The 57671-nt window shown below is 43.7% G+C and carries 58 protein-coding genes and 1 other annotated feature (2 of these 59 cut by a window edge); of the genes, 50 read left to right on the top strand and 8 right to left on the bottom strand.

Features of this window, described 5'->3' with window-relative positions:
• Positions 1–660, bottom strand: partial view of a late competence protein ComER gene (gene comER, locus CVD23_RS01985; protein ID WP_101664998.1) — the 5' portion only. The gene continues 171 nt to the left of window position 1, outside the view; the window shows 660 of its 831 coding nt (coding positions 1–660); it begins with the start codon at positions 658–660; the stop codon falls past the left edge of the window.
• Positions 661–749: 89 nt separating this feature from the next.
• Here comER and CVD23_RS01980 point away from each other — a divergent pair, with 89 nt between their 5' ends.
• From CVD23_RS01980 to CVD23_RS01970, 3 genes are all read left to right on the top strand, one after another.
• The gene (locus CVD23_RS01980) at positions 750–1364 is read left to right on the top strand and encodes a helix-hairpin-helix domain-containing protein (protein ID WP_257987851.1); all 615 of its coding nucleotides are present in this window, start codon (positions 750–752) and stop codon (positions 1362–1364) included.
• A gap of 95 nt (positions 1365–1459) precedes the next feature.
• Positions 1460–2014: a ComE operon protein 2 gene (locus CVD23_RS01975; RefSeq protein WP_101575541.1), complete on the top strand. Its 555-nt coding sequence runs from the start codon at positions 1460–1462 to the stop codon at positions 2012–2014.
• A 90-nt stretch (positions 2015–2104) separates the two neighbouring features.
• The gene (locus CVD23_RS01970) at positions 2105–4432 is read left to right on the top strand and encodes a DNA internalization-related competence protein ComEC/Rec2 (RefSeq protein ID WP_101664996.1); all 2328 of its coding nucleotides are present in this window, start codon (positions 2105–2107) and stop codon (positions 4430–4432) included.
• Positions 4433–4520: 88 nt separating this feature from the next.
• On the opposite strand, the gene CVD23_RS01965 is transcribed toward CVD23_RS01970, so the two are convergent.
• Positions 4521–4655, bottom strand: a complete 135-nt coding sequence (locus CVD23_RS01965) for a YqzM family protein (protein ID WP_101575543.1) — start codon at positions 4653–4655, stop codon at positions 4521–4523.
• Positions 4656–4957: 302 nt separating this feature from the next.
• Here CVD23_RS01965 and holA point away from each other — a divergent pair, with 302 nt between their 5' ends.
• Entirely contained in the window at positions 4958–5989 is a 1032-nt protein-coding gene (gene holA / locus CVD23_RS01960) for a DNA polymerase III subunit delta (RefSeq protein WP_101664994.1), read from the top strand.
• A 130-nt stretch (positions 5990–6119) separates the two neighbouring features.
• On the opposite strand, the gene rpsT is transcribed toward holA, so the two are convergent.
• Positions 6120–6386, bottom strand: a complete 267-nt coding sequence (gene rpsT, locus CVD23_RS01955) for a 30S ribosomal protein S20 (RefSeq protein ID WP_101575545.1) — start codon at positions 6384–6386, stop codon at positions 6120–6122.
• Between the two features lie 275 nt (positions 6387–6661).
• On the opposite strand from rpsT, the gene gpr reads away from it, so the two are divergent.
• From gpr to deoC, 14 genes are all read left to right on the top strand, one after another.
• Positions 6662–7786 carry a GPR endopeptidase gene (gpr, locus tag CVD23_RS01950; protein ID WP_101664992.1) on the top strand — a complete coding sequence of 375 codons (1125 nt, stop codon included), beginning with the start codon at positions 6662–6664 and terminating at the stop codon, positions 7784–7786.
• Positions 7787–7858: 72 nt separating this feature from the next.
• A complete protein-coding gene (spoIIP, locus tag CVD23_RS01945) occupies positions 7859–9055 on the top strand; it encodes a stage II sporulation protein P (protein ID WP_101664990.1) in 1197 nt (398 codons plus the stop codon).
• A gap of 19 nt (positions 9056–9074) precedes the next feature.
• Complete coding sequence (locus CVD23_RS01940) at positions 9075–9419, top strand: DUF3679 domain-containing protein (RefSeq protein WP_101664988.1); 345 nt, start codon at positions 9075–9077, stop codon at positions 9417–9419.
• 149 nt (positions 9420–9568) lie between these two features.
• Positions 9569–11404, top strand: coding sequence for a translation elongation factor 4 (gene lepA / locus CVD23_RS01935; protein ID WP_101575549.1), 1836 nt, complete (start codon positions 9569–9571; stop codon positions 11402–11404).
• Between the two features lie 79 nt (positions 11405–11483).
• Positions 11484–12623, top strand: a complete 1140-nt coding sequence (gene hemW / locus CVD23_RS01930; protein WP_101664986.1) for a radical SAM family heme chaperone HemW — start codon at positions 11484–11486, stop codon at positions 12621–12623.
• A gap of 84 nt (positions 12624–12707) precedes the next feature.
• The gene (gene hrcA, locus CVD23_RS01925; RefSeq protein WP_101575551.1) at positions 12708–13739 is read left to right on the top strand and encodes a heat-inducible transcriptional repressor HrcA; all 1032 of its coding nucleotides are present in this window, start codon (positions 12708–12710) and stop codon (positions 13737–13739) included.
• Positions 13740–13863: 124 nt separating this feature from the next.
• A complete protein-coding gene (gene grpE, locus CVD23_RS01920; RefSeq protein ID WP_257987849.1) occupies positions 13864–14469 on the top strand; it encodes a nucleotide exchange factor GrpE in 606 nt (201 codons plus the stop codon).
• Positions 14470–14506: 37 nt separating this feature from the next.
• The gene (gene dnaK, locus CVD23_RS01915; RefSeq protein ID WP_101575553.1) at positions 14507–16345 is read left to right on the top strand and encodes a molecular chaperone DnaK; all 1839 of its coding nucleotides are present in this window, start codon (positions 14507–14509) and stop codon (positions 16343–16345) included.
• A 193-nt stretch (positions 16346–16538) separates the two neighbouring features.
• Positions 16539–17663, top strand: a complete 1125-nt coding sequence (dnaJ, locus tag CVD23_RS01910) for a molecular chaperone DnaJ (protein WP_101575554.1) — start codon at positions 16539–16541, stop codon at positions 17661–17663.
• Positions 17664–17684: 21 nt separating this feature from the next.
• Positions 17685–18623 carry a 50S ribosomal protein L11 methyltransferase gene (prmA, locus tag CVD23_RS01905; RefSeq protein ID WP_101664982.1) on the top strand — a complete coding sequence of 313 codons (939 nt, stop codon included), beginning with the start codon at positions 17685–17687 and terminating at the stop codon, positions 18621–18623.
• A gap of 153 nt (positions 18624–18776) precedes the next feature.
• Entirely contained in the window at positions 18777–19526 is a 750-nt protein-coding gene (locus CVD23_RS01900) for a 16S rRNA (uracil(1498)-N(3))-methyltransferase (RefSeq protein ID WP_101664980.1), read from the top strand.
• Positions 19527–19531: 5 nt separating this feature from the next.
• Positions 19532–20884 (top strand): tRNA (N(6)-L-threonylcarbamoyladenosine(37)-C(2))-methylthiotransferase MtaB, encoded by a 1353-nt coding sequence (mtaB, locus tag CVD23_RS01895; protein WP_101664978.1) that lies wholly within the window; start codon positions 19532–19534, stop codon positions 20882–20884.
• Positions 20885–21642: 758 nt separating this feature from the next.
• Positions 21643–22242 (top strand): hypothetical protein, encoded by a 600-nt coding sequence (locus tag CVD23_RS01890; RefSeq protein WP_101664976.1) that lies wholly within the window; start codon positions 21643–21645, stop codon positions 22240–22242.
• Between the two features lie 425 nt (positions 22243–22667).
• Positions 22668–23339, top strand: a complete 672-nt coding sequence (gene deoC, locus CVD23_RS01885) for a deoxyribose-phosphate aldolase (RefSeq protein WP_101664974.1) — start codon at positions 22668–22670, stop codon at positions 23337–23339.
• A 77-nt stretch (positions 23340–23416) separates the two neighbouring features.
• Here deoC and CVD23_RS01880 read toward each other — a convergent pair whose 3' ends face one another.
• Entirely contained in the window at positions 23417–24337 is a 921-nt protein-coding gene (locus CVD23_RS01880) for a Na/Pi symporter (RefSeq protein WP_101664972.1), read from the bottom strand.
• Positions 24338–24535: 198 nt separating this feature from the next.
• Here CVD23_RS01880 and rpsU point away from each other — a divergent pair, with 198 nt between their 5' ends.
• The 27 genes from rpsU (at position 24536) to CVD23_RS01740 (ending at position 50135) form a co-directional block, all read left to right on the top strand.
• The gene (rpsU, locus tag CVD23_RS01875) at positions 24536–24709 is read left to right on the top strand and encodes a 30S ribosomal protein S21 (RefSeq protein ID WP_026692851.1); all 174 of its coding nucleotides are present in this window, start codon (positions 24536–24538) and stop codon (positions 24707–24709) included.
• A gap of 16 nt (positions 24710–24725) precedes the next feature.
• A complete protein-coding gene (locus CVD23_RS01870; RefSeq protein ID WP_101575560.1) occupies positions 24726–25172 on the top strand; it encodes a GatB/YqeY domain-containing protein in 447 nt (148 codons plus the stop codon).
• A gap of 199 nt (positions 25173–25371) precedes the next feature.
• A complete protein-coding gene (locus CVD23_RS01865; RefSeq protein WP_101575561.1) occupies positions 25372–26703 on the top strand; it encodes an NfeD family protein in 1332 nt (443 codons plus the stop codon).
• Between the two features lie 16 nt (positions 26704–26719).
• A complete protein-coding gene (floA, locus tag CVD23_RS01860; protein ID WP_101575562.1) occupies positions 26720–27712 on the top strand; it encodes a flotillin-like protein FloA in 993 nt (330 codons plus the stop codon).
• A 39-nt stretch (positions 27713–27751) separates the two neighbouring features.
• On the top strand, positions 27752–28195 hold the full coding sequence (locus tag CVD23_RS01855; RefSeq protein ID WP_101575563.1) for a hypothetical protein: 444 nt from the start codon (positions 27752–27754) through the stop codon (positions 28193–28195).
• A gap of 98 nt (positions 28196–28293) precedes the next feature.
• On the top strand, positions 28294–28575 hold the full coding sequence (yqfC, locus tag CVD23_RS01850) for a sporulation protein YqfC (protein WP_101575564.1): 282 nt from the start codon (positions 28294–28296) through the stop codon (positions 28573–28575).
• A gap of 66 nt (positions 28576–28641) precedes the next feature.
• Positions 28642–29835 carry a sporulation protein YqfD gene (gene yqfD, locus CVD23_RS01845; protein WP_101575565.1) on the top strand — a complete coding sequence of 398 codons (1194 nt, stop codon included), beginning with the start codon at positions 28642–28644 and terminating at the stop codon, positions 29833–29835.
• Positions 29832–30797, top strand: coding sequence for a PhoH family protein (locus tag CVD23_RS01840; protein ID WP_101575566.1), 966 nt, complete (start codon positions 29832–29834; stop codon positions 30795–30797). Before yqfD ends, CVD23_RS01840 begins: the two co-directional genes overlap by 4 nt.
• 225 nt (positions 30798–31022) lie before the next feature.
• On the top strand, positions 31023–33209 hold the full coding sequence (locus CVD23_RS01835; RefSeq protein WP_101664970.1) for an HD family phosphohydrolase: 2187 nt from the start codon (positions 31023–31025) through the stop codon (positions 33207–33209).
• Complete coding sequence (ybeY, locus tag CVD23_RS01830) at positions 33206–33676, top strand: rRNA maturation RNase YbeY (protein WP_101575568.1); 471 nt, start codon at positions 33206–33208, stop codon at positions 33674–33676. Before CVD23_RS01835 ends, ybeY begins: the two co-directional genes overlap by 4 nt.
• Positions 33654–34037, top strand: coding sequence for a diacylglycerol kinase family protein (locus tag CVD23_RS01825; protein ID WP_101575569.1), 384 nt, complete (start codon positions 33654–33656; stop codon positions 34035–34037). The genes ybeY and CVD23_RS01825 overlap by 23 nt, the downstream gene beginning before the upstream one ends.
• Before the next feature lie 254 nt (positions 34038–34291).
• Positions 34292–34690 (top strand): cytidine deaminase, encoded by a 399-nt coding sequence (locus CVD23_RS01820; RefSeq protein WP_101575570.1) that lies wholly within the window; start codon positions 34292–34294, stop codon positions 34688–34690.
• Entirely contained in the window at positions 34683–35603 is a 921-nt protein-coding gene (era, locus tag CVD23_RS01815; RefSeq protein ID WP_101575571.1) for a GTPase Era, read from the top strand. The genes CVD23_RS01820 and era overlap by 8 nt, the downstream gene beginning before the upstream one ends.
• A 179-nt stretch (positions 35604–35782) precedes the next feature.
• Positions 35783–35926, top strand: coding sequence for a YqzL family protein (locus CVD23_RS01810; RefSeq protein WP_101575572.1), 144 nt, complete (start codon positions 35783–35785; stop codon positions 35924–35926).
• Positions 35927–35955: 29 nt separating this feature from the next.
• Positions 35956–36711 carry a DNA repair protein RecO gene (recO, locus tag CVD23_RS01805; RefSeq protein WP_101575573.1) on the top strand — a complete coding sequence of 252 codons (756 nt, stop codon included), beginning with the start codon at positions 35956–35958 and terminating at the stop codon, positions 36709–36711.
• 47 nt (positions 36712–36758) lie between these two features.
• Positions 36759–36942 (top strand) — a binding site (T-box leader).
• 141 nt (positions 36943–37083) lie between these two features.
• Positions 37084–37974: a glycine--tRNA ligase subunit alpha gene (gene glyQ, locus CVD23_RS01795; RefSeq protein ID WP_101575575.1), complete on the top strand. Its 891-nt coding sequence runs from the start codon at positions 37084–37086 to the stop codon at positions 37972–37974.
• Positions 37967–40039: a glycine--tRNA ligase subunit beta gene (glyS, locus tag CVD23_RS01790; RefSeq protein ID WP_101665036.1), complete on the top strand. Its 2073-nt coding sequence runs from the start codon at positions 37967–37969 to the stop codon at positions 40037–40039. The genes glyQ and glyS overlap by 8 nt, the downstream gene beginning before the upstream one ends.
• A gap of 204 nt (positions 40040–40243) precedes the next feature.
• Positions 40244–40873 (top strand): helix-turn-helix transcriptional regulator, encoded by a 630-nt coding sequence (locus CVD23_RS01785; protein ID WP_101575576.1) that lies wholly within the window; start codon positions 40244–40246, stop codon positions 40871–40873.
• Positions 40874–40892: 19 nt separating this feature from the next.
• Positions 40893–41711 (top strand): pyruvate, water dikinase regulatory protein, encoded by an 819-nt coding sequence (locus CVD23_RS01780; protein ID WP_101575577.1) that lies wholly within the window; start codon positions 40893–40895, stop codon positions 41709–41711.
• Positions 41712–41989: 278 nt separating this feature from the next.
• On the top strand, positions 41990–42448 hold the full coding sequence (locus tag CVD23_RS01775) for a YaiI/YqxD family protein (protein ID WP_101575578.1): 459 nt from the start codon (positions 41990–41992) through the stop codon (positions 42446–42448).
• A gap of 197 nt (positions 42449–42645) precedes the next feature.
• On the top strand, positions 42646–44457 hold the full coding sequence (gene dnaG, locus CVD23_RS01770) for a DNA primase (RefSeq protein ID WP_101664966.1): 1812 nt from the start codon (positions 42646–42648) through the stop codon (positions 44455–44457).
• Positions 44458–44507: 50 nt separating this feature from the next.
• Positions 44508–45632: an RNA polymerase sigma factor RpoD gene (rpoD, locus tag CVD23_RS01765; protein WP_101575580.1), complete on the top strand. Its 1125-nt coding sequence runs from the start codon at positions 44508–44510 to the stop codon at positions 45630–45632.
• 120 nt (positions 45633–45752) lie between these two features.
• Positions 45753–46283, top strand: coding sequence for a hypothetical protein (locus CVD23_RS01760; protein WP_101575581.1), 531 nt, complete (start codon positions 45753–45755; stop codon positions 46281–46283).
• A 100-nt stretch (positions 46284–46383) separates the two neighbouring features.
• Complete coding sequence (locus CVD23_RS01755) at positions 46384–47523, top strand: acyl-CoA dehydrogenase (RefSeq protein WP_101664964.1); 1140 nt, start codon at positions 46384–46386, stop codon at positions 47521–47523.
• A 200-nt stretch (positions 47524–47723) separates the two neighbouring features.
• On the top strand, positions 47724–48086 hold the full coding sequence (gene cccA / locus CVD23_RS01750; RefSeq protein WP_101575583.1) for a cytochrome c550: 363 nt from the start codon (positions 47724–47726) through the stop codon (positions 48084–48086).
• A gap of 226 nt (positions 48087–48312) precedes the next feature.
• Positions 48313–49023 (top strand): tRNA (adenine(22)-N(1))-methyltransferase, encoded by a 711-nt coding sequence (locus CVD23_RS01745; protein ID WP_101575584.1) that lies wholly within the window; start codon positions 48313–48315, stop codon positions 49021–49023.
• A complete protein-coding gene (locus CVD23_RS01740) occupies positions 49020–50135 on the top strand; it encodes a Nif3-like dinuclear metal center hexameric protein (protein ID WP_101575585.1) in 1116 nt (371 codons plus the stop codon). Before CVD23_RS01745 ends, CVD23_RS01740 begins: the two co-directional genes overlap by 4 nt.
• Before the next feature lie 178 nt (positions 50136–50313).
• Here the strand turns inward: CVD23_RS01740 and CVD23_RS01735 are convergent, their stop codons facing one another.
• Both CVD23_RS01735 and CVD23_RS01730 read right to left on the bottom strand, forming a co-directional pair.
• A complete protein-coding gene (locus tag CVD23_RS01735) occupies positions 50314–51267 on the bottom strand; it encodes a 4-hydroxy-3-methylbut-2-enyl diphosphate reductase (protein WP_101575586.1) in 954 nt (317 codons plus the stop codon).
• A gap of 136 nt (positions 51268–51403) precedes the next feature.
• Positions 51404–52027, bottom strand: a complete 624-nt coding sequence (locus tag CVD23_RS01730) for a YqfQ family protein (protein ID WP_245917284.1) — start codon at positions 52025–52027, stop codon at positions 51404–51406.
• Positions 52028–52275: 248 nt separating this feature from the next.
• Here CVD23_RS01730 and CVD23_RS01725 point away from each other — a divergent pair, with 248 nt between their 5' ends.
• Together CVD23_RS01725 and CVD23_RS01720 are read left to right on the top strand one after the other, a co-directional pair.
• A complete protein-coding gene (locus CVD23_RS01725; protein WP_101575587.1) occupies positions 52276–53589 on the top strand; it encodes a DEAD/DEAH box helicase in 1314 nt (437 codons plus the stop codon).
• A gap of 30 nt (positions 53590–53619) precedes the next feature.
• Complete coding sequence (locus tag CVD23_RS01720; protein WP_101664962.1) at positions 53620–54513, top strand: deoxyribonuclease IV; 894 nt, start codon at positions 53620–53622, stop codon at positions 54511–54513.
• A 166-nt stretch (positions 54514–54679) separates the two neighbouring features.
• On the opposite strand, the gene CVD23_RS01715 is transcribed toward CVD23_RS01720, so the two are convergent.
• Positions 54680–54934 carry a DUF2624 domain-containing protein gene (locus tag CVD23_RS01715; protein WP_101575589.1) on the bottom strand — a complete coding sequence of 85 codons (255 nt, stop codon included), beginning with the start codon at positions 54932–54934 and terminating at the stop codon, positions 54680–54682.
• Positions 54935–55107: 173 nt separating this feature from the next.
• On the opposite strand from CVD23_RS01715, the gene CVD23_RS01710 reads away from it, so the two are divergent.
• From CVD23_RS01710 to CVD23_RS01700, 3 genes are all read left to right on the top strand, one after another.
• Entirely contained in the window at positions 55108–55875 is a 768-nt protein-coding gene (locus CVD23_RS01710; RefSeq protein ID WP_101665034.1) for a metal ABC transporter ATP-binding protein, read from the top strand.
• Entirely contained in the window at positions 55872–56714 is an 843-nt protein-coding gene (locus tag CVD23_RS01705) for a metal ABC transporter permease (RefSeq protein ID WP_101575591.1), read from the top strand. Before CVD23_RS01710 ends, CVD23_RS01705 begins: the two co-directional genes overlap by 4 nt.
• Positions 56715–56775: 61 nt before the next feature.
• A complete protein-coding gene (locus CVD23_RS01700; RefSeq protein ID WP_101664960.1) occupies positions 56776–57189 on the top strand; it encodes a Fur family transcriptional regulator in 414 nt (137 codons plus the stop codon).
• 28 nt (positions 57190–57217) lie between these two features.
• On the opposite strand, the gene CVD23_RS01695 is transcribed toward CVD23_RS01700, so the two are convergent.
• Positions 57218–57671, bottom strand: partial view of a hypothetical protein gene (locus CVD23_RS01695; RefSeq protein ID WP_101575593.1) — the 3' portion only. Its footprint extends 110 nt past the window's final position; 454 of the gene's 564 nt are visible here — the last part of the coding sequence; the start codon falls outside the window, past its right edge; the stop codon is at positions 57218–57220.

Genomic DNA, 57671 nt, shown 5'->3' with positions numbered 1-57671 from the left:
CAGCGTAAAAATGTCCTTTTTTAACAGTTCTCCCAGCCCGATCAGCATCTCACTTGTCAACTTTGTTGCTGTCTCCGCGTCAATCTCTGTCTCTTTTTCCGCCGCTTTGATAAACCTCTGGACGAGATAGCTGAAAAAAGCCGGACCGCAGCTGACGATATCAGATGCTACCCTTGTTATGTTTTCTTCGATTTCAACCGGGACAGAAACGGAAAGAAACAAATTCCAGATCCCGTCCTTCCATCTGGCGTCACAGCGTTCACCGAAAGTTACGAGCGATACTCCTGCAAGAGCCCGGTTTGTAATGCTTGGAATCACTCTCGCCACCGAACAAGGAACAGCCTGTTCCAATTGTCCTGTACTTATTGGGCTTGTGATTGAAACGACGCACTTGTCCGCACTTAAGTGCGGGTGAATTTCCCGCAGAACCTGACGGATATCATGCGGCTTGACACTTATGAAGATTAAATCGGACATTTGTGCAGTTGCGGCCGGTTGGTCTGTGACCGTTATATCTTTAAATTTGGCTTGAATGTCCAATGCTTTTAACTTTGTTCGGTTCGTAATCGTCATTGAAGAAGGGGGCACTGCTTTTCCTTCAATCATAGCCTCTGCAAGAATTCTCCCCATATTACCAGTACCAATGATCCCAACCCTCATAGCTGTTTTTCCTCCTCTTAAGCCGGCTTTCTCATAAAAGGATATGAAGCAACTGACCGTTTATTCCAAAAAGAAAGGAATGATGTATTGTGAAGGAAATTTTTAAAAAGTACAAATATGTTATGATCGCGCTAGCGGTTTTTTCAGCAGCGGCTATTTTCTATTATCAAGAACCGGCGAAAGAAGAAGAGGGGGCAGTAACCGATTTAGAGGATTGGGGCACTGGTGAAAAGCCGGTTCCCGAAAAGACTGAGGCTGAACCAAAAACGATCATGGCCGACATAAAAGGGCAAGTAGTCCATCCTGGAGTATATGAAACCGCAGCGGGTGAGCGGGTTATTGATTTGATTGAGAAGGCGGGTGGGCTCACCCCGGACGCTGATCAGGCTGCCGTGAATTTTGCCTTGCAGGTAACAGATGAGATGATGGTTTATATACCGGCGATCGGCGAGGAAACGAGTGTGACTGGAGGTGCTTCTCCGACTGCCGGACCAACCGGAAATGATACTGAACTGGTAAATATTAATACGGCTGATCCAGCCGCGCTCGAAACATTGCCGGGGATCGGCCCTTCGAAGTCAGCAGCAATCATTGAATACCGGGACACGAATGGAGTCTTCAAAACGGTGGACGACTTAAAATCGATCAGCGGGATTGGTGAAAAAACCTTTGAGAAGTTAAAAGACAAAATTATTGTGAAATAGCAGAATGTCATTGACCAACTTTCATGAAACGATTTAAACTTATGGAGACCAAGCCCGAAACTTCCATGACTATTAAAAGCGAGGGGAAACTGAAGATGGAGCGTATTTCCTGGAACGAATATTTTTTGGCGCAAAGCCATTTGCTGGCCCTTAGAAGCACGTGTACACGGCTGACCGTTGGTGCGACGATTGTCAGGGATAAGCGGATTATCGCGGGAGGATATAATGGTTCGATTGCTGGTGGAGACCATTGCATTGATGAAGGATGCTATGTGATTGATAACCATTGTGTCCGGACTATACATGCGGAAATGAACGCTCTTTTGCAATGCGCAAAGTTCGGGGTTCCGACTGCCGGCGCAGACATTTATGTCACCCATTTTCCATGCTTGCAATGCTGTAAAGCAATCATCCAGGCTGGGATTAAAACGGTATTTTATGCGGAGGATTATAAAAACCACCCGTATGCGCTCGAGCTCTTTGAGAAAGCAGGCGTTAAAGTAGAGAAGGTGGAATATACAAGTAGACAATCGGTTGATAACGAGTTGGTCGATCAATTATTGCACGAGCTTGAGGAGAGCGGCGTCGATCAGGAGATTGTCCGGAACTTTTCTGAACGCGCCAGAAATCTTATCAAAGATAGGGCATAACAGTCGTTTTAACGGTATTACAGCCTTGCCAGTTCACAGCAAGGCTGTGTTTGCCTGCCCCAGGTGATAGTTAAAAAGAAAGGAATACTAATGAAAGGTAAACTTATTTATTTCGCTCCGCCTTCGTTACTGGGCCTTCTTGCTGCATTTGAAAACGTTTATCTGTTTACATTGCTGATGGCTGTATTTAGCTTGTTTCTAGTTAAACGGAAAAACTTTCGTGCTCCTCAGATCGGTGTCGCTTGTCTCCTTTTTGTTATATTCTTCATAGCTGGCAAGACGGCCGTTCTCCAAAATGAAACAACGATAAATGAACTTGAAAACAGATTCCAGTTAATTTTTAATCAAGAAACGAAAGTGGATGGAGATGTATTGCATGCCCATGCCGCAGTGAGCGGGCGCTATGAAAAAATCGCCCTGCGGTATTATATTGCTACCGAACAGGAGCAGGAATTCATTCGCGCGAATATCATGCCCGGCACGAAATGCAGTGCTTACGGAGAACTCAGCAGCCCCGCTTTGCCAACCAATTTAAATGCCTTTAATTATCGTGACTTTCTATACAGAAAAGGTATCTTCTGGACGTTTGAGGCTGAAAAAATCGACCTTCAATCGTGTATGAGAGCAAAACCGACCCCCTTTTCATTCCTGCAAAGCATCCGCCAGAAAGGAACTGCGTATATAGACAGGCATTTTCCTGAAGCCACTGCTCAAGTTTCCGCAGCACTCATTTTTGGAGATCGTAATTTATATAATCCAGAAACGATGAAGAACTACCAGGCAGTAGGGATTATTCACCTGCTTGCCATTTCAGGTCTCCAAGTCGCACTTTTAGCCGGGATGATTTTTATATGCGGCGTGCGCGTCGGGATCACGCGGGAAAAGATGATCAATGCATTATTTTTGTTTTTGCCGGTTTACGCCATTTTGACCGGCGCTTCGCCATCTGTTAACCGCTCATGTTTAATGCTTTTGTTAGTCCTTGCAAGCATGAAAATAAAGGGCAAATACAAAATCTCTCCCGCAGACGCAATCAGCCTCGCCTTTGTGATCTACCTGGCTATTTCCCCATTTGCCATCTATAACGCCGGATTTCAGCTTTCCTTTGTTGTCAGTTTTTTTCTTGTTGCTTCATCTCGTATTTTGAGCCGATTTCACGGTCCGATCAGCCAGCTTGTCGCTGTTTCCTTTGTTGCGCAGCTTGGATCGTTGCCGATCTTGCTGTATCATTTTTATGAGCTTTCGCTTATTTCGCTGTTCGCAAATGTACTGTTTGTTCCATTTTTTTCAGCAGTATTGCTTCCGCTCACCTTGATTATTTTTCTCCTCCATTTGCTGTCGGCAAGGCTTGCCGGTCCACTGCTGTTCTTTTTGAACCTGATTATTGAAACATCCGACCAGCTCGCCAATATCCTCTCCTCGATTCCTTTTTCCACTTTTACACTGGGGAGACCTTCGTGGTTGCTGTTGCTTTTTTATTTAGTCACGACTGTCAGTTTCTTTTTGCTATGGGAAAAAATGTCTGACCGTTGGCAGATCACCAGGATTATATGGCTCATCATTATTCCATTAACGGTTCACAGCATGTCTCATTATATCTCCCCAGCCGGGGAAGTAACCTTTATTGATGTAGGGCAGGGGGATAGTTCATTAATTATTTTGCCAAACGCCCGCGGAACATACTTGATTGACACAGGGGGGACAGTCCGGTTCGGGGAAACGGAACAGTGGCGGCAAAAGAAAGATCCTTTTGAAGTTGGCAGCGACGTTCTTGTTCCATTTTTAAAAAGCAAAGGAATCCGCCAAATTGACAAGCTGATCCTGACTCACGGTGATGCAGATCATCTTGGTGGCGCACTGTCGCTTATCGGAGAAATAAAGGTAGCGGAAATTTTAATGCCACAGGCACCGGACCGAGCCGAATTGGAGCGGCAAGTTATTGCTGCTGCCGTGAAAGAGAAAGTGCCAATCAAGTTTGTAACAGAGGGGATGGGCTGGAACAAGGGGACCGCCGCTTTTGAAATTATTTCTCCAGACCCTGCCGCACCATTTGAAAGAAACAATTCATCGATTGTTGTCCGGGCGCATTTCGGAGGATTGGACTGGCTATTCACTGGGGATTTGGAAGCGGAGGGGGAAGAATTGCTTTTAAGAAAGCATCGAGATTTGCATGCCGACGTGTTGAAAGCCGGACACCATGGCAGCAAAACCTCCACATCGGAACCCTTCATTAACCAATTGCAGCCAAAGGCTGCGATCATTTCAGCAGGAAGGAAGAACCGGTTTGGCCATCCCCATCCTGAAGTAGTAGCAAGACTTGAGGACAGGAACATTAAAATTTTCCGGACCGATCAACAAGGAGCGATCACCTATACTTTTAGAGGAAATTCGGGAACCTTTTCAAGCGTACTTCCATAGAATATATCAATAATAGTCACCCTGACTAAACGAAAAGAGACTGCATAAGAACATGCAGTCTCCATGATTTTCATATGTATCCCGTAACTTAAGAGCCGATCAATTTAATGACTGTTGCAATTATAAATATCGTTGCAAAAAATCCGAAAGAAACAACGAATCCTACGCCGGAGTCAATGGCATCGTTACGCTTACTTTGTACGTTTGTTTCAAATTCATTCACAGTCTACCCCTCCTATTTCCTTTATAGTATACGCGAACTATAAATAAAAATCCAGCACTCGAAACGCGCTTTTCCTTTAATGACAAGAGTTGACACAAATAGTTCTCTCTTTATGGGCCAAAATAATGATACCCAGAGGGAATACCGCCATTTTATAAGTATCCTAGGCCTTATAAAATGGCGTTGATTATAGATGGGGAATTGGCGCGGGCAAGAGACGTCAATTCCCTTTGTGTACTTGCCAAATTGTCCATGCTTCTTTACGATAGGAGTAGTTATATGATTGAACGGAGCGAAGGACATTGATTAACGATTTATGGAAACAAATTAAAAAAAAGCAAATTGCCCCGCTTTATTTATTATATGGCAATGAATCATTTCTTATTAATGAAACGAAACAGCTGCTGATTAAAAATGTTCTAAATGAAGAAGAGGCTGATTTTAACTTTTCTTCTTATGATCTTGAGGAAACGCCGATCGAAGCTGTGCTCGAGGATGCTGAAACCTTTCCGTTTATCGGCGAAAAAAGATTGATTATTGTACATAATCCTGTTTTTCTTACCTCGGAAAAGACAAAGGAAAAAGTGGAGCATGACATCGCAAAGCTCGAGGCTTATTTGAAAGAACCGGCCCCGTATTCCGTTGTGGTGTTTGCCGCGCCTTACGAAAAACTGGATGAACGCAAAAAAATTACAAAAGAACTGAAAAACAAAGCGGTCACGCTGGAAGCGAAAAAATTAAACGAACAAGAGCTTAAAGTGTGGATTAAAGAGAGAGCCGCGTTAAATGGCGTTCAGATTGATGAGGATGCAGTCGGCATGATGCTTGCCCTCGCTGGGACTAATTTGTTTATGCTGACAAGTGAGCTCGATAAGCTTTCGCTGTACGCCGATACAGAAAAAAACATCGATCTTGAAACGGTCGAGAAGCTTGTATCAAGGTCATTGGAGCAAAATATATTTGCCCTTGTTGACAAAGTGGTCAACCGAAAAATAGATGAAGCGTTCAGAATTTATTACGATCTGCTCAAACAAAATGAAGAGCCGATCAAGATTTTGGCGATCTTAACCGGACAGTTCAGGCTGATTTATCAAGTGAAAGACCTGGCGCGGCGGGGATACGGACAGCAGCAAATGGCCGGCTACTTAAAAATCCACCCGTTTCGCATCAAACTCGCTGCCGGTCAAGCCAGCATGTTTACCGATGAGGACCTATCCAAAATCATCAGTATGCTCGCCGAAGCAGATTACCAGATGAAAACGGGCGGGATGGCAAAAGAACTGTTGATTGAAATGTTCTTGCTGCGCTTGCATGACTACAGCCTGCAGACCTAAACCAGACGCAATGGCTTGTACCTGATTCTAACCGCGGATAATGGAGGCATTTCGACGGCAATTACCCATCTATAAATGAATCTGTTCCCGAAAACAAAAAAACGACCCCGAAAGGTCGTTTTTTTCATACTTAAGCGTTCATAGAGTTCATTTTTTTCATTAAGCGGGATTTTTTACGTGCTGCAGCTTTTTTGTGGATTAGCCCTTTAGCTGCTGCTTTATCAAGTTTACTTGAAGCTGAAGAGAAAGAAGCAGTTGCAGCGGCAGCATCGTTGTTAACGACTGCTGATTCAACTTTCCTTACAGCAGTACGCATAGATGATTTGACAGTAGAATTCTGAGCCTTGCTAGCCTCACTTGTTTTTACACGCTTAATAGCAGATTTAATGTTTGGCATTCCATTCACCTCCCCTGAAACTTTCGAGGTTATATTAACTCGATTTTTCCATCTCAATAACAATAATTAAGAACACAAGATATTTTATCAAACCGTTGCCGATAATGCAATACCTTCGCTTATTTTACCGGACGGTTCATGTGAATGTTTTTATGGAAATCAGGAAAAGATAGGTGATAGTTGGAAAAATGAATGAGAATAATCCTACATAGACGATTCAGCCGTCAAGAATCTTGAGCAGACATGATCGAAAACGCCTTAACAGGAGGGATAACGTGAAGGATGAGCTTGATTTAAGCCAATATAATGTTCGCACGGATTTAGCTGTAGAGGCCCGGGAAATGGTTCTTGAGGCTCGGAATCAAAGTGTCCGCCAGCAACAGGATATTTCACAAATTAACGGTGTCGTCATCAAAGAAAAAGAAGAAAACGGTATAAAAGTTTCACTCGTTGAGGTTACTGATACAGGAGCCCAGGCGATCGGCAAAAAAGCAGGCCGTTATTTAACGCTTGAAGTACTTGGCATCAGGCAACAGGATACAGGATTACAAATGAAGGTAGAAAGAGTATTTGCCGATGAATTTTCTCATTTTTTAAAGGAAAGCGGGGTTGGCGATCAAGCATCCTGCCTGATCGTCGGACTTGGAAATTGGAATGTTACACCAGATGCTCTTGGCCCAATGGTATGCGAGAACCTCCTTGTCACAAGGCATTTATATGAGCTGCAGCCCGAAAATGTTGAAGCGGGCTACAGGCCAGTCAGCGCCTTGTCTCCTGGCGTAATGGGGCTAACCGGCATCGAGACGAGCGATATTATTGTCGGGGTTGTTCAAAAGACAAAACCAGATTTCGTGATTGCGATTGATGCCCTGGCTTCCAGATCGATTGAAAGAGTAAATTCAACGATTCAAATTTCTGATACAGGAATCCACCCGGGCTCGGGTGTAGGGAATAAACGAAAAGAATTAAGCAAAGATACGCTTGGAATTCCGGTTTTTGCGATTGGTGTTCCGACGGTCGTGGATGCTGTATCAATCACAAGCGATACAATTGATTATATCCTTAAACATTTTGGCAAAGAAATGAGAGAAGGCGGGAGCCCTTCCCGTTCCCTTACACCGGCGGGAATGACATTCGGGCAAACAAGAAAACTGACTGAAGACGACTTGCCGGGGGAACAGCATCGAAAAACCTTTTTGGGAATGGTTGGAACGCTGCCTGATGAAGAAAAAAGGCAATTAATATACGAGGTACTGTCACCGCTCGGCCATAATTTGATGGTTACGCCAAAAGAAGTCGATGTGTTTATAGAGGATATGGCCAACCTGCTCGCGAATGGCTTGAATGCGTCTCTCCATAAAGCCGTGAATCAGGACAACACAGGCTACTATACGAAATAATAACGATAGTATGGTTCTATCTTCTCTAGCAATGTCATAGAATTTACTAGACTTGCCAAGAGAGGTGGAACGATGAAACATTATAAGCAATCAGGAATCATGGTGGCTGTACAAGGGACAACCATAGTAAAGGCTGTTCTTGCAATATTGCTTTTTCTGCTCATGTCGTTTTCAATAAGCGGTACGTTAACCGCTCTCAAACCAGAGTATCGAATTACCTCTGCATCGGTTTACAATACAGCTGCAAATGTCACCGGGGAAATGCTCTATCAATTACTTGGCTTTGAAAACCACCATTTTATGAAAGCCATTCCTGATAGCGGCTCTCCGGCACTATCAAGCTTCATATTTAAATTGTCGACCAATATCAATTTAGATGATCCGCGCAGCTTTTTAGGGAGAGAACTGCCAGGCTTCTCAATATTTGATGGGAAAATTCTTGTTGCAGGTGAAGGTACCAACTATACAAATATGCCGATTGAATCAGCCCCGCCAATCGAAGTGTTAAGGGATAAACAGGAAGCAGCCTTACAGAACACAGAGGATATCGAGCCGTCCGCAGGTAAACACGAAACTCCGCCTATAACGTCAGGCAGTAAACAGGTGTATGTTTATTTTTCGCATAACCGCGAATCGTTTCTTCCGTATTTAGAGGGAGTCACAGACCCGGACCTGGCCCAGCACTCGGAAATCAATGTTACAAAAATTGGCGATAAGCTGAAGGAAGAATTGGAGAGCAAAGGAATCGGAACAATGGTGGATAAAACCGATATTCAGCAATTATTGAAGCAAAAAGGTTTGGGCTACCCGAAATCATATCAAGAGTCAAGAGCTGTTGTCGAGGCAGCGGTTACTGCCAACGGCGATCTTACTTATTTGATTGATATCCATCGCGATTCTCGAAGGAGAGGACATACGACTAAAGAAATTAATGGGCAATCATACGCGAAGCTTGCTTTTGTGATCGGTGAAAGAAACCCGAATTACGAAAAAAATCTTAAGCTTGCAAATGAGATTCATAATTTGCTCGACCAGAAGTACGGGCCGGGCTTGAGCCGGGGAATTATTGCGCACAAGGATGAGGGCAATAATAGCTTATATAACCAGGACTTATCGGAAAATGCCATGCTGATCGAATTCGGCGGAGTCGACAATACGTTTGATGAACTGAACCGCTCGGCTGCCGCGCTTGCTGATGTGTTCAGCGAATATTATTGGCAGGCCGAACAAGTAAACAAGCCGCTCAAAGAAAAGAAACAAGAGAATTAAAAAAATTGGGTGATCCGTTATGAAAATGTTCATGCTTAAGGTGTCATTGATAGCATCGTTAATGTTTGTGTCCGTGCTTGTCGGGATGCAGCATGCCAATGGAGGGATCCACAAGATGAAAGGGTATGAGGATTCGGGTTTCCGCGGCGCTTTTATCGTCAATGAAGCCGATCAAGGTGAATATCAGGCAACCGTCCTTGGCAACGATATTTCAAGCCATGACCTTGAAGAGAAGAAAGCCAAGCTTGAAAAAATGAAAGCTTATAACTTTTTTTCGGATATGGGTAAGAAGGCGGCAAATGGAATAACTGCAGCAGCGAAAAAACTGTTCGACTCGATAGCAGGGTTAATCGAATCATCATAGCGGGCGGGCCACATGGTCCGTTTTTCTCTGTTTCCTAGCCTTTTTGCCGCTCCGTAGCCGCAGGGCCGGGACTTTTCATTGAATCTTGTTATCCCTGCTGATATAATCAAAAATAGTGTACATGTGCGAGTATAGTAGGAGTGAACCCAATGAACAGAGAAGAAAGACAGAAAAGACAATCGAAAATCCGGAACTTTTCCATTATCGCGCATATCGACCATGGAAAATCGACTTTAGCAGACCGGATATTGGAAAAAACGAATGCTCTTACATCAAGAGAGATGAAGGATCAGCTCCTTGATTCAATGGACCTTGAAAGAGAACGGGGAATTACGATCAAGCTGAATTCTGTTCAGCTAAAATATCGCGCAAAAGATGGAGAGGAGTATACTTTCCATTTAATCGATACGCCAGGGCACGTCGATTTTACCTATGAGGTGTCTCGGAGCCTTGCTGCCTGTGAAGGAGCGATTCTTGTCGTTGATGCGGCGCAGGGAATCGAAGCCCAAACATTGGCAAATGTTTATTTAGCGCTTGATAACGATTTGGAGATCCTTCCGATTATTAATAAAATTGATTTGCCGAGTGCCGATCCAGAACGAGTCCGCGCTGAAATTGAAGAGGTTATTGGTTTGGATGCTTCCGAGGCCGTGCTCGCCTCAGCAAAAGCCGGGATTGGAATCGAAGAAATTCTCGAACAAATCGTAGAAAAAGTGCCTGCACCAACGGGTGACCCGGACGCGCCGCTAAAAGCGCTTATCTTTGATTCACTATATGATGCTTACCGGGGTGTTGTCGCATATATCCGTGTTGTCGAAGGGACCGTAAAAGTAGGCGATAAGGTGAGAATGATGGCGACCGGCAAAGAGTTCGAAGTAACGGAACTAGGCGTCTTCACGCCAAAAGCCGTTTCCCGTGATGAGTTATCTGTTGGTGATGTTGGCTTTTTAACAGCCGCGATCAAAAATGTCGGTGATACACGGGTTGGCGACACGATCACGAATGCCAAGAACGGAGCGACTGAAGCGCTGCCAGGCTACCGGAAACTGAATCCAATGGTCTACTGCGGCCTTTATCCGATCGACAGTGCGAAATTTAATGATCTGCGCGAAGCGCTTGAGAAGCTTGAACTTAACGATTCCGCTCTCCAATTCGAACCGGAAACGTCCCAGGCATTGGGATTTGGATTCCGCTGCGGATTTTTGGGCCTGCTTCATATGGAGATTATCCAGGAACGAATCGAGCGCGAGTTTAAGATTGACCTGATTACTACAGCACCAAGTGTTATCTATGATGTCATCATGACAGACGGCACCGAGGTGAAGGTGGATAACCCTTCCAATATGCCGGATCCGCAAAAAATTGACAGGATTGAAGAACCGTATGTAAAAGCAACGATGATGGCACCAAACGATTATGTCGGGGCAATTATGGAGATTTGCCAGGAAAAGCGCGGTATTTTCGTTGATATGCAGTACATGGATGAAACGCGCGTCAGCATCGTCTATGAAATCCCATTATCAGAAATCGTCTATGATTTCTTCGATCAGCTAAAATCTTCGACGAAGGGTTATGCTTCGTTTGATTATGAATTGATTGGCTATAAGCAGTCAAAACTTGTCAAAATGGATATTCTGTTAAATGCTGAAAAGGTGGATGCATTGAGCTTTATTGTGCATAACGATTTCGCCTATGAACGCGGTAAAGTCATTGTTGAGAAATTAAAAGAGTTAATCCCGCGCCAACAGTTTGAGGTGCCAATCCAGGCAGCAATCGGCCAAAAGATTGTCGCTCGCTCCACAATCAAAGCGATGCGTAAAAACGTGCTCGCCAAGTGTTATGGCGGCGATATTTCGCGGAAGCGGAAGCTGTTGGAAAAGCAGAAAGAAGGAAAAAAACGCATGAAGCAGGTCGGCTCGGTAGAAGTACCGCAGGAAGCTTTCATGGCCGTTTTAAAAATGGACGACAGCAACACGAAGAAATAATTTTACAGAGGGTAGACGGAGGCGCGCATGCCTGCTCTAGCCTCTTTTACTATTAAACGGACAAAAGGTAGTGAAGCAGATGATCAAAGCAGCTTATATCCACATCCCATTTTGTGAACATATTTGCCATTATTGCGATTTTAATAAAGTATTTTTAAAAGGGCAGCCGGTTGAAGCTTACCTGGAAGCATTGGCAAAGGAAATCGAGCTTACCCTGGAAAAATACCCGGCAAACCCGCTGAATTCGATCTTTGTAGGCGGAGGGACGCCGACTGCCTTAAATGAGCAGCAGCTTCAAAGGCTTTGTGAAATCATCACAGAGAAGCTGCCATTCAATGAGGATACTGAATTCAGTTTTGAAGCGAATCCGGGTGATTTATCAAAAGAAAAGCTTCAGATTTTGGCATCAGCCGGAGTCAATCGGCTTAGCTTTGGGGTTCAAACCTTTAACGACAAACTTTTAGAGAAAATTGGCCGTGCCCATCGCCGCGATGATGTGTTCAAGTCAATTGACCTTGCCAAGCAGACGGGCTTTGAAAACATAAGCGTAGATTTAATCTTCAGCCTTCCCGGGCAAACGCTTAATGACTTCCGTAACACTTTGGAAACAGCTTTTTCTCTCGATATCCAGCATTACTCAGGCTACTCATTAATCATTGAACCGAAAACAGTTTTTTATAATTTGATGAGAAAAGGGCAGCTGCCGACACCGGGAGAGGAAACGGAAGCAGCCATGTTTGAACTGCTGATGGAACAAATGGATAAGCACGGATTCAAGCAATACGAAATCAGCAATTTCGCGCGTCCCGGCTTTGAAAGCCGGCATAATATCACGTACTGGGCCAATGAATCGTACTACGGTTTCGGGGCTGGGGCGCATAGCTACACAGACGGGCATCGAATCTCCAACTACGGGCCATTGAAAAAATACATGGATCCATTATCAGAAAACCGTTTTCCTGTTATGGATAGCCATAAGGTGACCGATGCAGAACGGAAAGAGGAAGAAATGTTCCTCGGCTTAAGAATGACGAAAGGAGTTTCGATTCGACAATTTTCGGACAAGTTCGGCGCCGATCCGCTCGTCGTCTTTGCTGATGGAATAACAAAAATGCAAACCAGGGGCTTGCTTGAAGTGAATGACGACCATATTTATCTTACAAAGAATGGAAGGCTGCTTGGTAATGAAGTGTTTCAATCCTTTATTGGTGTAAGCTAATCGTTGACAGCTTCCCCTGTTGTTTGATAATTTATTATTAGATTTAGCACTCATTCAATAAGAGTGCTAACAGGGGTGATGAAGTTGTTAACAGATCGGCAATTATTAATATTTCAAGTGATCGTTGATGATTTTATTCGTTCTGCCCAGCCTGTCGGTTCAAGGAGCTTGTCGAAAAAAGGCGATATCTCATTTAGTTCGGCTACGATACGCAATGAAATGGCTGACTTGGAAGAATTGGGTTTTATTGAAAAAACGCACACCTCATCAGGGAGAATTCCATCTGAAAAAGGTTACCGCTACTATGTTGACCATTTGTTGTCTCCGCAAAAACTAAACAGGACAGATGTTCATAAAATAAAATCGATTTTTGCAGAGCGAATATACGAGCTTGAAAAAATCGTCCAAAAATCGGCAAAGATTTTGTCGGAGATGACGAACTACACTTCGATCGTTTTAGGGCCTGATGTCATGGACCACAAATTAAAGAGAATCCAAATTGTGCCTTTGAATCAGGACACCGCCATCGCCATTATTGTCACCGATACCGGCCATGTTGAAAACCGGATGTTTCAGTTGCCTGAATCGATCGATGGCGGCGATCTTGAAAAAATGGTCAATATTTTGAACGAGCGGCTTGTAGGCGTGCCGCTTGTCCACCTTAACGGAAAAATCTATAAAGAGGTGGGTGTACTGCTCAGGCAGCACATTCAAAGCTATGACTTTATGCTGCAATCATTTGCGGAAACGTTAAAGCTGCCGACAAACGAGAAGTTATTCTTTGGCGGTAAAACCAACATGCTCAGCCAGCCGGAATTTCATGACATTGCAAAAATCCGCTCACTGCTGGCGATGATAGAGCAGGAGGATGGCATTTACGAGCTGATCCGTGAAAACCCGCATGGGATCAATATTAAAATCGGACGAGAAAACAACAACTCAGCAATGGATAACTGCAGTCTAATTACCGCTACTTATTCAATGGGAGCTGAAAAGATCGGGACAATTGCGATTCTCGGGCCAACCCGCATGGAATATTCAAGAGTTGTCAGCATTCTGCAGCTGATAAGCAAAGATTTAACAACTGTTTTATCAAAACTGTATCAAAGTAATTAAGGCAGGCAATATTGAATAAGGGTGGTGAACATTCCACCCTTTTCTTTCCATGCCCTGTTCGCACAACGCTTTTGACTTGAAACCATCCGGACAATATCGTATATCTTTAAGGGAGGTGAGCAATTTGACAGAAGAAAAAAATAGAAATGAATTTGCACAACCAGCAACTGAAACGGAACAGAATCAGCAGGAAGAAATAGTCGAGCCGGTATTCGCAGAAAGCGATTCATTTGAAGGCGCTGAAATTGAAACGGAAGCCACAGATGAAGCAAGCGAGGCCGATGTTAAAATTGCCGAGCTTGAAGCGAAGCTGGAGGAAGCGGATAACCGATATGTACGTTTGCAAGCCGATCTCGATAATTTCCGGAGGCGTTCGAGACTTGATCTTGAAGCACGTGAAAAATATAGAGCACAAAGCTTAATCACAGACCTGCTACCTGCTATCGACAATTTTGAAAGAGCTTTAAAAATGGAAGCTGAAAATGAACAAGCCAAGTCTGTTCTACAAGGAATGGAAATGGTATTTCGCAGCTTGCTTGATGCTCTTAAAAAAGAAGGGGTTGAGCCGATTGATGCAGTTGGCCAAGAATTTGATCCCCATCTGCACCAGGCGGTTATGCAGGTTGAAGACGATAATTATCGGCCTAATGTCGTTGTAGAAGAATTTCAAAAAGGATACAAGTTGAAGGACAGAGTGATTCGTCCATCGATGGTAAAGGTAAACCAATAAATAAAACTACATATTTAGATATGGGAGGAAAAAACGCATGAGCAAAATTATCGGTATTGACCTGGGCACGACTAACTCTTGTGTAGCCGTGTTAGAAGGCGGCGAACCAAAAGTAATTCCCAATCCGGAAGGAAATCGGACAACACCTTCTGTCGTTGCTTTTAAAAACGGTGAGCGCCAGGTGGGGGAAGTAGCAAAACGCCAGGCAATTACAAACCCTAATACGATCCAATCAATTAAGCGTCACATGGGGACCGCTTATAAAGTAGAAGCAGAAGGAAAAGAATTTACGCCACAGGAAGTTTCTGCGATTATTCTTCAGTATCTTAAATCCTATGCTGAAGAATATTTAGGAGAGAAAGTTACAAAAGCCGTCATCACAGTGCCTGCTTATTTCAACGATGCAGAGCGCCAGGCGACAAAGGATGCCGGAAAGGTTGCCGGACTTGAAGTAGAGCGGATCATTAACGAGCCGACTGCGGCTGCCCTCGCTTATGGCCTTGATAAGATGGATGAAGACCAAACCATTCTTGTCTATGACCTTGGCGGCGGAACTTTTGACGTCTCAATCCTTGAGCTTGGCGATGGAGTATTTGAAGTAAAATCAACAGCTGGTGACAATCGCCTTGGCGGCGATGATTTCGACCAGGTGATCATCGACTATCTTGTTGATCAGTTCAAAAAAGAGAATGGCATCGACCTTTCTAAAGATAAAATGGCGCTGCAGCGCTTGAAGGATGCGGCTGAAAAAGCGAAAAAAGACCTGTCCGGTGTTAGCTCCACACAAATTTCACTGCCGTTCATTACCGCAGGAGAAGCTGGACCGCTTCACTTGGAAATTACGATGACAAGAGCGAAATTTGATGAGATTTCAGCAGGCCTTGTTGAAAGAACAATGGGTCCAACACGACAGGCGATAAAGGATGCAGGCGTATCTGCAGCAGAGATTGATAAAGTCATTCTTGTCGGAGGTTCGACGCGGATTCCGGCTGTTCAAGAAGCGATTAAAAAGGAAATTGGCAAGGAGCCGCATAAAGGTGTGAACCCGGATGAAGTCGTAGCGATGGGTGCAGCGATTCAAGGCGGTGTCATTTCCGGAGACGTGAAAGACGTTGTCTTGCTTGACGTTACACCACTGTCACTTGGAATTGAAACAATGGGCGGTGTGTTTACGAAGCTGATCGACCGCAATACCACGATTCCGACTTCGAAATCACAAGTATTCTCAACAGCTGCAGACAACCAAACAGCGGTTGACATTCATGTATTGCAAGGGGAACGCCCAATGGCAGCTGACAATAAAACGCTTGGCCGTTTCCAATTAACCGATATCCCGCCAGCACCACGAGGAATTCCGCAAATCGAAGTTTCTTTTGATATCGATAAAAACGGAATTGTCAATGTACGTGCAAAAGATTTAGGTACAAACAAAGAGCAGGCCATTACGATTAAATCATCTACCGGATTATCAGATGAAGAAATCGAACGCATGGTCAAAGAAGCAGAAGAAAACGCTGAAGCAGATAAACAGCGGAAAGAAGAAGTGGAACTCCGCAACGAAGCAGACCAGCTTGTCTTTACAACTGAGAAGACTTTGAAGGATCTAGAAGGAAAAGTGGACGAAGCTGAAGTTGCGAAAGCAAATGAAGCGAAGGATGCTTTAAAACAGGCAATTGAAAAGAATGAGCTCGAAGAAATTCGTGCCAAGAAAGATGCCTTGCAGGAAATCGTCCAAAACTTGACAGTTAAGCTTTATGAAGAAGCGGCGAAACAAGCCCAGGCTGCGGAAGGGTCTGAAGGACAGGAAGCCGGTAAAGCAGACAATGTAGTTGATGCAGAATTTGAAGAAGTTAAGGACGATAAGGACAATAAATAATCCTTGTGCTTCTTAAGGAAAGTCAAAGTCAGGTCATCCTTGGCTTTGGCTTTTTCTTTGAGAAAGGAAACACATGCTGTGCGTTTTTGCTTTTGGTAAAATCACAATAATCACGCATGATGGCGATGTTGCACGAATTTAGTTTGAAATGATACAATAACCTTTATGTGACAGGAAATCGGGGAGTGGTTTCATGAGTAAACGGGATTATTACGAAGTGCTTGGAGTTGGCAAAAGTGCGTCGAAGGATGAAATAAAAAAAGCGTATCGGAAGCTTTCTAAAAAATACCATCCGGACATTAACAAAGAAAAAGATGCTGATGAAAAATTTAAAGAAGTAAAAGAAGCATATGAAGTGTTGAGCGACGACCAAAACCGCGCCCACTATGACCAGTTCGGCCATACCGATCCGAATCAGGGCTTTGGCGGCGGAGATTTCGGCGGTGGCTTTGGCGGTTTTGAGGATATATTCAATACATTTTTCGGCGGCGGTGGCGGACGACGCAGGGATCCTAATGCCCCAAGACAGGGTGCGGATTTACAATATACAATGACACTGTCTTTCGAAGAAGCCGTTTTTGGAAAAGAAACAAATATTGAAATTCCCCGCGAAGAGACTTGCAATACATGTAATGGATCCGGGGCGAAACCGGGAACAAAACCGGAAACGTGCAAGCATTGCCATGGTACCGGCCAGCTGAATGTGGAGCAAAATACTCCGTTTGGGAGAATTGTCAACCGCAGGGTTTGTAACCACTGTAACGGAACAGGCAAAGAAATTAAGGACAAATGTTCAACATGCCGCGGAACCGGCAAGGTGACAAAACGCCGCAAGATTAACGTAAAAATTCCTGCCGGTATTGACGACGGCCAGCAGCTGCGCGTGTCCGGACAGGGAGAGCCGGGTATTAATGGTGGACCTGCCGGTGATTTATATGTCGTGTTCCATGTCCGTTCCCACGAGTTTTTTGAACGTGATGGTGATGATATTTATTGTGAAATGCCGATTACTTTTGTCCAGGCTGCGTTGGGGGACGAAATAGAAGTGCCGACCTTACACGGAAAAATCAAACTAAAGATCCCTTCAGGCACACAAACTGGAACGCGATTCCGCTTAAAAGGCAAGGGTGTGCCGAATGTCAGGGGTTATGGTACGGGTGACCAGCATGTAGTAGTCAGGATCGTTACTCCGACAAAGCTTTCAGAGAAACAGAAGCAGCTGTTAAATGAATTTGCTGAAGTCAGTGGAACAGTTCCCCAGGGGGAGCATGAGGAGAGCTTTTTTGAAAAAGTGAAGCGTGCCTTTAAGGGAGAATAAAGGAAACGGAGTTGGTAGGAGATGAAATGGTCAGAAATCAGCATTCATACTACAAATGAGGCGATTGAACCGATTTCAAATATATTGCATGAAGCCGGAGCGAGCGGAGTGGTAATTGAAGATCCGGCTGACCTTGTGAAGGAGCGGGAAGACCAGTTCGGAGAAATCTACCAACTTAATCCTGATGACTATCCGGAGGAAGGCGTTATTGTAAAAGCTTATCTGCCTGTCAACAGCTTTCTTGGTGAAACAGTGGACGCAATCAAAGAAGCAATTAACAATCTAATCATTCATAACATTGATATCGGGGTTAATGAAGTAACCATAAGTGAAGTCAATGAAGAAGAATGGGCAACAGCCTGGAAGAAATATTATAATCCAGTGAAGATTTCCGAGAAATTCACAATTGTGCCTACGTGGGAAGACTACACGCCTGTAAACAGTGATGAACTGATCATTGAGCTCGATCCGGGGATGGCGTTTGGAACGGGAACACATCCTACAACGGTTATGTGTATTCAGGCTTTAGAGCGAACAGTGAAGCAAGGGGACCGTGTGGTCGATGTCGGTACAGGCTCAGGGGTGCTAAGCATTGCGGCCGCCTTATTGGGGGCAGACCAGGTTCAGGCTCTGGATCTCGACGAAATTGCAGTAAAATCGGCCCGGCTGAATATTAAACTGAATAAAGTCCAGGAGCGCTGCACCGTTTCCCAAAACAATTTGCTGGACGGTATTAGAGAAGATGCAGATGTTGTTGTAGCAAATATATTGGCTGAGGTCATCCTTCGTTTTACCGATGATGTTTCACGGGTCGTCAAGCGGGGCGGATATTTCATCGCATCGGGAATTATCGCACAGAAAAAGCAGCAAGTAAGGGAAGCAATCATCGACGCCGGATTTGAGATTGAAGAAACCATTCATATGGAAGATTGGGTTGCGATAATCGCGAAAAGACGCTAAGTTACGAAAAGGGGCACATAAATCGTTTTGCCCTTTTTTCGGTTTCCCGCAAAAACGGCTTGCTGTTTTTGGCAACGAAAATATAGTAAAATCTGCGGTACGGGTACCAAGATTAATCAATTCGTGAATCAGATTTAAAGGTAGGTGCACGGTTTGCAAAGGTATTTTGTTAATGCTCCCGCTTCTGAAGGGCGCTTTTATATTTCTGGTGACGACAGGCATCATATTGTCAGGGTCATGCGGGGCAAAATAGGTGACCAAATTATTTGTTCTGACTCCGACGGCAAGAGTGCGATCTGCACAATTGCAGAAATTACCGATGACCTTGTAATCGCAACCGTTGTACAATGGGAAGAAGGATCCTCCGAGCTGCCAGTTCGGGTAGCGATCGCGAGCGGCCTGCCTAAAGGGGATAAACTCGAAACGATCATCCAAAAGGGAACTGAGCTTGGAGCTTATCAATTTATCCCTTTTACTGCAGCCCGTTCGATTGTTAAATGGGACGATAATAAGGCCAGTAAAAAGGTGGAACGGTGGCAAAAGATAGCCAAGGAAGCTGCAGAACAGTCGCACCGAAGACTGCTCCCAAAGGTGGCAGCACCGGTCACGTTCAAGGAGCTCTTGGCGTTAAGCCGCGATTACGATTTTAAGCTGATCGCCTATGAAGAAGATGCCAAAGCCGGTGAGTCATCAATGCTTTCGAAAACATTCGTATCTGTTGAAAAAAACCAGTCAATGCTGATTGTGTTCGGGCCTGAGGGCGGCCTGGCCGACCAGGAAATCGCACAATTGAAAGAAGCCGGGTTTATTTCATGCGGATTTGGACCAAGAATATTAAGAACAGAAACGGCCCCGCTCTACGCACTGGCTGCCGTTTCTTATCATTTTGAATTGATGAGGTGAAATAGATGCCTGCAGTAGCTTTCCATACGCTTGGATGCAAAGTCAACCATTATGAGACAGAGGCAATCTGGCAGCTGTTCAAACAGGAAGGATATGACCGTGTTGACTTTGAATCCACGGCAGACGTTTATATTATTAATACTTGTACCGTAACGAACACAGGAGATAAAAAGAGCCGCCAAGTCATCCGCCGCGCAATCAGAAAAAATCCCGATGCTGTTATCTGTGTAACCGGATGCTATGCGCAAACATCTCCTGCCGAAATTATGGCCATTCCCGGAGTTGATATTGTTGTCGGCACACAAGACCGGGTTAAAATGCTTGAGTATATCGAACAGTTTAAAGTAGAGCGGCAGCCGATTAATGGTGTCGGTAACATCATGAAGAATCGTGTTTATGAGGAGCTTGATGTGCCCGCTTTTACCGATCGCACAAGGGCATCGCTTAAAATCCAGGAAGGCTGCAACAATTTTTGCACGTTTTGCATCATTCCATGGGCGCGCGGCTTAATGAGATCACGCGATCCGAAGGAAGTTATCCGCCAGGCGCAACAGCTTGTCGATGCTGGCTATAAGGAAATCGTCCTGACCGGAATTCATACCGGCGGCTATGGCGAAGACATGAAGGATTACAATCTGGCGATGCTGCTCAGAGATTTAGAAGCGCAGGTAAAAGGCTTAAAACGATTAAGAATTTCCTCGATTGAAGCAAGCCAAATTACCAATGAAGTGATTGAAGTGCTGGGCCAGTCAAAAATGGTTGTCCGCCATTTGCATATTCCTCTTCAATCAGGATCAAACACAGTGTTAAAAAGAATGCGCAGAAAATACTCGATGGAGTTCTTCGCTGAACGCTTGACCCGCCTCAAAGAAGCATTGCCGGGCTTGGCAATCACATCTGATGTAATCGTCGGTTTCCCTGGAGAAACAGAAGAAGAATTCATGGAAACTTATCATTTCATTAAAGAACATCAATTCTCCGAACTCCATGTCTTTCCGTACTCAAAGCGGACCGGAACACCGGCAGCAAGAATGGAAGACCAGGTAGACGAAGAGGTTAAAAACGAACGCGTTCATCGCCTGATCGCCCTTTCCGATCAGTTGGCGAAAGAATATGCATCAAAACATGAAAACGAAGTCCTCGAAGTCATTCCGGAAGAAATTTATAAAGATGAGCCCGATCGCGGTCTTTACGTTGGCTACACCGATAATTATTTAAAGGTTGTTTTCCCCGCTGATGAAACAATGATCGGCCAAATTGTAAAAGTGAAAATTGCCAAAGCCGGCTATCCATTCAACGAAGGACAATTCGTCCGCGTCATCGAAGACACGGAAATGAAGGAAGAAGCGGCAGTATAATAAAAAGGGATTGCTATTGTAAATGATAGCAATCCCTTTTTTAGTGGAATTATCAACAAACGTGGTATTAATAAATATTTACTAAAAGAAAGGAGAGAAGGAAGCATTCGGGTTTCTTCAAATTTACTGAATGTATATTTTCTGATTATAAAGAAATGTAGCAACCATTAGTAGAAGGGACTTATCTCCCAAAAACTGTGAATTATTTGTAAACAATAACCATAAATTCAGTATTTGGTTTATAGTTGTAAATAAGGAGGGGATATATGGAAAAAATTTCTATATATTGTAACCCTGTTGGTGTTAATGATGCTTAAGACAAAGTAACTCATCAGGAGAATAACATAAAGAAAAAATATATTTCAGTGAACAAAAGGACCATTATCTTTAACTAACAAACAAGGAGGAAGAATGGAATGAAGCGAATTTTATTAAACAGTATATTATTAATTGCTGCCGTTCTCGTGTTTTTCCCACTTCAGGAAGTTAGTGCTAAAGGAAATGACTTAACTCAAAATATCTATTAAATCCTACTCGTTTTACACCTGGAACTCAATGGGAATCTTTTGGAACAATGGCAGATATGGATATTAGGCATAGAGTTGATTACTATATTCCTTATTACAATGCAGAAATATATGGTGTTGAGCAAAAAATAGATGTAAACTACAATTACTAGCAACACATAATTTTTAGCAGTTATGAACTTCCTCGTTTTTTAGAGGAAGTTCTATTTTAAATGAAAGGAAATCGTAAGGATGCTTAAAAAAATTATAATCCTGTTGATAGTTTCTTTATTCTTAATTAGTTGTGAATCCGCCAAGAAAAGTCATTATTTGTTAAATGATTCATCCTTTTACGATACTAATTTTAATGATTACTGGGAAACGTTATCTAATCAAGAAAACCTGCCCACAAATACAAAAATAGAAAATTTTCGTATTGAACTAGATAAAAATAATGTAATAAGCGTCATTGAGTATGACTTGATAAATTTTCAAGAGAAACAAGAAAGGTATAAAATTACTCATTTTAAACAATGTGTCCGTAATTGCTCACAACAGGAAACCATATTAAATGTCAGTTATGCAGACGAATGGTTACAGTATGAAAATTTAACAACCGCAAAAAGGCTTTTTAACAACCTAGGCAAACTTGATCTAAGAAATTTAATTCAGGGAAATATTACTGTGGATAGTCAAGGAGAAAATCAGAACATCTCCATGAAAGGGCAATATTACAATTTGCAAAAGGGAAAATTGGTTTTGTTAAATTCATCTAGCACACAAGGATTTACGTTCATTATTTCTAAAAATGGCAATGATGACGATGTACACATTATTAATTATGGTCATTGAAATAATTGAGTAAATTTCAATGGTTAAAAAAAGAGATTGAATATAACAGGATGTGTTTTGGAACAAGTAATTAGATAAATATAGATGTGTAAATGAGGAAAGGGTTATTAGCCTAAAAAGATGAGAAATGAAAGCCGATACTACATCAGCTTCTATAAGTATTTAAAAATAGGCTTTCCGTTAATGATCGTGTCGATTGTTATTTCAACTGTTTATATTTATTTGCGCTATTTGATCTGAATTTTACTCTTTTTCCTTTTGCGGGTTTCACGTCCGCATAACGATCGAACTGAATGGTTAATGACTGCTGCAAAGAGCAAGTCTGAAACCGATTGCATTTTTATAATTTATTCTCGAAATTTCAACCATACAATGATATGATTAGAGAGGTACGGACAACCTTCCATTGTAAAGGAGAGTTCAAGATGAGTAAAAATGTAGCAAGCATGATTGATCATACACTATTGAAAGCAGATGCGACAAAAGAACAAATAAAGGATCTGTGCGAGGAAGCGAAGCAGCATCATTTTGCCTCCGTTTGTATCAACCCGGCATGGGTTAAATACGCAAGTGAACTTTTGAGCGGCACGGAAGTTAAGGTATGTACGGTAATTGGCTTTCCGCTTGGGGCAACAACATCAGCAACAAAGGCTTTCGAAACGAAAAATGCGATTGAAAACGGTGCTGGTGAAGTCGATATGGTAATCAACATTGGCGCTTTAAAAGATCGAAATTATGACATGGTTGAAAGTGATATCCGTGCGGTTGCCGAAGCAGCAAAAAACAAGGCATTGCTAAAAGTGATTATTGAGACATCCCTGTTAACTGAAGAAGAAAAAGTTCGCGCATGCGAACTTGCAGTCAAGGCCGGGGCGGATTTTGTAAAAACCTCAACAGGCTTTTCAACTGGCGGCGCTACGAAAGAGGATATTGCATTAATGCGTAAGACGGTTGGTCCGGACATCGGCGTCAAAGCATCCGGTGGAGTGAGAAGCGCGGCTGATGCCGAAATGATGATCGCAGCAGGTGCAACGAGAATCGGTGCAAGTTCAGGTGTTTCGATTGTAAAAGGGTTAACCGGTGACTCAGACTATTAATCAAATTAAAACGAATAAACGCTCTTAAACCTAGTCCAGTTTAAGGGCGTTTATTATTTCTAAAAGGAAAAAATCATTTATCGGTCATGAATCCATAGTATTATTTGCCCAAACCTTTCTGCAAAAGGGAGGATGATCAGCGACGAAACGACATTAAAGAAAACGCTGATATGGGCAAGCTGGACATCAATGTCATCCGCGGTTAATGGAGCAGCATCAGCAAGTATTTTTATAAATGGGAAAAAAGCGGCAACACCGAGAACATTAATCCATATATGAGCGTATGCAGCGAGCCTGGCTTCTCTGCCTGCAGTTATCGAGGCGATATATGCGGTTACACATGTGCCAATGTTGGCGCCGAACATAATCGCAACCGCAGACACGAGGCTTAAATGGCCCGCTATTAAAAAGCCCATCAGCATTCCGACTACAGCGGTGCTTGACTGGATTACAGCAGTGATGATTGCTCCTGCCATGACACTAAACAGATGGCTGTCATTCAAAAATGTCAACAGATTATCAATGTAAGGCGTGACTGACAAAGGTGTTGCCATGTATTTAAATCCTCGCATCGCGGTGAACACCGTTGCAATCCCAAATATGATCATGCCGGCACTTCGCACTCTTTTATTATTGAGTGCGATCAGAATGGCACCGGTAACGGACAGCGGAAGCAGGATGGAATCGATATCAAATGTAATAAACTCTGCTGTGAAGGTGGTACCAATATTGGTGCCAAGAATGATGCCAATCGATTGCGGAAAGGTTAACAGCCGGGCTGAAATCATTCCAATTGTGATGACCATAACTGCAGAGCTGCTCTGGAGAATGGCTGTGACCAATATACCAATCAGGAACCCTTTCATTGGGGAAGCTGTCAGCCGGGCCATCCACAATTTAAGTGAACCGGCTGATAAATTAAACAAGCCTGTTCTTAAAATCGTCATGCCGAAGATAAACATCCCAATGAACAGGATAAATAATAGCATCAAAAGCATGTCCTTCACTCCCTTCTTAAATCATATGGGGGGATTGCGAATGACATGCCATGAAATAGAGACACTTGAATATTGTACGGAGAACGAGGAGACTAAATACAGAGTTGACCTTGCACGGGCATTATATTATAATTGCAAAGTACATGGAATTTTCATGTAGTAATGTTAGTGGGTTGTGCTCGGAGGGAGGGAAAGAGAATGTCTAAAACTGTCGTTCGCAAAAACGAATCGCTTGAAGATGCTCTTCGTCGTTTCAAACGTACTGTATCTAAAACTGGTACTTTACAGGAAGCCAGAAAGCGCGAGTTCTACGAAAAGCCTAGCGTAAAGCGTAAGAAAAAGTCTGAGGCTGCAAGAAAACGTAAGTGGTAAGAGAGGGTGTATATGATTGAGTCTTCTCGAGCGTTTAAATAGTGATATGATACAAGCGATGAAAAGCAAGCAAAAAGACAAACTCACTGTAATTCGGATGGTAAAAGCTTCGATGCAAAACGAAGCGATTAAGCTCGGTAAAAAAGAGCTATCCGAAGAAGAAGAGTTAACAGTTCTTTCTCGCGAAGTAAAACAACGCAAGGATTCCCTCCAGGAATTTGAAAAAGCAGGTCGTGAAGACCTTGTTGAAAAAATTCGCACTGAATTACAGTATGTTGATCTATATATGCCACAACAGCTTTCCGAAGAGGAAGTTTCTGAAATCGTGCAAGAAACGATTTTGGAAACAGGTGCATCGTCAAAAGCTGATATGGGCAAAGTGATGGCTGCGATAATGCCCAAGGTTAAAGGCAAAGCAGACGGATCGCTTGTAAATAAACTCGTACAACAACATCTTTCATAATTGAATGAAACAGGATCGCAGGCAGTTGTCTGCGGTCCGTTTTGTATTTTGCGGCTGCCAGGGCATATGCTGTTTCTGTCACATCATTCATGGATGATTGGGAGAAAGTAACATTGATATTTTTTCTTGAAAATGAATCTTTCTTTATCGGAAAACGTAAATACATAAACGAAATAAATGGAAGAAAGGGGGGAAGGGTGTGGCAATACGCCGCTATCTTACAGCAATAGCTCTTTTACTTGCTTTCTTGGCAATCGTTTTTCCGTCTGAAGGTTCTGCAAAGGATGAAATTGTTTATGTCGTTCCGCTTGAGGAAACGGTTGAAAAAGGCCTTTTCGGTTTCCTGAAGCGAGCTGTCCAAACCGCCGAAGCGGAGGATGCAGCTGCTATTATTTTTGAAATCAATACTCCCGGAGGCGCTGTGGATGCAGCAGCAGAAATTGGCAAACTGCTGGCGACAACAGATGTAAGAACGGTCAGCTTCGTCAACAAGCAGGCCTTATCTGCTGGAGCATATATTTCCTTGTATACTGACGAAATCTATATGGCTCCCGGTTCGACGATGGGTGCTGCTGCGATTATAGACCAGCAGGGAAATACAGCCGGTAAAAAAGCGGAGTCCTACTGGCTGAAGGAAATGGAGAACGCAGCACAGCATGCTGGCCGGGATCCGCAATACGCGATTGCGATGGCCAGTGAAGACAATGATTTATCTGAATACGGGGCCGGTCAAGGGAAATTGCTGACGTTAACAAGTGATGAGGCGCTTGAAGTCGGATATTCAGAAGGAACCGTAAACGATCTCGATGAACTAACGGAAAAGCTCGGCCTTGCCGATGCTGAAGTTCGAACCGTCGAAGAAAGCTTTGCAGAAAAGGTTGCGCGCTTTATCACCAACCCGATCGTAGTGCCGATTTTATTGACACTGGGAAGTCTCGGGCTTGTCCTTGAGCTATACTCACCAGGCTTTGGCCTTCCTGGCTTCACGGGCTTGTCTGCGCTTTTATTATTCTTTTACGGACACCTCGTTGCCGGCCTGGCTGGATACGAAACTTTCATTCTATTCGCGGTCGGAATCGGCCTGCTCATCCTCGAGCTCTTTGTTCCGGGCGGAATTGCCGGTATACTTGGAGCAGCAGCCATCCTGGGCAGCTTGTTTTTAGCATCAGATAACGTGTTCCATATGGGTATATCCCTGTTAATTGCAATCGGAGTGTCCATTTTAGCATCTATTTTACTAGTAAAGGTGTTTGGTAAAAAAATGAGACTGTTTAAAAAGATGATTTTAACCGATTCAACGAGCACCGAAAGCGGTTATGTCTCCAATAAAAATCGCCTGGAACTGGTCGGCCTTGAAGGCTATGCCTTAACCGCATTGCGGCCAGCAGGTACGATAGTGATAGAGGATGAGCGCATTGACGTCGTCAGTGAAGGAGGCTTTGTACTGCAGGGAGCCAAAGTGAGAGTCATAAAAGCAGAGGGATCGCGGATCGTGGTCAGGGAAATTCCTGATTTAGATAAAAACGAATAACTAGGAGGAAATCTGAATGGAAGCATCAATGTTATTTATTTTAGTAGCCATCGTGCTCGGCATTATTTTGCTGTCAATCTTATTGACATTTGTGCCGGTCATGCTGTGGGTTTCGGCCCTTGCAGCCGGAGTAAGAGTAAGCATATTCACCCTGATTGGAATGAGGCTGCGCCGGGTTATCCCAAACCGCGTCATTAATCCGTTAATCAAGGCGCATAAAGCCGGATTAAATGTAACGACAAACCAGCTTGAAAGCCATTATCTTGCCGGCGGTAACGTCGACAGGGTTGTCAATGCATTAATCGCCGCCCACCGTGCCAATATCGAACTATCGTTTGAGCGCAGTGCAGCAATTGATCTGGCAGGACGTGACGTTTTGGAAGCAGTCCAAATGAGCGTTAATCCAAAAGTAATCGAAACACCGTTTATTTCCGGCGTGGCAATGAATGGAATCGAAGTAAAAGCAAAAGCAAGAATTACCGTCCGTGCCAACATCGAGCGCTTAGTAGGAGGAGCCGGTGAAGAGACGGTTGTTGCCCGTGTTGGTGAAGGGATCGTTTCAACAATTGGTTCTTCAGACAACCATAAGAAAGTACTGGAAAACCCGGATATGATTTCGAAAACCGTCCTTTCAAAGGGCTTGGATGCAGGTACCGCATTTGAAATCCTCTCGATTGATATTGCGGACGTTGACATCGGTAAAAACATCGGTGCCGAGCTTCAAACAGAACAGGCTGAAGCAGATAAAAATATTGCCCAGGCTAAGGCAGAAGAACGCCGGGCGATGGCGGTGGCAAAGGAGCAGGAGATGAAAGCACGCGTCCAGGAAATGAGGGCGAAGGTTGTCGAAGCGGAAGCGACCGTGCCGCTTGCGATGGCAGAAGCTTTAAGAGAAGGCAATATCGGTGTAATGGATTATATGAACATCCAAAATATCTCGGCTGATACCGATATGAGGGGCTCAATCGGCAAAATGACAGGCGAGAAAAAAGATAACGGCAAGAAATAATAAGAGGAAAACCCGGACTTAAGAAGGGAGGAGCCTCTAATGGAGTTTATTTTTGAAAATCCTATTTTTATTGTGGTTGTACTCGGGATCATTTCCAGCTTGTTCAATCGCTTTAAAGATGCCGGCAAGGAACAGCGGCAGCAACGGCCTGTGCGGCCCCAGGCACCAAAGCAGCCCGCACCTGCCCCATCTCCGGCTCCGGCACCAGCACCAGCACCAGTGGCTGCGCGCCGGGAAACGCGTGAGATGACGGCGACAAGACTTGACAATAAGTATGAAGAACAGAAACAGCAGGCTGAAGCTAAGCTGCGATCTTTAAAGAAAAACGAGAAAGCGTCAGCTGCGAGCATTTTTCAGGAAAACGAAGAAAAAGAGCGTACAGAGCTTGATATTGATCAACAGAATCTCTTAAACGGAGTGATCCTTGCGGAGGTCCTTGGACAGTCAAGGGCAAAACGCCCCCATCATCCATTTAAAAGATAGGCGGAAGATGAGCGTAAACGATGTGGACATCCGGGAAAAAGGTGTGCTAGAACCCCCATTCATTTCATAAACATGAGATGAAAGGGGGTTCTTTTTTTATGTCAAAAAAGTTGAGCCATTCGATATGGAATTGGATGACAAAGAAAATGGATCTTCCGCAGGATGTCATGCTCGATTTGCCGCGTATAACGATGATCGGGCAATTACATATATACATTGAGAACCACCGGGGCTTACTTACTTTTACAGATAAAGAGATAAGGCTGCTTCTTGAAAAGGGGCAGCTGTTAATTAAAGGGAATCATTTTGTCATAAAAACGATTTTGCCTGAAGAAATATTGGTCGAGGGGCAAATTGATCAGGTCATGTATATACAGTAACAAGAAAGCGATCACGCGTGGTGATTCGGCCTTTTCGTCATATTAAGAATAATCCAGGAGGAAGATATGAAGAATCAGTGGGTTGAATTTTATAAAGGAATTGTGACGGTGAAAATAACAGGAAAAGGAATTGAGCGGCTCTTAAATCGATTGACAAAAAAGGGGTTGCATATCTGGCAGGTTAAGAGGCATGGAACGGAAACGGTGACAATTAAACTTCGGCTTGAAGACGTTCATAAGCTCAGAGCTGCTGCAAGAGGAAGCGAGTGTAAAGTTCATTTTTTAAATCGGACAGGCGCCCCATTTTTGCTGAAAAGGTTGTTGAAAAACAGCGGCTTTGCAGCGGGAACGTTCGTCTTTTTTGCAGTCATTATGTTTCTATCAAATATGATCTGGGCTATTGAAATAAAAGGAGCTAATCCGGCAACAGAATATCAGATTCGCAAAGAATTGGACAAGATGGGTGTGAAAATTGGCAAGCTCCAGTTTTTTGTTGATGATGTGAGCACGATCCAGCGTGAGCTCACTAACAATATCGAAGCGCTTACCTGGGTGGGTGTTGAATTAAAGGGGACAACCTATCGGATGCAAGTCGTCGAAAAAAACGAGCCGGAGCAGCCGGAATACGCTTCTCCAAGGAATTTAGTTGCTAAAAAGAAGGCCGTCATTGTTGATATGTTTGTCGAACAGGGCGATCCAGTTGTCAATATCCATGATCATGTGACGGCAGGGCAGCTACTGGTTTCAGGTGTAATCGGCAGAGAAGAACAAAGTATAATTATTCCGGCCAAAGGGGAAATTCTCGGAGAAACCTGGTACTGGTGTAAAGTTGAGCTTCCGTTAGAAAGTTCTTTCCAGACTTTTAGCGGCAATGAGAAGCGAAAACACTATTTGAAAATAGGCAGTGTCGCTGTGCCGGTCTGGGGATTTGGAAAGCCGGAATTTAGCAAATTTGAGACAGAGACAAATGAGAAAAAAATCCGTTTTATCAAGTGGGAGCTGCCGATTTCATATGTAGCAAGCACACATCGTGAAAGTGAACAGGTTACACGAACTTACTCCAATGAAAAGGCGATTCAGGCAGCAAAGGAGATCGCGAGAAATGAAATAAAAAGTAAGTTGACTGAGGATGCTACCATTAAGGGTGAAAAAGTTTTGCACCAGTCCATCGAGAATGGTAAAGTAAATTTATCAATACACTTCCAAATTATTGAGAATATCGCAGAAGGACAACCAATTATCCAAGGAGACGACGAATGACAGAAGAGTTAAAAACAATTGATATCCAGCTTGAGAATGCGAATGAAGCGATTGCTTTATTTGGGAATTCAGATACAAACTTAAAAATAATCGAACAAGAATTGGATGTTTCAATAGTGACGAGAGGCGAAACCGTCTACGTTTCGGGAGATTCGGATCAAATAAATCTTGCAGGTAAAATATTGGTGAAACTGCTCGCTGTGATCAGAAAAGGAATGAACATCGGTCAGAGAGATGTCATCTATGCTATTGAATTAGCGAAAAAAGGCACACTTGAATATTTCGAGGCTATTTACGATGAAGAAATTGCCAAAAAGGCAAACGGGAAATCAATTCGAGTTAAAACTCTTGGACAGAGTCAGTATATTAACGCCATCAAAAAGCATGACCTTGTGTTTGGAATTGGCCCTGCCGGCACAGGAAAGACATACTTAGCGGTTGTCATGGCTGTGAGCGCATTAAAAAACGGCCATGTAAAACGGATTATCCTTACCAGGCCGGCGGTGGAAGCAGGGGAAAGCCTCGGCTTTCTCCCGGGAGACCTGAAAGAGAAGGTCGATCCGTACTTGCGGCCTTTATATGATGCCCTTAATGATATTTTCGGAGCAGAGCATACACAGCGATTGATTGAAAGGGGAACGATTGAAATCGCCCCGCTTGCCTATATGAGAGGGAGAACCCTTGATGATGCTTTTGTGATTCTTGATGAAGCACAGAACACAACGCAGGCACAAATGAAAATGTTTTTAACCAGGCTCGGATTTGGTTCAAAAATGGTCATTACCGGTGATACTTCACAGGTTGACCTTCCTAAAGGGGTAAGGTCCGGTTTACTTGCAGCGGAAGACGTTTTAGGCAATGTAAGAGGCATAAGCTTTACCCACCTTGACGAGAGTGATGTTGTGCGCCACCCGCTCGTTGGAAAAATTATTCATGCATATGATCTAAATGAAAGCAAATAACTGTCCGGGCTGCCGGGCAGTTATTTCTTTTGGAAAATGCAAGCTATTCGCAGTGTTGCGCATAAACTATCGTGGGATTTTTCTTTTTTGCAAACATTTTTTGAGCTAATCCGATTTGAGGATGAAACTTGGATGAAAAACTGTTATGATTTTACATAATTAGAGTCGACAAAACTAAACTGCTTATCTGGCCATGATTTCGAGCCGTGATAGGAGGGGCCGAAGATGGAAAAGCTTCAAAGACAATTAGCGAAAATCCGCAACCTGCTGGATGTTACCTTTTTTAAGGTGCTGTTATTTGTTTCGATCGGAATCATATTATTTGCTGTTATGTACAGCAATGTAAAACCGGAAAAACTGAACCTGACTCTTTTTTCTGTTGCGGAGCAAACAATCCGTTCGCCGATTACCCTTGAAGACCGGGCCAATACGGAACGGAAGCGGACTGAGGCAAGCGAACAGGTTCAGGACGTCTACACAATGAAAAAAGAGTATACGGAAAACCGGGTCGATTTAATTTCGTCCATATTTGATTCGGTTTCCGAGGTGGAAGAAGAGATTAAAGTGGAGCAGGATCAGCTCCAGAAACAGGCTCAGACAAATGCAGATGGCACGGGAACCGCTCCAGCAACAGCGCCGACTGTAGCTGACAAGCTTCCGATGCTGAAGGATAAATTGACGGAAAATGTGACGAAAGATATTCCAGATCCGGTTTTTAATTCGCTTCTGCAGACGGGGAAGGATGAATTATCAATCGCGAAAGATTTAACGGTTACGGCAATTAACCATGTCATGAACGAGCGAATTCCGGCTGATCAAGTCGAAAATGCAAAGAAGCGGCTTGAGGAAGAGCTCAAATACACGAGCCTATCTGCTAATATGAAGGACGCTGCGATCGCTCTTGGCAGGTATGCGGTCGTCCAAAATGAATTTTACGATCCGGTTGCTACAGAAGAACTGAGAGAACAGGCAAAGGAAGATATAGAACCTGTTAAAATTCTTCAGGGGCAGATATTAGTGGAGGAGGGACAGCTGATCAGCCGCGAAATTTTCCGGCAGCTCGAGCTGGCTGGAGTGCTTGATAGTGATAACTCGATAAAACCGTTCGCCGGTCTCGTTTTGTTTATTTCGATTTTGCTGCTTGCTCTTTATTATTATTTTAATGAAAAAACCCCGGAAGATAAAAAGCAGACAAATTTGCTGCTGTTCAGCTTAATTTTTGTCCTGTCGATAATCATCATGAAGTTGATCAGCCTTTTGCAAATGTATGAGTACGCTGATATCGGTTATGTGTTCCCGGCTGCAATGGGTGCGATGCTGATAAAAATTTTAATCGATGAACGTCTGGCTATATTTATGACAATTGCGATGGCGGTTTGCGGCAGCATCCTTTTTAACGAAGGAATTACCGGAACCATTCATATGACGATCGGGATCTACATTTTATGCAGCGGACTGGCAGGAATTTTATTTTTAAGCAAGCAAAACCAACGCTCAAAAATTCTCCAGGCTGGTTTGCTCGTTTCGGCGGTCAATCTTGTCGTGATTGTTTCGTTATTGTTTTTGCAAAACGGACAATACTCCGGCCTTGAATATAGTTTCTATTTGATCGCCGCACTTGTGTCCGGGATAGCATCCGCTGTTCTGACGATCGGGCTGCTGCCATTTTTTGAAGCTGGATTCGGAATTTTGTCGACAATGAAGTTAATTGAGCTTTCAAACCCGAATCATCCGCTCCTCCGCAAAATTTTAACAGAGGCACCGGGCACGTACCATCACAGTGTCATGGTTGCCAATCTTGCCGAATCAGCATGTGAAGCGGTCGGGGCAAACGGGCTGCTGGCCCGGGTTGGCTGCTATTATCATGACATTGGCAAAACGAAACGACCGCAGTTCTTTATTGAAAATCAATTGAATATTGAAAATCCCCATGACCGCCTGCCGCCGCAGACAAGTAAAAATATCATTATTGCCCATGCAACAGATGGGGCAGAAGCATTACGAAAGCATCGCCTGCCCCGGGAAATTGTTGATATTGCGGAACAGCATCATGGAACAACCCTATTGAAGTATTTTTATCACAAAGCAAAACAAAACGGCCTTGAAGCGAAGGTGGAAGACTATCGGTATCCAGGTCCGAAAGCAAAAACAAAGGAATCGGCAATCATTGGAATCGCCGACAGTGTCGAAGCGGCTGTCCGCTCGATGAGCCATCCTACAAATGAACAAATTGAGGAGATTGTCCGCAATATAATTTCTGACCGATTGCAGGACGGACAGCTGAACGAATGTGATATTACACTGAAAGAACTGGAAATCGTCGCTCATACATTATGTGAGACGTTAAAGGGAATCTTTCACTCAAGGATTGAATATCCAGAAATGATGAAACAGAAGGTGAACCAAGCATGAGCTTAGCAATTGAACCGATCGATGAAACCGGTCAGCTTGCTGATGAAGAGATCAGCACCGTCGTTGCACTTTTAAATTTTGCGGCGGAAAAGGAAGATGTGGAAGCGGGCAGTGAGGTTTCGATTACATTCGTATCCAATGAGAGAATCCAGGAGATTAACCGGGATTATCGCGATAAAGACAGGCCAACAGATGTCATCTCCTTTGCGATGGAGGAATTGGGCGAAGGAGAGCGGCAAATCCAGGGGACGGAAATTCCGCGGGTACTTGGCGATATCGTTATATCTGTACAGAAAGCAAAGGAACAGGCTGAGGAGTATAGCCACTCGTTTATCCGCGAGCTCGGGTTCCTGGCTGTTCACGGATTTCTTCATCTATTGGGATATGATCATATGACCGAGCAAGACGAAAAAAAAATGTTTAGCCGCCAAAAGGATATATTAGATGAGTTCGGCCTTCAAAGATAGGAGAAATAGGCGTCATTGCGGTGTTTTTCGGTCGTTTCTCTACGCTTGTGCCGGGATCAACTCAGCTCTCAAAAACGAAACAAATATGAAAATCCACTTCTTCATTTCGTTTTTTGTGATTGGCGCGGGATTTTTCTTTTCACTTTCACCTGTCGAGTGGCTGTTTGTGTTATTTGCCATCGGGGGCATGCTCTCCCTCGAATTAATCAATACAGCCATCGAGAGAGCCGTCGACCTCGTTACGAAAGAAGAGCATCCCCTTGCAAAAGAGGCAAAGGATATTGCGGCGGGAGCAGTGCTGATCTATGCAGTTTTATCGGTTGCAGTCGGATTGATCATTTTTATTCCCAAGCTATTGTAGATAGGCTGGGGCTGCCTTGTCGGGCAGCCTTTCTGTCATGAAACAGTCCTGGATACAAAATTGGGCCAATACCGGATGCTGATTGTAAACGCTCTAAATATTCGATAAAATGACAGAGCAGTATAAAATAAACCGGAAGACTTTTTAGAAAATTCAATATTTTTTATTGCGATTTTGTAACAAGCGATGAAATTAACTGCAAAATAGGGTAAAATAAAGAGAAGGCAGTCTTCTTTTGGAAAGGAAGAATTGTTTTGAACATTGAACAATTAATTCAAGAAGCAAAAAAAGCAAGAGAAAAAGCATATGTTCCCTACTCAAAATTTCAAGTGGGAGCAGCCCTTCTAACAGATGATGGCAAGGTTTACCATGGCTGCAATATTGAAAATGCTGCATACAGCATGTGTAATTGTGCAGAGAGGACAGCTTTGTTTAAAGCGTATTCAGAAGGAGACCGCGTCTTTACTGCAATGGCGGTCATTGCAGATACGAAAGGGCCAGTCTCGCCTTGCGGAGCCTGCCGGCAAGTTATTTCAGAGCTTTGCCCGAGGGATATGAGGGTTGTCTTAACCAATCTTCACGGGGTAACCCGGGAATTCACTGTTGAAGAATTATTGCCAGGAGCATTTTCACCGGAGGACTTACATGAGTAATACAAACGAAACGCCACAGCACAAATCCGGTTTTATTTCAATTATTGGCCGGCCCAATGTTGGCAAATCAACATTTCTTAACAAAGTGATCGGCCAGAAAATAGCGATCATGAGCGATAAGCCGCAAACGACTCGCAACAAGGTCCAGGGAGTCCTCACGCAAAACGATTCACAGCTGATCTTTATCGATACACCTGGAATCCATAAGCCGAAACATAAACTGGGCGACTTCATGATGAAGGTAGCAATTAACACACTAAAACAAGTTGATCTTGTTCTTTTCATGGTCAATGCTGCAGAGGGATTCGGCAAAGGTGAGGAGTTCATTTTAGAAAAGTTTGAGTCCGTTCGAACACCTATTTTCCTTGTCATCAACAAAATTGACCAAATTCATCCCGATCAACTGCTGAATGTAATCGACTCCTATAAGGAAAAGTATGACTTTCGGGAAATTGTCCCTATTTCTGCACTTGAAGGAAATAATGTTGATGCATTGCTGGAGCAGATCAAAAAATATCTTCCGGAGGGTCCGCAGTTTTACCCTGCCGACCAAGTAACAGACCATCCGGAGAGATTTATCGTATCCGAGCTGATCCGTGAAAAGGCTCTCCATTTAACTCGGGAAGAGGTTCCTCATTCCCTTGCCGTTGTAATCGACAAAATGGAGCGTCGCGAAGACAAAGACGTAATCCATGTGATGGCAACAATTATTGTTGAACGCGATTCGCAAAAAGGCATCATTATTGGCAAGCAAGGAAAAATGCTCAAGGAAATCGGGCAAAGGGCAAGGATCGATATTGAAAATCTTCTCGGCTCCAAGGTTTTTTTAGAGCTTTGGGTAAAAGTCCAGAAGGATTGGCGGAATAAAATGCACCAGCTGCGCGACTACGGTTTCCGCGAAGATGAATATTAAAAGTTCAAGCGCTAGCGGACTATCTTCGCCCTAACTAAGTTATTATTGAAATTTCAAGTTTATGCATGTAACAGATTAACAAATTTTTCGTCTCATGATTTTTGAATGACAGGCTATGATAAATGTAAAGGAATTGGGCCCAGAAGTGCTAGTTGAATAATCGAAAGGTGGGGTTTTCGATGTTGGATTTTACCTGGAAGGTGTTTTCGCAAACAGGTAATATTGACACATATCTTCTCTTTAAGGAATTGGAGAAGGACACACAAGAAATACCCGGAAGTCAAGAAGTTGAGCTAGCAGAGGTAGATTTTCCCATCTCATAGATTTGTCTAATTTAATGGATGGTGGCGTTATGCTTCAAAAGTGTGAAGGCATTGTCATTAGAGCTACAGATTATGGTGAAACGAATAAGATTGTCACTTTATATACACGTGAATGGGGAAAGGTTGGTGTGATGGCGAGGGGAGCTAAAAAGACAAACAGCCGCCTCTCCGCGGTCACCCAGCTGTTTACATATGGTTATTTTTTAATCCATAAAGGCAGCGGTCTGGGCAATCTCCAGCAAGGGGAACTGGTTTCCTCGATGCGATCCATCCGCGAAGACATTTTTTTAACCGCCTACGCGAGTTATATTGTTGACCTGACAGATAAAAGCACGGAAGAAAAGAAACCCAATCCTTATCTTTTTGAATTGCTTTACCAGACGCTGCAATACATGAACGAAGGATACGACCTTGAGATATTGACCAACATTTATCAAATAAAAATGCTCAGTGTCCTCGGTCTCTATCCTGTATTAAACCGATGCTCTGTGTGCGGCAGTACCGACGGGCATTTTTCTTTTTCAATCAAGGAAGGCGGGCTTATTTGCCATCGCTGTGAGCATCACGATCCATACCGTTATCAAATCGCCCCTGCGACGGTAAAGCTGCTCCGTCTTTTCCAGGCTCTTGACCTTTCGCGGCTTGGGAATATCTCGGTCAAACAAGAAACGAAGAATGAACTTAAAAAAGTGATATCGGCCTATTATGAAGAATACTCAGGGCTTCATTTAAAAGCGAAAAAGTTTTTGGATCAAATCGATAAAATGCGTGATATGCTGTCTTAACATTGACAAGCAGATTGGTTCTTTGCTAATATTCAAATTAATATTAATAGGTTGCGGTGAAGGAAAAGAGTACCCAGCTTACTCTATAAAAGCGATTTCGGGATGGTGCAAGCCGGAAAATAGACAGCAGGGGAAGGGCGCTCCGGAGCAACGTTTTGCTTTTGTGAAAATTAAGGCGGCTGCCGGACGGCAGCAAATAGGGTGGAACCGCGGGTAACTCTCGTCCCTATGCGTAATGCATAGGAACGGGAGTTTTTTGTGCTTTCATTTTCTTGTGTATTACGCTCAGACCCGCTGCGATGTGAGTCATTGACTGTCCAGTGTCCCGAAAATGGTGTGGGAAATACGAAATTTTACAGAAAGAGGTGGCTTATGAACATTCAAAACATGATTTTGACATTGCAAAAACATTGGTCCGACCAAGGCTGTATTTTGATGCAAGCTTATGATGTGGAAAAGGGAGCGGGAACGATGAGCCCTTACACATTCCTGAGAGCGATCGGGCCTGAGCCCTGGAGTGTCGCTTATGTAGAACCATCACGGCGTCCTGCTGACGGCCGTTACGGAGAGAATCCAAACCGGTTGTACCAGCATCATCAATTCCAGGTTATTTTAAAGCCTTCTCCCGACAATATCCAGGAACTATACCTTGAGTCACTCAAAGCACTAGGCATTAACCCGCTCGAGCATGATATCCGTTTTGTTGAAGATAACTGGGAGAACCCTTCGCTGGGCTGCGCCGGACTTGGCTGGGAAGTGTGGCTTGACGGGATGGAAATCACGCAATTTACCTACTTCCAGCAAGTCGGCGGACTGGAGTGCAAACCTGTCTCTGTTGAAATTACTTATGGAATCGAAAGGCTTGCTTCCTATATTCAGGATAAGGAAAATGTCTTTGACCTCGAATGGACGGAAGGCTTTACTGTCCGCGACATTTTTCTTCAGCCCGAATACGAGCATTCAAAGTATACGTTTGAGACATCCGATCCTGACATGCTCTTCAACCTTTTCAATATTTATGAAAAAGAAGCGCACCGGCAAATGGATGAAGGGCTTGTACACCCTGCTTATGACTATGTATTGAAATGTTCACACGTTTTTAATATCCTTGATGCGCGCGGTGCGATTTCCGTAACAGAGAGAACAGGCTATATCGCCCGCTGCCGGAATCTGGCGAGGAACATTGCCAAAACATTTTATGAAGAACGGGAGAAGCTCGGCTTCCCGATTTTAACTCAGAAACGTGGTGAAAAAAGTGAATAAACGTGATTTATTGCTCGAAATTGGCCTTGAAGAAATGCCTGCCAGGGTTATTACAGACTCGGTAAATCAGCTTTCCGCAAAAGTTCAGGCATGGCTGGAAGAGAGAAAAATTAACTTTGATACAGTAAAAACGTTTTCGACTCCCCGCCGCCTCGCTCTTTTCATAACAAATCTTGACGAAGCACAACCGGATATTCATGAAGAAGCAAAAGGGCCAGCAAAAAAGATTGCTGTGAACGATCAAGGGGAATGGACGAAAGCGGCGGAAGGATTTTCTCGCGGCCAGGGCAAAAGCGTCGATGATCTTTATTTTAAAGAGATTAACGGTGTCGAATATGCTCACGTCAAAAAGTTTACAAAAGGCCGGAAAACAGCAGAGTTGCTCCCTGAATTAAAACAGGTGATCACAAGTCTAACATTTCCGAAAAACATGCGCTGGGCAAACGAAGACTTAAAATATGTCAGGCCGATTAAATGGATTGTTGTCCTGTTTGGTAATGAAGTGATTCCAATGACGATTGCCGGGGCCGTCTCAGGGAACAAAACGTTCGGACATCGCTTTCTCGGCAGAGAGATCAGCCTTTCATCCCCTGCTGAATATGCTGAAGCGTTACTCAGCCAGTTTGTAGTCGCCGATGCAACGGAAAGAAAACGGGCGATCGTCAGCCAGATTAACCGGATTGCAGAGGAAAAGCAGTGGACGATTCCGATTGAAGAAGATTTGTTGGAAGAGGTTAATAACCTTGTTGAGTATCCAACAGCGTTATTTGGCCATTTTGAGCAGGCCTTTCTCGAGCTGCCCGAAGAGGTGTTAATCACGTCAATGAAGGAACACCAGCGCTATTTTCCAGTAAAGTCGCCGAGCGGTGACCTTCTTCCCTACTTTGTAACAGTGCGGAACGGGGATCATCTGCATCTTGAGCAGGTTGCAAAGGGAAACGAAAAGGTTCTGCGGGCCAGGCTGGCGGATGCAGCGTTCTTTTTCAGGGAGGACCAAAAGCTCGTGATTGAAACAGCGCTGCAAAAACTTGATTCGATTGTTTACCACGAAGAGATAGGCACTCTTGCCAGCAAAGTTGACAGAGTCAGAGAGCTTACCAATCGACTGGCAAACATGCTTGAGTTGACTGAGCGTGATCGTAAGGCAGCAGACAGGGCTGCACAAATTTGCAAGTTTGACCTTGTCACGCAAATGGTCTATGAATTCCCTGAATTACAAGGGACGATGGGTGAAAAATATGCATTGCAACAAGGCGAGCAGCCTGAGGTTGCCGCTGCCATTAATGAGCATTACATGCCGCGCAATGCTGAAGACCGGACTCCTGCTGCAAATGTAAGTGCAGTGCTTGCGATCGCCGATAAGCTTGATACAATCGTTTCATTCTTTAGCATCGGCAAATTGCCGACCGGTTCCCAGGATCCGTATGCGTTAAGGCGGCAGGCAACCGGCATCATCCAAACGCTGATTGACAAAGGTTGGCGGATTTCTTTTGAGCAATTCCTTTATGAAGCGCTTCAACTCAACATGAAAGCAAATCATTCTGATGAGGGCAGAGAAGGTTTATTCAGCGAGCTTGTCCAATTTTTCAAGCTGCGCATTAAACATTTGCTCCAGGAGCGGGGCATTCGTTACGATCTAATTGAGGCAGTCCTGGGCGGGGAAATTGGCGCTCCGGCGTCGCTCGTCAGAAAAGCTCAAATTCTTGACCGGAAAAAAGACGCGCCCTACTTTAAAGAAAGTATCGAGGCCTTTAGCCGTGTCTTGAATATCGCTAGCAAAGCAAATGCTGATGGTGACGTTCAACGTGAACTGTTTGAAAATGAATACGAAAAAACGTTGTTCCAAAGCTATTTAACAGCCTCACAGCAAATAGATTTCAACGAAGGAGAAGAGGAAGCATTCGAAATGCTTGTTTCCTTAAGGGATCCGATTAATGATTATTTTGACCATACAATGGTCATGGCGGATGACCCAACCATTCGTGCAAACCGCTTAGCTTTAATGGGCAAGCTGGCCCGGCTTATCAACAATTTTGCGAAAATGAATGAGATCATCGTAAAATAGACTTCCAAAGTAGAAGAGTCTGTCCTGTTGCGACAGGCTTTTCTGCTTTTGATCATAATCAGTTCTTCCTATTTTCGATAAATGGTATATAATATTTCTATAAAAGTATGTCATTATTGCTTTGGACGTAAGATAAAAATGCGTTCCAGTCCAGCAGCTACAAGCATAATAGAAAGAACGGCTATTTTACAGGAATGCTAGGCGGTGAGAAAAATCGAACTGAATAAACGGCAAGAATTAATATTGGAGATAGTTAAAGAAAATGGCCCGATCACAGGCGAGCATATTGCCGATCAATTAAATCTGACGAGGGCAACCTTAAGGCCCGATCTCGCAATTTTAACGATGGCGGGGTTTTTGGATGCCCGGCCAAGAGTGGGTTATTTTTATACAGGAAAATCGGGGACGCAGTTGCTCACTGAAAATCTCAAGAAACTCTATGTGAAGGATTACCAGTCGATTCCGGTTGTAGTAAACGAAAATGTTTCTGTTTACGATGCAATTTGTACGATGTTCCTTGAAGATGTCGGAACTCTGTTTGTTGTCGATGAACGGTCCATTTTAATGGGTGTCTTATCAAGAAAGGACTTGCTCAGGGCCAGCATTGGCAAGCAGGAGCTGACGAGCATACCAGTCCACATCATCATGACGAGGATGCCAAACATTACAATGTGTCATAAAGAGGACCTTTTGATTGACATCGCAAAAGTTCTTATTGATAAACAAATTGATGCTTTGCCGGTCGTGAAAGAAACCGAGCAGGGATTTGAAGTAACCGGGCGGATTACGAAAACAAATATTACAAAAGCGTTCGTTTCGCTTGCTCATGATTGACAAAGGGGAGATTTAAGAAATGGGTAATTTGCCGATTATTTACGTCGTATCCGATTCCGTTGGAGAAACGGCTGAGCTCGTTACAAAAGCGGCAATCAGCCAATTCAACGGCAGCGACGTTACAATAAAACGTTTTCCGTATGTGGAAGAGAAGACGAATATTGATGAAGTAATTACATTAGCGAAAATAAATCAAGGAATGATTGCCTATACACTCGTCAAGCCTGAGATCAGGGCATATATGCAGGAGGTGACGGTGAAAGAGGGCATTTATGCATTCGATATCATCGGTCCGCTGATGGACCGCATCCAGCAGATTTGCGGAGAGACACCTTTATATGAACCTGGTCTTGTCCGCAAGCTTGATGAAGATTACTTTAAAAAGGTTGAGGCGATCGAATTTGCCGTAAAGTATGATGACGGCAGGGATCCGCGTGGGATCTTAAAAGCAGACATTGTTCTGGTGGGTGTGTCGAGAACATCAAAAACACCGCTTTCGCAATACTTGGCCCTTAAACGGCTTAAAGTCGCCAACGTCCCGATTGTGCCTGAGGTGGATCCTCCGGAAGAACTTTTTTATGTCTCCCCGGATAAGTGCTTTGGTTTAAAAATTAGTCCGGAGAAATTGAACAATATTCGCAGGGAACGCCTGCGTTCACTCGGATTAAATGATGAAGCCAGCTATGCAAATATTGAACGGATTAAAGCAGAACTGGTCTACTTTGACAAAATCGTGCATAGAATAGGCTGTCCGATCATTGACGTCACAAACAAAGCGGTAGAAGAGACTGCAAATATGATTCTGAATCTTTTTCAAAAGAAAAACTCCGTGAATTAGCACTTATTTTGATAAGTGCTTTTCTTATGGTTTTTGATCCAGGCTTATTTCTATTTTATTTTTCAAGTAATATTAATGGAAAAATGAACATTTCTATACTATAATAAAAAATTGTGATAAAAATGCACATAATTAGGTTTAGACTTCAATCTGAACGAATAAACTATTTATTGTCAGATGTCAAGAAAACCAGTCAAAAAATATTCGACACATTTCCATTTTAGAAAGTTGTTTAAAGAAAGAAGGAATATCCGGGGGGATGTAGAATTACTAGTAAAATGGGCATTCCTGATTTATTTGTGGATGCAGATTCGTGTCCTGTTCAACAGGAAATTGTCGAAATCGCAGCTTCTTTCTCAGTCGAGGCAATTTTCATCGCTTCCTATAACCATGTCAAACGGGACAATGGCCATGCTGTCTGGAAGTACGTTGATGCAGGAAAGGAAGCTGTAGATTTGTACATCATGAATCATGTGAAAAAGGGTGATATTGCGGTGACCCAGGATATCGGTCTCGCATCGACCCTGCTCGGTATGGGGGTTTATGTACTATCACCACGGGGAACTTTATTTGAAGAAAAGGATATTGATACGGCTCTTGATCTGCGGTATCTTTCCGCCAAAGCGCGCAGGCGCGGTGTTTATGGTAAAGGTCCCAAGCCATACACGGACGAGGACAGATCAAGATTTGTACATCAGCTGACAAACATTTTGTCGAAATTTGCAGGGATTCGTTGATTTTTCAAGAATATCTAATAGTTGAGTAAAGTTACAATGTAATAAGCTAAACCGAAAAACGAATGAAGCTGTCTAAATAAACAGGAGTATGCCATAGGAAACGAATAATACGATCTTAATTTTAAAAAACTGTTCGTTTTTCAGTTAAAGAATTGCTTTATGAAAAATTCATTCAGTTAAATGGAGATGCACTCATCATGGCAGAACGAATTGCCGAAGAAAAATTAAATGAGATACGGCAAGCGGTTGATATTGTTGATGTCATAAGTGATTATGTTCAGTTGAAAAAGCAAGGCCGCAATTATTTCGGCTTATGTCCTTTTCATGGTGAGAATAGCCCTTCATTTTCCGTTTCGCCCGATAAACAAATATACCATTGTTTTGGGTGCGGGGCTGGCGGAAATGCCTATTCGTTTCTGATGGAGGCAGAAGGATTGACGTTTATGGAGGCTGCGATTAAACTCGCTGATAGAGCGAATATTGACCTTCAACTTGATCTTTCTGCAGTGTCAGCAGGGAAACCGATTTCGAAAGAGAACCAACAAATGATCGAAGCCCATGAGCTATTACGGAAATTCTATCATCATTTGCTTGTAAACACAAAAGACGGTCAGCATGCCCTTGAGTACTTGCTCGGCAGGGGATTTACGATCGAATCCATCAATAAATTCGAGGTGGGTTATGCGCTCGGCACATGGGACTTCGTTTATAAGTTTTTGGCGAAAAGAGGTTTTTCCACCGCTCTGCTGGAGAAAGCCGGCTTAATCATTAAAAGGGAAAAGGATGGCAGCTACTTTGACCGTTTTCGGGACAGAATTATGTTTCCGATACTGGATAAAAACGGAAATACGATTGCTTTTTCCGGGAGATCACTAGGGGCCGATGAGCCTAAATATTTGAATAGTCCCGAGACGGCAATCTTTAATAAAAGCAAAATTTTATATAATTTTCACCTGGCCCGCCCGAGTATTCGGAAGCTTCAGCAAGCCGTTCTGTTTGAAGGGTTCGCTGATGTCATAGCTGCAGACCGGTCAGGCGTCGAAAATGGAATAGCAACGATGGGCACAGCGCTCACTGATGAGCATATTACTCTTATAAAGCGGAATGTCCAATCGGTTATCATTTGTTATGATGCTGACAATGCTGGAGTAGAAGCTGCTTTTCGGGCAGCAACCGCCCTGTCCGCGGCAGGAAGCTACATAAGAGTAGCACAAATGCCTGACGGTATGGACCCTGATGACTATATCAAGAAATTTGGTGCTGATAAATTTCGAAATGATGTAATAGGGGCCAGTATTCCGTTCATGTCTTTTAAGCTTCTGTATTATCGGAGAGGGAAAAACCTTCAAGATGAAGGAGATCGGCTCCAGTATATCGAAAAAGTAGTAAAGGAAATAAGCCGCCTTGACAAAGCGGTCGAAAAGGATCATTATTTGCGCCAGCTTGCATCAGAGTTCTCATTGTCTCTCGATGCCTTAATGCAGGAGCAGCAGCAGTATACCCGGGTTGAAAACCGCAAAACAACAAGTAAGAGCGCTGAAAAGCCCGCGAAAAAGTGGGCAGGGGCAATGAAAACCGAGCAGTTGAAGCCTGCTTATCATACCGCTGAAAGAAGGCTGATTGCCCACATGCTCAGAAGCAGTGATGTGGCTTATAAAGTGCAGGACCGGCTTGCAGGCAGTTCATTTAATATTGATGAACATCAAGCAATTATTACGTATTTATTTGGCTATTATGAGGACGGGAGAGCTCCTGATCCAGGCGCATTTTTAAATTATCTTCAAGACCCGAAGCTGAAAAGGCTTGTGGCGGACATTGAAATGATGTCTATCAATGAAGAGATCAGCCAGCAGGAAATGTCTGATTATATCAAACAGGTGTTGAATTATCAAAAGATGTTAATGATAAAAGAAAAAGAGGCGCAAGAAAAGGAAGCAGATCGCCAAAAAGATTTTGCAAAAGCAGCCGCTATCGCGATGGAAATTATCCAGTTGCGAAAGTCTTTATAGATCCGAATAGTGTAGATAAGTGTTTGGTGATTTTGGAAGGAGGGGGACATATGGCTGAAAAGTCAGCCCGTTCGAAAGAGGTCGAGTCAGATATGACCCTGGAACAAGTAAAAGAGCAGTTAACTGAAGTAGGTAAAAAGACCGGTGTATTAGCTTATGATGATATAGCGGAAAGATTGTCAAACTTTGAGCTCGATTCAGATCAAATGGATGAGTTCTATGAACTCCTTGGGTCACAAGGAGTTGAGCTGGTCGGAGACAGTGAGGATGCCGACCCGAATATACAGCAATTAGCAAAAGGTGATGAGGAATTTGATTTAAATGACCTCAGCGTACCTCCGGGCGTAAAGATCAATGATCCTGTCCGCATGTATTTAAAAGAAATTGGCCGTGTCGACCTGCTTTCCGCTGAAGAGGAAATATCTCTTGCAGAGCGAATCGAGCAGGGTGATGAGGAAGCCAAACGGCGTCTTGCTGAAGCTAATCTCCGTCTTGTAGTCAGTATTGCCAAGCGTTATGTCGGCAGGGGAATGCTTTTCCTTGACTTGATTCAAGAAGGAAATATGGGTTTAATTAAAGCTGTTGAAAAATTCGATTACCGAAAAGGTTTTAAATTCAGCACATATGCAACATGGTGGATTCGCCAGGCGATCACGCGTGCAATTGCGGATCAGGCAAGAACGATCCGTATTCCGGTTCATATGGTCGAGACAATCAATAAACTTATCCGGGTCCAGCGCCAGTTGCTTCAGGACCTTGGCCGCGAACCAACACCGGAAGAAATTGCGGAAGATATGGATCTCACTCCGGATAAAGTTCGTGAAATTTTAAAAATCGCCCAGGAACCTGTTTCACTTGAAACACCAATCGGTGAGGAAGATGATTCACATCTTGGTGATTTCATTGAAGATCAGGATGCAACGTCTCCTTCAGAGCATGCTGCTTACGAACTTCTCAAGGAGCAGCTTGAAGACGTGCTGGATACACTGACAGACCGGGAAGAAAATGTACTGCGCCTCCGTTTCGGGCTTGATGACGGGCGCACCCGGACACTCGAAGAAGTCGGGAAAGTGTTTGGCGTGACGCGCGAACGGATCCGCCAGATTGAAGCGAAAGCGCTGCGCAAACTTCGCCATCCATCCCGCAGCAAAAGGCTGAAGGATTTCCTGGAATAATCAATCTGAAAAATAAATGATTGTCACAAAGTAGTTTACTTCTTACAATGGAAGTAAACTATTTTTTTTACAATATGTTTCCGGTTGCAATAGGAGCAGATGTTAGGAAGTGTACAATAAATGAATGAAAATCGCAAAAGCACGATTGTTAAAGAGATTTTGTATTGGAAGGAAAACAGGCTGCTTCCTGAACAATACTGCAACTACCTTTTGACGCTATATACGGAAGGGAATCGCCCGGTCGAAAAAAATAAACAGAGAATAGCTTCCTTAAAATCACATTTTCCAAACATTGCTATTTTCCTTCTCATTCCAATTTTTATATTTGTCATTTATTTTACTGAATTGTCTTTCATTTTGCAAATGGCTCTTGGCGGAATTTTTATCATTGCCGGCCTGTTGGCTGTTTTCTATTTTTCCAGAAAAGGGATTTCATTTCAAGTGCCTCTAATTGTCTCGGCCCTGATATTTCTTTTATTGTCTGTGGAAGGGGCGTCGGTGCTGGCGCCAAACCGCGACGGAATTCTCTATATCATTTGTGCGGCAAACTGTTTGCTCTGGATTTTTACTGGCTGGAAACTAAAGCTTCTTTATTTCTGCCTAGCCGGTATTTTAGGAGCGGCGATCATTATTATATCTATTTTTGTATAATAATTTATTATAAAAATTTTAAAATGTTGTGAAAATTCATATTTCCCTTTTATAATAAGAGTGATGTAAGCGTATTCAAAAATTGCAAGGGGGAAGTTCAATGAATTTTGATTTAACTTCAGAACAGGAAATGATCCGTAAAACAATCCGGGAATTCGCAGATGAAGAAGTCGCTCCCGGAGCTCTTGAACGGGACCGAAATAAACAATTTCCGGAATCTATTTTTAAAAAGCTGGCCGACATGGGGATGATGGGTTTGCCCTTTCCTGAGGAGTATGGCGGAGGAGGCGCAGATACGGTCAGTTTTGCGATTGTAACCGAGGAGTTGAGCCGAGCCTGCGGTTCAACGGGAATTACGTATTCGGCGCATATATCGCTTGGTGGGGCTCCAATATACTTATTCGGGACAGAGGAACAAAAACAGCAATACCTCGTTCCAATTTGCACAGGCGAAACGCTCGGGGCATTTGGCTTAACCGAACCCAATGCCGGGTCCGATGCAGGGGGGACGAGAACAACGGCAGTTGAAAAAGACGGGGAATTTGTGATCAATGGAAACAAATGCTATATTACCAATGCCAGCTATGCCAGACATCTGGCGTTAACGGCGATCACGGGTGAACAGGACGGAAAAAAAGAAATCAGTGCGATTATTGTGCCTACAGACGCACCAGGTTTTAAAGTGATCGACAATTATGAGAAAATGGGCTTGCATTCATCGAATACAACGGAACTTGTCTTGGAAGACGTGCGTGTTCCGACTGAGCACTTGCTCGGCAATAGAGGAGAAGGATTTAAACAATTCTTGATGACTCTGGACGGAGGGCGGATTGGGATTGGGGCAATGGCGGTTGGAATTGCCCAGGCTGCCTATGATAAAGCTCTGCAATATGCCCATGAGCGAAAGCAATTTGGCCGCTCCCTGTCAGCCTTTCAGGCGATACAGTTTAAACTGGCCGATATGGCTATGAAAATTGAGCTTGCCCGCAATATGGTGTACAAAGCGGCCTGGCTAAAGGATAACGGAAGGCCGTTCACGAAGGAGGCTTCGATGTGCAAGCTGTATGCTTCGGAAATCAGCATGGAAGTGACCGATCAGGCCGTACAAATACACGGCGGCTATGGTTATATGAAGGAATATCATGTTGAACGTTATATGCGAGATGCGAAGCTGACCGAGATTGGCGAGGGCACATCCGAAATCCAAAGGCTCGTGATTGCGAGAACAATCGGCTGTTGAATATCCAGGGTAAATGCTTATTTCAATCCAGCCTGTAGAGAAAACATTTGTCTATAGGCCTTTATTTTGTCGAATTTAAGAACATCGAGTGACAAAGTTTACTTTAGGGCTTTTCCTCTCAGCAATTTTAAAGTAAAATAGAAATTGTTTGTATACGATAATATTAAACTGAGATGTTGTTACATAAGGGAGGTAAAATCATGAATCGGAACCCACTTATTCCATTTGCTCTTATCGCGGTTTTGGGGATTGCATTAATGTTCTTTCTTTCAGTTAAAGGCCTCGGCGATGCTGAAGAAATGGCGAATAAAGCTGAGGGCGGCGAAGAACAAGCAGACACTGCTTCAGCAAACCCGGAAGAAATCTACCAAAAAAGCTGTATTGGCTGCCATGGCGGCGACTACCAAGGTGGAGCAGGCCCTGCATTGAAGGGTGTAGGCGACAGGCTGTCCCAGGAAGAAATTGCTGATATCGTAGTCAATGGTAAAGGCAATATGCCACCCGGTCTTGTTGCTCAAGACCAGGCACCAGCAATGGCTGAATGGCTCGCAGGTATAAAATAAAATAATGAAAAATGGTCCTTTGCATCTGTGAAGGACTTTTTTTATACTAGAGGAGTCAATTTCACAATGTGATAAGTTAAACCGAAAAACGAATGAAGTGTCTAAATAAACAGGATCATGCGTACGAAACGAATACTATCTTAATTTTTACATAACTGTTCGCTTTTTCAATTAAAGAATTGCTTTATGAAATTCATTCAAAAAAACTATATTAATGTGGTGACTCATGAATACCGAGAATCTATCAGATCGTTTAAAGGCAGTTGTACAATATATCCCTGCAGGCAGCAGGCTTGCCGACATTGGCTCTGACCATGCTTACCTGCCGTGCCATGCTGTTCAGCAGGGGATCGTTACATTTGCGGTAGCGGGCGAGGTGGCTGAAGGACCATATCGATCGGCAAAAAAGCAAGTAGACGAGGAGGGATTATCCGATAATATCTTCGTACGCAAAGGCGATGGACTTGATGTTATCTCTCCGGGTGAGGTTGATTGCATCACAATCGCCGGAATGGGTGGAACGTTAATCGCTTCGATATTGGAAAAAGGCAAACAAAAGCTTCCGGCGGTTAAGCGCCTTATCCTCCAGCCGAACATCGGTGCCATTTCGATTCGCAAATGGCTAATGGAGCATGACTGGAAGCTGGTCGATGAAAAAATTTTAGAAGAAGACGGAAAAATCTATGAAATATTGGCAGCGGAACAAGGTGATCCGCGTTCCTATTACGGCGAGTCATTCGAAGGCGGTCTTTTGCTCGGCCCGATCTTAATGTCAAAGCAAAATGATGTTTTCCGTAAAAAATGGATTTCTGAACGGGATAACTGGGAACGGATTTTAATACAGCTCGAAAAAGCGGACGAGAACAGGGAAACATCCAAAAAAAAGCAGGAGCTTCTTGAGAAAATCAGAATTGTAGAGGGGGTTTTGAAAAAATGAAACAAGTCAATGGTTTTGAGGTTATTCAGTTGTTTGAAACATTCTCGCCAAAGAGCCTTGCAATGGAAGGGGATAAAGTCGGACTCCAGATTGGCAGGCTGAACAAACCTGTCGAAAACGTGATGATCGCGCTCGATGTACTGGAGGAAGTCGTTGATGAGGCGATCGACAGGGGTGTCCAGCTCATTATCGCCCACCATCCGCTCATTTTTCGCCCGCTCCAGAAAATCGCAACAGATACTTATCAGGGTGCTGTGATCGAAAAGCTGATTAAACACGAGATTGCTGTTTATGCGGCCCATACCAATCTGGATGTTGCAAGCGGCGGTGTGAATGATATGCTCGCTGCAGCACTTGGTCTGCAAAACACGGAACTGCTTTTTCCAACATATGAGAACAAATTGAAAAAGTTAGTCGTGTTCGTACCTGAAGAAAATGCGGCAGACGTCAGGGAAGCAGTCGGGAAAGCGGGAGCGGGTGCAATCGGCGCTTACAGCCACTGCTCATACTCAAGCAGCGGCACAGGCCGATTCTTGCCTGGTGCCAGCACTAATCCGCATATCGGCCGCCATGGAACCCTAGAGACAGTGACGGAGGCGAGGATTGAAACGATTTATCCGGAGACAATTGAAAAAAAAGTACTGGGTGCAATGCTGAAGGCCCATCCATATGAAGAAGTGGCCTACGATATTTATCCTATGGACAATAAAGGTGAGCTGCTTGGGCTTGGCAGGGTCGGTTACATAGAAGAGACGACATTAGAAGCGTTTGCTCATCATGTAAAAAAGGTCCTGGATGTGCCGGCAGTCCGTGTGGTCGGGAACTTGAATACGACAGTCAAGAAAATAGCCGTGCTCGGCGGTGACGGCAATAAATATATCAATCAGGCCAAATTTAAAGGGGCAGACGTATATGTGACCGGGGACATGTATTACCATACTGCTCATGATGCAATGATGATGGGCCTTAACATAGTCGATCCCGGTCATAATGTTGAAAAAGTGATGAAGCAGGGAACCGCGACTGTTTTAACAAGGTTGTCCAGGGAAAAGGGTTATGCCATCAACATCTTTCCATCAACAGTCCACACAGATCCATTTCAATTTATTTGAATGAATTTCATAAAGCAATTCTTTAAGTGAAAAACGAACAGTTACTTATTCGTTTCCTATGGCATAATCCTGTATATCTAGACAACTTTGTTCGTTTTTCGGTTTAGCTTGTTACATTGTGAAATTGACTCATTTAAATGCAAAAAACCCTTGCCGCTTGAGGCAAGGGTTTTAGAAATCACGGTTTAGCTGTCAATTTTTTTACTTTTGGAAGAATCTTTCCAAGTGGTACCTTCTTTTCATGTACCCATGTAGACGAATCTGCAGGATCATATTGCTCGAGAAAGGTGATCACTTCTTTTGTGATCGGCGTCGGTGTCGACGCTCCAGCTGTAACGGCTACTGTATTTGCGTCTTTTATCCAGTCCAGTTCAAGCTCCGATATGTCGGCAATTCGATAAGCCTTCGTGCCGGCAACTTCCTCGGAAACCTGGGCAAGCCGGTTCGAGTTATTGCTCTTCGGGTCACCGACAACAATCAACACGTCTGCTTCACCGGCCTGCTCGGCGACTGCTTCCTGGCGCACCTGGGTAGCCAGGCAAATTTCCTGATGCATTTCCACATGAGGATATTTTTCTCTAACCTTTTCCATAATATCTGCTACATCCCATTGACTCATCGTTGTCTGGTTGGTGACAATAATCTTTTCGCCGACAACTTGAAGGGCAGCGACGTCCTCAATTGACGATACTAAATGGACGATCCCTGGAGCGACACCAACGGCACCTTCAGGCTCAGGATGCCCCTTTTTACCGATATAGATGACCTGGTAGCCTTCTTTTTCTTTCTGGCGGATTAGATCATGTGTTTTCGTAACATCCGGGCAAGTGGCATCGATTGTTACCAGGCCTTTTTGTGCCGCAAGCTCCCTCACTTCAGGAGATATCCCGTGGGCTGTGAAAATAACGGTACCGTGGTCAACCTGCTCCAATATTTCTTTGCGATTCTGTCCATCAAGAGTAATGATTCCTTCTTGCTCAAATGCATCTGTCACATGCTTATTGTGCACAATCATACCGAGTATATAGATAGGCCTTGGCAAAGACTGATCCAAAGCTGCATTACGGGCAATAACCATCGCATCAACTACGCCATAACAATAGCCGCGCGGTGATATTTTTAATACCTTCATATTGAGTCCTCCCCATAAAAGCAAATAAATGCTTATGTTTAATTATATAAAAGTTATGGGAAGATTACAAAGCGGAATCACTAATGTATATCATTAGCAATAACCGGGAAAATGCACGTGAAAAATTCTTTTATTGTTAAAAAAATATTTTCGGTACAGAATTTCCATTTTTCGGCCGCCTTAATGGCACATCTTCCTGATCCTGCAGGGACTCAGATTCTGATTCAAGATCGTCCCAGGATTCAGATTCTGATTCAAGGACGGATCGTTTTCGGCTGCGATCTTTCTTAGTTTTTTTTGCATGATCCCCGTCATTTTCAGGGGCATCCTTTAGTCCTTTATATAATTTCAACATCGCAGGGAAGTTTTTGACGAGCGGCCCGTACTGCTGGACAATCGGCCCGAAAGATTGCATGGCATTAAGTATTTGCTGGGTATTATTTAGAAATCCGTTTATGGTGGCAGGATTGGTAAGTGTTTTTAAAAATGAGCTTCCAGTTGTTGCTGCAGGTGAGCGGGTCTGGCCGCCCACAACAAAAAAACCGCCGCCGGGAGCACCTGGATATCCCGTGTTTTGGTTTCCACGGCCAAAAATTTTCGACAGCAGCCCCCCTCCTTGTTTGGCCCGCTGCTGCGGACCCATCATTTGGCCGAATGGCCCGCTGCTCCTGCCATGGTTGAAGCTCGGTCCGGGTCGCCGGCGATTCATAAAACCGGGGTTGATTCCGCCGCCAAACGAACCTCGATGTCTCGGCTGCATAATCATTGCCTCCTTCATGGTTACTCTCATTGTTAACATATGCTTCTAAACCATTTTGGTTTTGGGCAGATGTGGAGATCAAAAAAGCTGCTCTCATTAATTGCTCTAAATTGAAAAATACTATAAGGGGTCAGTTCCCAACTGGGTACTTCCAAATGCCGCAGTGGCGATTTAATGAAATCTTTATTATAATTACAGGATGGGTGCATAGGAACGACCTTTAATTCATGATATGAGGAGTTAAATAAATGACTGAAACGAAGTTTTTACAATACAAGCTTAAGCCTTTCCTTATAGAAGCAGTGGCCGATCTTGGTTTCCAGGAGCCTACTGAAATACAGCGCCGGCTCATTCCGATCGTGCTAAAGGGTGAGAGCGCAATTGGCCAATCACAGACAGGTACCGGGAAGACCCATGCTTATGTACTGCCGATTCTGAATAAAATTGATCCTGCCAAACAGGAAGTCCAAGCAGTAATTACTGCGCCAACCCGAGAACTCGCGAATCAAATTTATCAGGAAATCCTCAAAGTTACAAAGCATTGCGACGACGACAAAATGATTTCTGCCCGTTGCTTCATTGGCGGGACGGACAAGCAGCGCACGATTGATAAATTGAAAACGCAGCCTCACATTGTTGTTGGAACGCCGGGAAGAATCAACGACCTTGTGAAGGCGCAGGCTCTTGTTGTTTATACAGCCTCCACACTGGTAATTGACGAAGCTGATTTAATGCTCGATATGGGGTTTATTGAAGATGTGGACCAAGTAGCGGCGAGGATGCCGGAAAAGCTTCAAATGCTCGTCTTTTCTGCAACGATTCCGGAAAAGCTGAAACCGTTATTAAAAAAGTACATGGAAAACCCTGCCTATATCCATATTGAGCCAAAACAAATTGCCGCAGAAAACATTGCCCATTACGTCATTCCAGCACGGCACCGTTCGAAGATTGAAATCGCTTTTCAAAGCCTGCAGCTTTTCAATCCGTACTTGGCGATTGTTTTCACGAATACAAAAAAAATGGCTGATAAAGTCGCAGATGGTTTGCTTGAAAAAGGCTTGAAGGTTGGTAGAATCCACGGCGATTTAAGTCCGCGTGAGCGCAAGAAGGTAATGAAACAAGTAAATGATCTTGAGTTTCAATACATTGTTGCAACTGATTTGGCGGCGAGAGGAATCGATATCGAGGGCGTCAGCCATGTCATTAACATCGAATTGCCGTCTGATTTGGATTTCTATGTGCACCGCGTTGGCCGAACCGCCAGGGCAGGCGCTTCAGGGGTCGCTTTGACGATTTATGAGGATTCTGACGAAGATGCCCTGAACCGGCTTGAGAAGCTTGGAATCCAATTTAAAAATGTTGATATCCAAAAGGGCGAAATGGTCGAAACAGGCGACCGAAATAAACGCAAAAAACGACAGAAGCAGGTGGACGACCTCGACGTCCAGGCGAAGTCGATGGTCCGGAAGCCGAATAAAGTAAAGCCTGGCTATAAAAAGAAAATGCAGGCCGAGGTCACTAAAATAAAGAAAAGGCAAAAGCGGGTGCAAAGAAAAAAATAACTTTTGCTTAAAAAAGGGAGAGAAGAGAATATGTTGAAAATTGGTTCACACGTCTCAATGAGCGGAAAAAAAATGCTGCTTGCTGCGAGCGAAGAAGCTGTTTCATATGGCTCAAATACATTTATGATCTACACAGGTGCACCGCAAAACACACGACGAAAGAAAATAGAAGATCTCAATATTGAAGAAGGTCGGCGTCATATGGAAGCGAACGGCATTGATGACATCATTGTGCACGCCCCCTACATTATTAATATCGGGAACGCTGTTAACCCGGCTACATTTGAACTCGGGGTGAATTTTTTGAGATCGGAAATTGATCGTACCGAAGCAATTGGAGCGAAGCAAATTGTTTTGCATCCCGGCGCGCATGTAGGAGAGGGGACTGAAGCAGGCATCAAGAAAATAGTCGAAGGGCTTAACGAAGTATTGACAGGTAAGGACAAGGTCCAGGTTGCCCTTGAAACGATGGCGGGCAAAGGATCGGAATGCGGAAAAACGTTCGAAGAGCTTGCGATGATTATCGATGGAGTCACTTACAGCGATCATGTTTCAGTATGCTTTGATACGTGCCATATCCATGATGCGGGCTATGATATCGTTGAGGATTTTGATGGGGTTTTAAATCAGTTTGATAAAATTATCGGTCTTGAAAAATTAAAGGTACTGCATATTAATGACAGCAAAAATGCCCGTGGAATGAGAAAAGACCGCCATGAAAATATCGGATTCGGGAATATCGGTTTTAGAGCACTCAACTATATCGTCCACCATCCTCAGCTGGCGAGTATTCCGAAAATCCTTGAAACTCCTTATGTTGGCGAGGATAAACTAAACAAAAAGGCGCCTTACAAGCATGAAATTGCGATGCTGAGAGAACAAAAATTCGAAGACAACCTGCTCGATAACATCATGTGCGGATGATAAAAAAAGTATAAAATTTTCGAATTAGTTAGGTGTTTTGGTGTCCAGCTCCAGCGCCTAGCCCCTCGAGTCGCTTCGGTCCTGCCAATGAAGTCAAAGAGCGCGACTTCACTGTCAGGCCCTCCAGCGCTTGTTGGGGCTGAGCAAGGCGCTTCCGCTTTTCTTTTTACTTTGTAAGTTCGAGAAAAATCCGGTTGACTTCTCTTGCTGTTTCAGGGCCGGCAACCTTGGCAATTTCTTTGATTAATCCGGTCCGCTCGGCATCATTAAAAATATTAATTTGTTTTCCTTTTAAATATGCCGCCACTTTGTGCGCTTGCGCCCTGCTGACTTTAATCTGAAATTGATTTGCATATTTCATTAATTCGTCAGCGGAGATCGTATTGATCTTGTGATTAATGATGTTTTGAAAAATTTTCACAGTCGTCACCTCTTTAGCAACATATGAACACTATTCATGAATCGTGACAAAAATTGAAATGACGGCTGTGGACGCCTGTGCGTTTTCTTTACTTTCATACCCGGTTGTTGTATACTACAAAATGTAAATCGGAATGATTCTTAAATTAGGTGATAGGATTGAAATCAACTGAAATGATTGTGAAGATAGAAAATGTTTCGTACCGGTATGAAAAGGAATTGGTGCTCGAGGATATTAACCTTGAGATTTTAAAGGGCTCCTTCCTCGGAATTGTCGGCCAAAACGGTTCCGGTAAATCAACACTTCTAAAATTAATCCTCGGGCTTTTAAAGCCGCAAAAAGGGGAGATCTTCTTATTCGAAAAGGAGATCAGCCGCTTTAAGGACTGGCAAAAAATTGGTTTCGTTTCTCAAAAGGCAAACTCGTTTAACACAGGGTTTCCGGCAACGGTCTTTGAAGTAGTCGCAAGCGGACTGACAAAAAAAATCGGCTTGTTCCGGTTTATGGACAAAGAAGACAAACTGAAAGTGTTTAAAGCAGTAGAATCGGCTGGACTCGAGCACTTGATCAAAAAAAACATCGGGGAATTATCCGGGGGGCAGCAACAGCGAGTTTTTATCGCAAGAGCACTTGTCAGTGATCCCGAGCTTCTCATTTTGGATGAACCGACCGTTGGGGTTGATGTACAGCATGTACAGGCGTTTTATCAAATGCTCGACGAATTGAATAAAAAATTGGGTATTACCCTTTTGCTTGTTACCCATGATATCGGCACGATAACCGATAAAGTTACCCACGTTGCCTGCTTGAATAAGCACCTCCATTTCCATGGCAACACCAAGGAATTTGAACACTTGAAAATGGAAGAAATGTCTGAGTTCTACGGGCATGACGTTCATGTTCTGACACATGATCATTCCCATCATGGAGGTGTGGAATGATTGCCAACATACTTCAATATGAATTTCTGCAAAATGCTTTTCTGACAGGGATTATCATCGGGATTATTGCTCCGCTTCTTGGCGTTTTTATAGTGGTAAGAAGGTTATCTTTAATTGCGGACGCGTTAAGCCACGTAACTCTTGCTGGAATCGCAGCGAGCCTGCTTCTTGAGAAGCGTTACCCGGCGCTGACAGGATTGAATCCACTCTACATGGGGATGGCCTTTTCGGTAGCTGGCTCCGTTTTTATTGAAAAGCTTCGCACTGTATACAAGCATTATCAGGAGCTGGCGATTCCGATTATCCTGTCGGGTGGCATCGGGCTCGGAGTAATATTTATTTCACTGGCAGACGGTTTTAACACAGATTTATTCAGCTATTTATTTGGGAGTGTCAGCGCAGTAAGCCGGACAGATCTGTGGACAATTGTCATTATCAGTCTGTTTGTGATCGTCGTTATTTTCATGCTTTATAAGGAGTTATTTTTATTATCCTTTGATGAAGAACACGCCAAGGCTTCCGGTATCGCAGCTAGAAGTGTCCATTTTATATTTATTGTCATGGTGGCTCTCGTAATTGCAGCATCAATGAGGATTGTCGGAATCCTTTTAGTATCTTCGCTGATGACGCTGCCTGTTGCGGCAAGTATTCGCATTGCCAGAGGATTCAAACAAACCATTCTTTATTCCGTTATCTTTGGTGAAACGTCGGTTCTTGGCGGGTTAACGCTGTCGTATTATCTTGATTTGGCGCCAGGCGGTACAATTGTGATTATTGCCGTGGCGATTTTAATGATCTCAATCCTTTTTAAAAAATTTTTATCGGCAAGACCTGTGTAAATTCAGCATTAGGCTCAGGCGGCCAGTCTTCCGATTGATTGCGGATTAAGAGGTGAATGAAATGAATGTGGACGAAGCTTTAAAGATATTGAAGGACGAAGGATACAAACATACAGGAAAAAGAGAAGAAATGCTGCAGCTTTTTGCTGCCAGCGATAAATATTTAACGGCACGCGATGTATTAGAGGATATGAAAGATGACTATCCGGGACTAAGCTTCGATACGATTTATCGGAACCTGTCTTTATTTGTCGATATGGGCATTTTTGAAATGACGGAACTGTCAGGCGAAAAGCATTTTCGATTTTCATGCACCCATAAACAGCACCACCACCATTTTATCTGTCTTGACTGCGGAAAAACGAAGGAAATTGACACATGCCCAATGAATGGATTGAACGAAGATCTGAAAGGCTATGATGTCTCAGGGCATAAATTTGAAATCTACGGGCGTTGCCCTGAGTGCTACGAATGAAAAAACGGCTGGCCGATCAGCCGTTTTTTTATTTCAACCAATTTTCAACCCAGTTTGCGGCCTGCCGCCAATTTTGAACACGGATAACACCTTCAGGCGTCGCAGCGCGGTTGTACGGGGTATCAAATAATATTACCGGAATCCGGCATGCCTCATGAATCATGACGGCATTATCATGTTTGTCCTCAAAAAAAATATCGACATTATATTTTTTGGCTGTGGCGACTTTGTCATGTGAACCAATTAATTCCACATGGTGGTAGGTTAGGCCTTGTTTGCAAAACCATTCTTCTGTCAAAGCAAGCAAGTCTGACCTTCGCGCGCTGATAAAATAAAGCTCATGATGTTCTTGCCATTTGAGTAAAATGTCCCTGGCGCCTTCGGCGAGAGGTGAAGTTGAATATATAAGCGGCTCGTTTTCGGCAAACCACGCTGCAAATTCGCGCTCTCCTATATTGACGAGCGGGTTTAAATCATATTGT

Source organism: Bacillus sp. V33-4 (assembly GCF_002860225.1).
Lineage (GTDB): Bacteria > Bacillota > Bacilli > Bacillales > Cytobacillaceae > Bacillus_BJ > Bacillus_BJ canaveralius.
The sequence above is the reverse complement of the archived record's forward strand: the minus strand, read 5'-3'. Positions and strand labels throughout refer to the sequence as shown.

Excerpts from the sequence above, each read along its gene's own strand:
- CVD23_RS01975 (WP_101575541.1), top strand. The coding sequence starts at position 1,460 with ATGGAGCGTATTTCCTGGAACGAATATTTTTTGGCGCAAAGCCATTTG.
- CVD23_RS01970 (WP_101664996.1), top strand. The coding sequence starts at position 2,105 with ATGAAAGGTAAACTTATTTATTTCGCTCCGCCTTCGTTACTGGGCCTT.
- rpsT (WP_101575545.1), bottom strand. The coding sequence starts at position 6,386 with ATGCCAAACATTAAATCTGCTATTAAGCGTGTAAAAACAAGTGAGGCT.
- spoIIP (WP_101664990.1), top strand. The coding sequence starts at position 7,859 with ATGAAACATTATAAGCAATCAGGAATCATGGTGGCTGTACAAGGGACA.
- CVD23_RS01940 (WP_101664988.1), top strand. The coding sequence starts at position 9,075 with ATGAAAATGTTCATGCTTAAGGTGTCATTGATAGCATCGTTAATGTTT.
- lepA (WP_101575549.1), top strand. The coding sequence starts at position 9,569 with ATGAACAGAGAAGAAAGACAGAAAAGACAATCGAAAATCCGGAACTTT.
- hemW (WP_101664986.1), top strand. The coding sequence starts at position 11,484 with ATGATCAAAGCAGCTTATATCCACATCCCATTTTGTGAACATATTTGC.
- dnaK (WP_101575553.1), top strand. The coding sequence starts at position 14,507 with ATGAGCAAAATTATCGGTATTGACCTGGGCACGACTAACTCTTGTGTA.
- dnaJ (WP_101575554.1), top strand. The coding sequence starts at position 16,539 with ATGAGTAAACGGGATTATTACGAAGTGCTTGGAGTTGGCAAAAGTGCG.
- prmA (WP_101664982.1), top strand. The coding sequence starts at position 17,685 with ATGAAATGGTCAGAAATCAGCATTCATACTACAAATGAGGCGATTGAA.
- mtaB (WP_101664978.1), top strand. The coding sequence starts at position 19,532 with ATGCCTGCAGTAGCTTTCCATACGCTTGGATGCAAAGTCAACCATTAT.
- CVD23_RS01890 (WP_101664976.1), top strand. The coding sequence starts at position 21,643 with ATGCTTAAAAAAATTATAATCCTGTTGATAGTTTCTTTATTCTTAATT.
- deoC (WP_101664974.1), top strand. The coding sequence starts at position 22,668 with ATGAGTAAAAATGTAGCAAGCATGATTGATCATACACTATTGAAAGCA.
- CVD23_RS01880 (WP_101664972.1), bottom strand. The coding sequence starts at position 24,337 with ATGCTTTTGATGCTATTATTTATCCTGTTCATTGGGATGTTTATCTTC.
- rpsU (WP_026692851.1), top strand. The coding sequence starts at position 24,536 with ATGTCTAAAACTGTCGTTCGCAAAAACGAATCGCTTGAAGATGCTCTT.
- floA (WP_101575562.1), top strand. The coding sequence starts at position 26,720 with ATGGAAGCATCAATGTTATTTATTTTAGTAGCCATCGTGCTCGGCATT.
- CVD23_RS01855 (WP_101575563.1), top strand. The coding sequence starts at position 27,752 with ATGGAGTTTATTTTTGAAAATCCTATTTTTATTGTGGTTGTACTCGGG.
- yqfC (WP_101575564.1), top strand. The coding sequence starts at position 28,294 with ATGTCAAAAAAGTTGAGCCATTCGATATGGAATTGGATGACAAAGAAA.
- yqfD (WP_101575565.1), top strand. The coding sequence starts at position 28,642 with ATGAAGAATCAGTGGGTTGAATTTTATAAAGGAATTGTGACGGTGAAA.
- CVD23_RS01840 (WP_101575566.1), top strand. The coding sequence starts at position 29,832 with ATGACAGAAGAGTTAAAAACAATTGATATCCAGCTTGAGAATGCGAAT.
- CVD23_RS01835 (WP_101664970.1), top strand. The coding sequence starts at position 31,023 with ATGGAAAAGCTTCAAAGACAATTAGCGAAAATCCGCAACCTGCTGGAT.
- ybeY (WP_101575568.1), top strand. The coding sequence starts at position 33,206 with ATGAGCTTAGCAATTGAACCGATCGATGAAACCGGTCAGCTTGCTGAT.
- CVD23_RS01825 (WP_101575569.1), top strand. The coding sequence starts at position 33,654 with ATGAGTTCGGCCTTCAAAGATAGGAGAAATAGGCGTCATTGCGGTGTT.
- era (WP_101575571.1), top strand. The coding sequence starts at position 34,683 with ATGAGTAATACAAACGAAACGCCACAGCACAAATCCGGTTTTATTTCA.
- CVD23_RS01810 (WP_101575572.1), top strand. The coding sequence starts at position 35,783 with ATGTTGGATTTTACCTGGAAGGTGTTTTCGCAAACAGGTAATATTGAC.
- recO (WP_101575573.1), top strand. The coding sequence starts at position 35,956 with ATGCTTCAAAAGTGTGAAGGCATTGTCATTAGAGCTACAGATTATGGT.
- glyQ (WP_101575575.1), top strand. The coding sequence starts at position 37,084 with ATGAACATTCAAAACATGATTTTGACATTGCAAAAACATTGGTCCGAC.
- CVD23_RS01780 (WP_101575577.1), top strand. The coding sequence starts at position 40,893 with ATGGGTAATTTGCCGATTATTTACGTCGTATCCGATTCCGTTGGAGAA.
- CVD23_RS01775 (WP_101575578.1), top strand. The coding sequence starts at position 41,990 with ATGGGCATTCCTGATTTATTTGTGGATGCAGATTCGTGTCCTGTTCAA.
- dnaG (WP_101664966.1), top strand. The coding sequence starts at position 42,646 with ATGGCAGAACGAATTGCCGAAGAAAAATTAAATGAGATACGGCAAGCG.
- rpoD (WP_101575580.1), top strand. The coding sequence starts at position 44,508 with ATGGCTGAAAAGTCAGCCCGTTCGAAAGAGGTCGAGTCAGATATGACC.
- CVD23_RS01760 (WP_101575581.1), top strand. The coding sequence starts at position 45,753 with ATGAATGAAAATCGCAAAAGCACGATTGTTAAAGAGATTTTGTATTGG.
- CVD23_RS01755 (WP_101664964.1), top strand. The coding sequence starts at position 46,384 with ATGAATTTTGATTTAACTTCAGAACAGGAAATGATCCGTAAAACAATC.
- cccA (WP_101575583.1), top strand. The coding sequence starts at position 47,724 with ATGAATCGGAACCCACTTATTCCATTTGCTCTTATCGCGGTTTTGGGG.
- CVD23_RS01745 (WP_101575584.1), top strand. The coding sequence starts at position 48,313 with ATGAATACCGAGAATCTATCAGATCGTTTAAAGGCAGTTGTACAATAT.
- CVD23_RS01740 (WP_101575585.1), top strand. The coding sequence starts at position 49,020 with ATGAAACAAGTCAATGGTTTTGAGGTTATTCAGTTGTTTGAAACATTC.
- CVD23_RS01735 (WP_101575586.1), bottom strand. The coding sequence starts at position 51,267 with ATGAAGGTATTAAAAATATCACCGCGCGGCTATTGTTATGGCGTAGTT.
- CVD23_RS01730 (WP_245917284.1), bottom strand. The coding sequence starts at position 52,027 with ATGCAGCCGAGACATCGAGGTTCGTTTGGCGGCGGAATCAACCCCGGT.
- CVD23_RS01725 (WP_101575587.1), top strand. The coding sequence starts at position 52,276 with ATGACTGAAACGAAGTTTTTACAATACAAGCTTAAGCCTTTCCTTATA.
- CVD23_RS01720 (WP_101664962.1), top strand. The coding sequence starts at position 53,620 with ATGTTGAAAATTGGTTCACACGTCTCAATGAGCGGAAAAAAAATGCTG.
- CVD23_RS01710 (WP_101665034.1), top strand. The coding sequence starts at position 55,108 with ATGATTGTGAAGATAGAAAATGTTTCGTACCGGTATGAAAAGGAATTG.
- CVD23_RS01705 (WP_101575591.1), top strand. The coding sequence starts at position 55,872 with ATGATTGCCAACATACTTCAATATGAATTTCTGCAAAATGCTTTTCTG.
- CVD23_RS01700 (WP_101664960.1), top strand. The coding sequence starts at position 56,776 with ATGAATGTGGACGAAGCTTTAAAGATATTGAAGGACGAAGGATACAAA.